Annotated in this window: 54 protein-coding genes and 1 riboswitch (2 of these 55 cut by a window edge); of the genes, 32 read left to right on the top strand and 22 right to left on the bottom strand. The window is 71.7% G+C overall.

Annotated features, from left to right (window positions below; genetic code table 11):
* The 3 genes in view from ACZ4QV_RS01645 to ACZ4QV_RS01635 are tightly spaced (at most 27 nt apart) and all read left to right on the top strand, a layout consistent with a single transcriptional unit that may run on beyond the window.
* Positions 1–175, top strand: partial view of a CheR family methyltransferase gene (locus ACZ4QV_RS01645; protein WP_361586291.1) — the final stretch only. It extends 1,694 nt beyond the left edge of the window; 175 of the gene's 1,869 nt are visible here — the last part of the coding sequence; its start codon lies beyond the left edge, outside the window; the stop codon is at positions 173–175.
* Positions 176–202: 27 nt separating this feature from the next.
* Entirely contained in the window at positions 203–1,060 is an 858-nt protein-coding gene (locus ACZ4QV_RS01640; protein WP_361586294.1) for a GAF domain-containing protein, read from the top strand.
* A 23-nt stretch (positions 1,061–1,083) separates the two neighbouring features.
* Positions 1,084–1,803: an ANTAR domain-containing protein gene (locus ACZ4QV_RS01635; RefSeq protein WP_361586296.1), complete on the top strand. Its 720-nt coding sequence runs from the start codon at positions 1,084–1,086 to the stop codon at positions 1,801–1,803.
* 86 nt (positions 1,804–1,889) lie between these two features.
* Here ACZ4QV_RS01635 and ACZ4QV_RS01630 read toward each other — a convergent pair whose 3' ends face one another.
* Positions 1,890–2,849 carry a LysR family transcriptional regulator gene (locus ACZ4QV_RS01630; protein ID WP_361146706.1) on the bottom strand — a complete coding sequence of 320 codons (960 nt, stop codon included), beginning with the start codon at positions 2,847–2,849 and terminating at the stop codon, positions 1,890–1,892.
* Positions 2,850–3,073: 224 nt separating this feature from the next.
* Between ACZ4QV_RS01630 and snpA the strand changes: the two genes are divergently transcribed.
* Positions 3,074–3,721: a snapalysin gene (gene snpA, locus ACZ4QV_RS01625; RefSeq protein ID WP_361619849.1), complete on the top strand. Its 648-nt coding sequence runs from the start codon at positions 3,074–3,076 to the stop codon at positions 3,719–3,721.
* Between the two features lie 179 nt (positions 3,722–3,900).
* On the opposite strand, the gene ACZ4QV_RS01620 is transcribed toward snpA, so the two are convergent.
* From ACZ4QV_RS01620 to ACZ4QV_RS01600, 5 genes are all read right to left on the bottom strand, one after another.
* The gene (locus ACZ4QV_RS01620; protein WP_361146712.1) at positions 3,901–4,446 is read right to left on the bottom strand and encodes a hypothetical protein; all 546 of its coding nucleotides are present in this window, start codon (positions 4,444–4,446) and stop codon (positions 3,901–3,903) included.
* A 25-nt stretch (positions 4,447–4,471) separates the two neighbouring features.
* The gene (locus ACZ4QV_RS01615; protein ID WP_361146715.1) at positions 4,472–5,215 is read right to left on the bottom strand and encodes a GAF and ANTAR domain-containing protein; all 744 of its coding nucleotides are present in this window, start codon (positions 5,213–5,215) and stop codon (positions 4,472–4,474) included.
* 165 nt (positions 5,216–5,380) lie between these two features.
* Positions 5,381–5,740: an STAS domain-containing protein gene (locus ACZ4QV_RS01610; protein WP_361146717.1), complete on the bottom strand. Its 360-nt coding sequence runs from the start codon at positions 5,738–5,740 to the stop codon at positions 5,381–5,383.
* Between the two features lie 233 nt (positions 5,741–5,973).
* On the bottom strand, positions 5,974–6,348 hold the full coding sequence (gene crcB, locus ACZ4QV_RS01605; protein ID WP_361619891.1) for a fluoride efflux transporter CrcB: 375 nt from the start codon (positions 6,346–6,348) through the stop codon (positions 5,974–5,976).
* Positions 6,345–6,866, bottom strand: coding sequence for a fluoride efflux transporter FluC (locus tag ACZ4QV_RS01600; protein ID WP_361586303.1), 522 nt, complete (start codon positions 6,864–6,866; stop codon positions 6,345–6,347). Before ACZ4QV_RS01600 ends, crcB begins: the two co-directional genes overlap by 4 nt.
* Before the next feature lie 215 nt (positions 6,867–7,081).
* Between ACZ4QV_RS01600 and ACZ4QV_RS01595 the strand changes: the two genes are divergently transcribed.
* The 3 genes from ACZ4QV_RS01595 to ACZ4QV_RS01585 all read left to right on the top strand — a co-directional run bounded on the left by ACZ4QV_RS01595 (position 7,082) and on the right by ACZ4QV_RS01585 (position 10,697).
* On the top strand, positions 7,082–7,840 hold the full coding sequence (locus ACZ4QV_RS01595; RefSeq protein ID WP_361619893.1) for a FadR/GntR family transcriptional regulator: 759 nt from the start codon (positions 7,082–7,084) through the stop codon (positions 7,838–7,840).
* Positions 7,833–9,134 (top strand): CynX/NimT family MFS transporter, encoded by a 1,302-nt coding sequence (locus ACZ4QV_RS01590; RefSeq protein WP_361640224.1) that lies wholly within the window; start codon positions 7,833–7,835, stop codon positions 9,132–9,134. Before ACZ4QV_RS01595 ends, ACZ4QV_RS01590 begins: the two co-directional genes overlap by 8 nt.
* A gap of 432 nt (positions 9,135–9,566) precedes the next feature.
* Entirely contained in the window at positions 9,567–10,697 is a 1,131-nt protein-coding gene (locus tag ACZ4QV_RS01585; protein ID WP_361147367.1) for a magnesium and cobalt transport protein CorA, read from the top strand.
* 32 nt (positions 10,698–10,729) lie between these two features.
* Here the strand turns inward: ACZ4QV_RS01585 and ACZ4QV_RS01580 are convergent, their stop codons facing one another.
* A complete protein-coding gene (locus tag ACZ4QV_RS01580) occupies positions 10,730–12,133 on the bottom strand; it encodes an FAD-dependent monooxygenase (RefSeq protein WP_361640222.1) in 1,404 nt (467 codons plus the stop codon).
* A gap of 75 nt (positions 12,134–12,208) precedes the next feature.
* Between ACZ4QV_RS01580 and ACZ4QV_RS01575 the strand changes: the two genes are divergently transcribed.
* Positions 12,209–12,793 carry a TetR/AcrR family transcriptional regulator gene (locus ACZ4QV_RS01575; protein WP_361146735.1) on the top strand — a complete coding sequence of 195 codons (585 nt, stop codon included), beginning with the start codon at positions 12,209–12,211 and terminating at the stop codon, positions 12,791–12,793.
* Positions 12,794–12,826: 33 nt separating this feature from the next.
* Here ACZ4QV_RS01575 and ACZ4QV_RS01570 read toward each other — a convergent pair whose 3' ends face one another.
* Positions 12,827–14,380, bottom strand: a complete 1,554-nt coding sequence (locus ACZ4QV_RS01570) for an MFS transporter (RefSeq protein WP_361640220.1) — start codon at positions 14,378–14,380, stop codon at positions 12,827–12,829.
* Between the two features lie 163 nt (positions 14,381–14,543).
* Here ACZ4QV_RS01570 and ACZ4QV_RS01565 point away from each other — a divergent pair, with 163 nt between their 5' ends.
* The 4 genes from ACZ4QV_RS01565 to ACZ4QV_RS01550 all read left to right on the top strand — a co-directional run bounded on the left by ACZ4QV_RS01565 (position 14,544) and on the right by ACZ4QV_RS01550 (position 19,725).
* Positions 14,544–15,542, top strand: a complete 999-nt coding sequence (locus ACZ4QV_RS01565; RefSeq protein WP_361640218.1) for a helix-turn-helix transcriptional regulator — start codon at positions 14,544–14,546, stop codon at positions 15,540–15,542.
* Positions 15,543–15,629: 87 nt separating this feature from the next.
* Positions 15,630–17,915 carry a heavy metal translocating P-type ATPase gene (locus ACZ4QV_RS01560; RefSeq protein ID WP_361586317.1) on the top strand — a complete coding sequence of 762 codons (2,286 nt, stop codon included), beginning with the start codon at positions 15,630–15,632 and terminating at the stop codon, positions 17,913–17,915.
* 329 nt (positions 17,916–18,244) lie between these two features.
* Positions 18,245–19,183, top strand: a complete 939-nt coding sequence (locus ACZ4QV_RS01555) for a beta-ketoacyl-ACP synthase III (protein WP_361146746.1) — start codon at positions 18,245–18,247, stop codon at positions 19,181–19,183.
* Positions 19,184–19,299: 116 nt separating this feature from the next.
* Positions 19,300–19,725, top strand: coding sequence for a VOC family protein (locus ACZ4QV_RS01550; protein ID WP_361146748.1), 426 nt, complete (start codon positions 19,300–19,302; stop codon positions 19,723–19,725).
* Positions 19,726–19,801: 76 nt separating this feature from the next.
* Here ACZ4QV_RS01550 and ACZ4QV_RS01545 read toward each other — a convergent pair whose 3' ends face one another.
* The 3 genes from ACZ4QV_RS01545 to ACZ4QV_RS01535 form a co-directional block, all read right to left on the bottom strand.
* Entirely contained in the window at positions 19,802–20,050 is a 249-nt protein-coding gene (locus tag ACZ4QV_RS01545) for a hypothetical protein (protein WP_361146751.1), read from the bottom strand.
* A gap of 65 nt (positions 20,051–20,115) precedes the next feature.
* Positions 20,116–21,027, bottom strand: a complete 912-nt coding sequence (locus tag ACZ4QV_RS01540) for a glutaminase (RefSeq protein WP_361146754.1) — start codon at positions 21,025–21,027, stop codon at positions 20,116–20,118.
* 10 nt (positions 21,028–21,037) lie between these two features.
* Entirely contained in the window at positions 21,038–21,799 is a 762-nt protein-coding gene (locus ACZ4QV_RS01535) for a helix-turn-helix domain-containing protein (RefSeq protein ID WP_467762472.1), read from the bottom strand.
* A 110-nt stretch (positions 21,800–21,909) separates the two neighbouring features.
* Between ACZ4QV_RS01535 and ACZ4QV_RS01530 the strand changes: the two genes are divergently transcribed.
* From ACZ4QV_RS01530 to ACZ4QV_RS01520, 3 genes are all read left to right on the top strand, one after another.
* Positions 21,910–22,143: a hypothetical protein gene (locus ACZ4QV_RS01530; protein WP_361146756.1), complete on the top strand. Its 234-nt coding sequence runs from the start codon at positions 21,910–21,912 to the stop codon at positions 22,141–22,143.
* A gap of 165 nt (positions 22,144–22,308) precedes the next feature.
* Positions 22,309–22,902 carry an N-acetylmuramoyl-L-alanine amidase gene (locus ACZ4QV_RS01525; protein WP_361146759.1) on the top strand — a complete coding sequence of 198 codons (594 nt, stop codon included), beginning with the start codon at positions 22,309–22,311 and terminating at the stop codon, positions 22,900–22,902.
* Between the two features lie 76 nt (positions 22,903–22,978).
* A complete protein-coding gene (locus tag ACZ4QV_RS01520; protein ID WP_361146762.1) occupies positions 22,979–23,896 on the top strand; it encodes a 1-aminocyclopropane-1-carboxylate deaminase/D-cysteine desulfhydrase in 918 nt (305 codons plus the stop codon).
* Positions 23,897–24,006: 110 nt separating this feature from the next.
* On the opposite strand, the gene ACZ4QV_RS01515 is transcribed toward ACZ4QV_RS01520, so the two are convergent.
* Positions 24,007–25,611: a Na+/H+ antiporter gene (locus ACZ4QV_RS01515; RefSeq protein ID WP_361586324.1), complete on the bottom strand. Its 1,605-nt coding sequence runs from the start codon at positions 25,609–25,611 to the stop codon at positions 24,007–24,009.
* A gap of 106 nt (positions 25,612–25,717) precedes the next feature.
* On the opposite strand from ACZ4QV_RS01515, the gene ACZ4QV_RS01510 reads away from it, so the two are divergent.
* From ACZ4QV_RS01510 to ACZ4QV_RS01495, 4 genes are all read left to right on the top strand, one after another.
* The gene (locus ACZ4QV_RS01510; RefSeq protein ID WP_031001164.1) at positions 25,718–25,978 is read left to right on the top strand and encodes a UBP-type zinc finger domain-containing protein; all 261 of its coding nucleotides are present in this window, start codon (positions 25,718–25,720) and stop codon (positions 25,976–25,978) included.
* Positions 25,979–26,215: 237 nt separating this feature from the next.
* A complete protein-coding gene (locus ACZ4QV_RS01505) occupies positions 26,216–26,704 on the top strand; it encodes a GNAT family N-acetyltransferase (protein ID WP_361146767.1) in 489 nt (162 codons plus the stop codon).
* 269 nt (positions 26,705–26,973) lie between these two features.
* A complete protein-coding gene (locus ACZ4QV_RS01500; RefSeq protein ID WP_003985353.1) occupies positions 26,974–27,387 on the top strand; it encodes an ATP-binding protein in 414 nt (137 codons plus the stop codon).
* 43 nt (positions 27,388–27,430) lie between these two features.
* Entirely contained in the window at positions 27,431–28,372 is a 942-nt protein-coding gene (locus tag ACZ4QV_RS01495) for an RNA polymerase sigma factor SigF (RefSeq protein ID WP_031001162.1), read from the top strand.
* Between the two features lie 315 nt (positions 28,373–28,687).
* Here the strand turns inward: ACZ4QV_RS01495 and ACZ4QV_RS01490 are convergent, their stop codons facing one another.
* Positions 28,688–29,209: a hypothetical protein gene (locus ACZ4QV_RS01490; RefSeq protein WP_467762550.1), complete on the bottom strand. Its 522-nt coding sequence runs from the start codon at positions 29,207–29,209 to the stop codon at positions 28,688–28,690.
* Positions 29,210–29,384: 175 nt separating this feature from the next.
* On the opposite strand from ACZ4QV_RS01490, the gene ACZ4QV_RS01485 reads away from it, so the two are divergent.
* Together ACZ4QV_RS01485 and ACZ4QV_RS01480 are read left to right on the top strand one after the other, a co-directional pair.
* Positions 29,385–30,353, top strand: coding sequence for a diacylglycerol/lipid kinase family protein (locus tag ACZ4QV_RS01485; RefSeq protein WP_030017263.1), 969 nt, complete (start codon positions 29,385–29,387; stop codon positions 30,351–30,353).
* 321 nt (positions 30,354–30,674) lie between these two features.
* The gene (locus tag ACZ4QV_RS01480) at positions 30,675–30,932 is read left to right on the top strand and encodes a WhiB family transcriptional regulator (RefSeq protein ID WP_003983230.1); all 258 of its coding nucleotides are present in this window, start codon (positions 30,675–30,677) and stop codon (positions 30,930–30,932) included.
* Positions 30,933–31,363: 431 nt separating this feature from the next.
* On the opposite strand, the gene ACZ4QV_RS01475 is transcribed toward ACZ4QV_RS01480, so the two are convergent.
* On the bottom strand, positions 31,364–32,833 hold the full coding sequence (locus ACZ4QV_RS01475; RefSeq protein ID WP_361146773.1) for a sensor histidine kinase: 1,470 nt from the start codon (positions 32,831–32,833) through the stop codon (positions 31,364–31,366).
* Positions 32,834–33,241: 408 nt separating this feature from the next.
* Complete coding sequence (locus tag ACZ4QV_RS01470) at positions 33,242–33,901, bottom strand: TetR/AcrR family transcriptional regulator (protein ID WP_467762471.1); 660 nt, start codon at positions 33,899–33,901, stop codon at positions 33,242–33,244.
* 80 nt (positions 33,902–33,981) lie between these two features.
* Here ACZ4QV_RS01470 and ACZ4QV_RS01465 point away from each other — a divergent pair, with 80 nt between their 5' ends.
* Complete coding sequence (locus ACZ4QV_RS01465; RefSeq protein ID WP_361586336.1) at positions 33,982–34,737, top strand: glucose 1-dehydrogenase; 756 nt, start codon at positions 33,982–33,984, stop codon at positions 34,735–34,737.
* A gap of 31 nt (positions 34,738–34,768) precedes the next feature.
* Here ACZ4QV_RS01465 and ACZ4QV_RS01460 read toward each other — a convergent pair whose 3' ends face one another.
* Positions 34,769–35,878, bottom strand: a complete 1,110-nt coding sequence (locus tag ACZ4QV_RS01460) for an SIS domain-containing protein (RefSeq protein WP_361146781.1) — start codon at positions 35,876–35,878, stop codon at positions 34,769–34,771.
* A gap of 489 nt (positions 35,879–36,367) precedes the next feature.
* Between ACZ4QV_RS01460 and nagB the strand changes: the two genes are divergently transcribed.
* The gene (nagB, locus tag ACZ4QV_RS01455; RefSeq protein WP_361586340.1) at positions 36,368–37,150 is read left to right on the top strand and encodes a glucosamine-6-phosphate deaminase; all 783 of its coding nucleotides are present in this window, start codon (positions 36,368–36,370) and stop codon (positions 37,148–37,150) included.
* A gap of 179 nt (positions 37,151–37,329) precedes the next feature.
* Here the strand turns inward: nagB and ACZ4QV_RS01450 are convergent, their stop codons facing one another.
* The 4 genes from ACZ4QV_RS01450 to ACZ4QV_RS01435 all read right to left on the bottom strand — a co-directional run bounded on the left by ACZ4QV_RS01450 (position 37,330) and on the right by ACZ4QV_RS01435 (position 42,305).
* Entirely contained in the window at positions 37,330–39,024 is a 1,695-nt protein-coding gene (locus ACZ4QV_RS01450; RefSeq protein ID WP_467762470.1) for a glycoside hydrolase family 3 protein, read from the bottom strand.
* 8 nt (positions 39,025–39,032) lie between these two features.
* A complete protein-coding gene (locus tag ACZ4QV_RS01445; protein WP_030022138.1) occupies positions 39,033–39,863 on the bottom strand; it encodes a carbohydrate ABC transporter permease in 831 nt (276 codons plus the stop codon).
* The gene (locus ACZ4QV_RS01440) at positions 39,860–40,843 is read right to left on the bottom strand and encodes a carbohydrate ABC transporter permease (protein WP_361146790.1); all 984 of its coding nucleotides are present in this window, start codon (positions 40,841–40,843) and stop codon (positions 39,860–39,862) included. The genes ACZ4QV_RS01445 and ACZ4QV_RS01440 overlap by 4 nt, the downstream gene beginning before the upstream one ends.
* Before the next feature lie 190 nt (positions 40,844–41,033).
* The gene (locus tag ACZ4QV_RS01435) at positions 41,034–42,305 is read right to left on the bottom strand and encodes an extracellular solute-binding protein (RefSeq protein ID WP_467762469.1); all 1,272 of its coding nucleotides are present in this window, start codon (positions 42,303–42,305) and stop codon (positions 41,034–41,036) included.
* Positions 42,306–42,611: 306 nt separating this feature from the next.
* Here ACZ4QV_RS01435 and ACZ4QV_RS01430 point away from each other — a divergent pair, with 306 nt between their 5' ends.
* From ACZ4QV_RS01430 to ACZ4QV_RS01405, 6 genes are all read left to right on the top strand, one after another.
* Positions 42,612–43,370, top strand: coding sequence for a GntR family transcriptional regulator (locus ACZ4QV_RS01430; protein ID WP_030022135.1), 759 nt, complete (start codon positions 42,612–42,614; stop codon positions 43,368–43,370).
* A gap of 144 nt (positions 43,371–43,514) precedes the next feature.
* Positions 43,515–45,671, top strand: coding sequence for a carbon starvation CstA family protein (locus tag ACZ4QV_RS01425; protein ID WP_361146792.1), 2,157 nt, complete (start codon positions 43,515–43,517; stop codon positions 45,669–45,671).
* Positions 45,668–45,883: a YbdD/YjiX family protein gene (locus tag ACZ4QV_RS01420; protein ID WP_467762468.1), complete on the top strand. Its 216-nt coding sequence runs from the start codon at positions 45,668–45,670 to the stop codon at positions 45,881–45,883. The genes ACZ4QV_RS01425 and ACZ4QV_RS01420 overlap by 4 nt, the downstream gene beginning before the upstream one ends.
* A gap of 150 nt (positions 45,884–46,033) precedes the next feature.
* Entirely contained in the window at positions 46,034–46,309 is a 276-nt protein-coding gene (locus ACZ4QV_RS01415; protein ID WP_361146795.1) for a DUF3311 domain-containing protein, read from the top strand.
* Entirely contained in the window at positions 46,306–47,940 is a 1,635-nt protein-coding gene (gene mctP / locus ACZ4QV_RS01410) for a monocarboxylate uptake permease MctP (RefSeq protein ID WP_361146798.1), read from the top strand. The genes ACZ4QV_RS01415 and mctP overlap by 4 nt, the downstream gene beginning before the upstream one ends.
* Positions 47,941–47,998: 58 nt before the next feature.
* Positions 47,999–48,508 carry a GNAT family N-acetyltransferase gene (locus ACZ4QV_RS01405; RefSeq protein ID WP_361146800.1) on the top strand — a complete coding sequence of 170 codons (510 nt, stop codon included), beginning with the start codon at positions 47,999–48,001 and terminating at the stop codon, positions 48,506–48,508.
* Positions 48,509–48,551: 43 nt separating this feature from the next.
* On the opposite strand, the gene ACZ4QV_RS01400 is transcribed toward ACZ4QV_RS01405, so the two are convergent.
* Both ACZ4QV_RS01400 and ACZ4QV_RS01395 read right to left on the bottom strand, forming a co-directional pair.
* Positions 48,552–49,913 (bottom strand): TolB-like translocation protein, encoded by a 1,362-nt coding sequence (locus tag ACZ4QV_RS01400; RefSeq protein WP_361146803.1) that lies wholly within the window; start codon positions 49,911–49,913, stop codon positions 48,552–48,554.
* A gap of 123 nt (positions 49,914–50,036) precedes the next feature.
* The gene (locus tag ACZ4QV_RS01395) at positions 50,037–51,386 is read right to left on the bottom strand and encodes a TolB family protein (protein WP_467762467.1); all 1,350 of its coding nucleotides are present in this window, start codon (positions 51,384–51,386) and stop codon (positions 50,037–50,039) included.
* A 342-nt stretch (positions 51,387–51,728) separates the two neighbouring features.
* A riboswitch (cobalamin riboswitch) is annotated at positions 51,729–51,892 on the top strand.
* A 157-nt stretch (positions 51,893–52,049) separates the two neighbouring features.
* Here ACZ4QV_RS01395 and ACZ4QV_RS01390 point away from each other — a divergent pair.
* From ACZ4QV_RS01390 to ACZ4QV_RS01380, 3 genes are all read left to right on the top strand, one after another.
* Complete coding sequence (locus ACZ4QV_RS01390; RefSeq protein ID WP_361146808.1) at positions 52,050–54,488, top strand: ribonucleoside-diphosphate reductase subunit alpha; 2,439 nt, start codon at positions 52,050–52,052, stop codon at positions 54,486–54,488.
* A gap of 2 nt (positions 54,489–54,490) precedes the next feature.
* A complete protein-coding gene (locus tag ACZ4QV_RS01385; protein ID WP_361146811.1) occupies positions 54,491–55,558 on the top strand; it encodes a ribonucleotide-diphosphate reductase subunit beta in 1,068 nt (355 codons plus the stop codon).
* A 167-nt stretch (positions 55,559–55,725) separates the two neighbouring features.
* A protein-coding gene (locus tag ACZ4QV_RS01380) for a transglycosylase domain-containing protein (protein ID WP_361146814.1) crosses the window boundary here: on the top strand, positions 55,726–55,748 show its start. The gene runs 1,870 nt beyond the window's last position; 23 of the gene's 1,893 nt are visible here — the first part of the coding sequence; it begins with the start codon at positions 55,726–55,728; the stop codon falls past the right edge of the window.

Raw genomic sequence — 55,748 nt, 5'->3', positions numbered from 1 at the left:
CCCGGCCGTGGAGAAGTGCCTGGAGTCCGGCAAGCGGACGGCGCCCTCGCGGGTCTCGGCCGTCAACCGGATCGGACGGCCCATCACCTGCAACGTGCTCTGTTCCCCGTTCGACCGGCACAACGGCGGAGTCGTCCTGCTGCTGGAAGCGGACCGCGGCGACAACGGCGACTGAGCGCCACCATGGGCGTACGCTGAGAACATGGTTCGGGGCCAACGCAGGGACGTCCAGGCACAGCTTGCGCGTCGCCGTGCGGCCAGGGCACGCCAGCGCGCCGAACACGCCATCGCGTGCGCCGAACAGCAGGAGATCTTGGCGGCCTCGTCCGCCGGGGGCCTCCACCTCCATCTCGCGAACGCCTACCGCCGGTCGGCGAAGTGCCATCTGTCCTCGGCGCGCCTCCAGGAGGCGTACGCCGACCGGATGTCCGCATGGGGCGGGGACGAGACCAGCCGCCCGCGCTTCATGACCGGCGTCGCGGAAGCGTGCGGGACGGCCAGCGTGGCGCTCACCCTGACGGGCCCCGACCACGGCCAGCTCTCCGTCGCCTCGTCGGACGAGCCTTCCCGGGCCGCGCAGGACCTGGAATTCGTGCTCGGCGAAGGGCCGGCGCACGACGCCTCGGTGGGCGGCTGCCTGATCTCGGCGGCCGGCCGGGCCATCGAGAGCCGCTGGCCCGCGTACGGTCCCGCGCTGACCTCCCTGGGCATCCACGAGGTGCTCACCGCTCCGCTGCGTACCGAAGGAAGCTGTATCGGCGCGCTCGCGGTCTTCGACCCCGGCGGCGGCCCGGTCGCCGCCGAGACGCTCACGGTGATCGCCGACGCACTGACCCGTACGGTGCTCCTCGGCCCCGACGCCGACCCCGAGCTGTACGAGGACGCCGACCACCGGGACTGTGTCCAGCAGGCCGCCGGAATACTCTCCGTCCAGGCCGGCCGCCGGGTGCAGGACGCGCTCGCCATGATCAAAGCACGCGCCTTCGCCGACGGGCAGCCGCCGGACGCCATCGCCGTACAGATCCTGCGCGGCACGCTGAAACTCGCCCAGGGCAGCTGAACGCACCGAGGGGATCTCCACCCATGACCACAGCTCCGCACCATCTCGCCTCCGTCTTCGTGGAGCTGGCGGGCGGCGGAGGGCAGGGGCCGCCCGGCGTCCCCACGCTGCTGGACCGGCTCACCGACCGCAGCAAGGAACTGCTCGCGGTCCGGGCGACCGCCGTGACCTTCTCCCCCGGAGCCTGCGCCGCCCCCCGGGTGGCGGCCTCCGACGCCGACGTCCGCCGCCTCGAAACGGACGCGGTCGCCTGGGGCGAAGGCCCCGGCCCCGCCTGCTGCCGCACCGGCCGGGCGCTCGGCGGCACGGCCCTGAGCGGGGCGGTGGCCCGGCAGCGCTGGCCGCGCTACGCGCCCCGCGCGCTCGCCCTGGGCTGCACCCACGCCGCCGCCCTGCCGATACGGGGTCACACCGGACCGGTCGGCGCCCTGGTCCTGCTCGCCACCCGCCGGACCGAGCTGACCGGTGACCTGATGGTGCTGGGCCAGCCGCTCGCGGACTTCGCCGCCGTGACGCTGCTGCGCGAGCACGAGGTGGAGGCGAGCCGTACCCTCGCCGCCCAACTGGAGCACGCCCTGAGCACCCGCCTCGTCATCGAACAGGCCAAGGGAGCGCTCACCGCACGCCACAACCTCTCCCCCGACGCCGCCTTCACCGTCCTGCGCGGCTACGCCCGCTCCCACCGGCGGCTGCTGACCGACGTCGCCCGCGAGGTGGTCGAGGGCCGGCTCGACCCGAAGTGACGCCACGCGTGGTCGCGGCGGGCGAAGCCGCCTGACCGGAGGTCACGCGCGGCGCGCACGGCCGCACGGCCGGGTCCCGCCCCGCCTCACGTCCCGATCGGCAACGGCCCGTCGTGCCGTACGAGCCACTCGCGGTACGCCGTGCTCTCCCAGGCCACCTCCATGTACGAGGCGGTAAGGTCGGCGAAGAGGGCGTCGGCGGGGGCGGCCGGGGCGGCGCCGGGGCGGTGGGCCATGAAGAGCCGGACGGCCAGCGGGTCGCCGCGCAGCGGGCGGATGGCCATGCCGTGCCGGGGCCGGGACGTCGGCTGGCAGGGGGCGACCACCTCGCCCGCCGCGACCAGGTCGGCCGCCGTGAGGTAGTCCCCGTGCACCACCCGGGGGTCCAGCCCCGCGGCCGCGAAGACCCGGCGCAGCCCCGTCCACTCACCGTCCACCGACGGGTCGACCATCCACTGGTCACCGGCCAGCTCGGCCAGTTCGACCACCGGGTGGCGGGCCGCCGGGTGGTCGGCCGCCAGGGCGACGAACTGCGGCTCCCGGGCGATCAGTTCCCGCTCGACGAGGCCGTCCGGCCGGCGCAGCGGCGCGCCCTCCACCTCGTGCACGAAGGCGACGTCGAGCTGCCCCATCGCCACCATCTGCAACAGCGCGTTGGCGGACACGTCGATACGGATGGCGGTGTCCGTGTCGGGCAGCCTGGCCCGCAGCCGTCGCAGCCAGCCCGCCACCGCCCGGCTGCTGGTGCTGCCGATGCACAGCCGTGCGCCGTCGGCCCGCAGGGAGGCGGAGGCGATCTCGTCGACCAGCGCCCGCATGTCGGCCACTATCGGCCGGGCCCGGCTCAGCACCGAGTGCCCCAGCGGCGTCGGCCGGCTGCCGGTCCGCTCGCGGAAGAACAACTGGCCGCCCAGGGCGTTCTCGATGCGGCGGAGCTGGGTCGTCAGGGAAGGCTGGGTCATGCCCAGTTGTCGCGCGGCCTTGCGTACGCTGCCCGCGTCGGCGATCGCGCACAGCGCACGAAGGTGCCTCACTTCGAGCTCCACGACCGGAGCATAACGACGTTTGCGCACGTCACACCAGACTCTTCGGACACGCTCGGGCCGGCTTCCCCTCGGGGTATCCCCTGGTGCTATCGCCACCTGCCATCTCCGCGCCCCGGGATCTTCTCGAACAGACTCTCCGCCACCAAGAGTTCCTCCGCAGGGTCCCGGCCGCCGCCCCACACGGCGACCGTACGGCCCCACGGACGATAAGGAGTCCCCCCACCATGAGATCTCCCAAGACGGCACTGTCGGCAGCCCTCGGCCTGGGCCTCGTCGCCACGCTGGCCGCCGCGGTCCCCGCGACGGCGGCCTCCGCCTCCTCCGCACCCCAGACCCACCGGGTCACCGCCGCCGCGTACGCCGGTTCGGCCGCCGAGCAGGCCGACACCAAGGCGTTCTTCCAGGCCGTCATGGAGTCGGTCAAGGCCAAGCAGGCGGCCCACCCGAACCTCAAGGTCGTCACCGTCACCTACGACGCGAGCGCGGCCCCCACGTTCAAGAGCCAGATAGCCCGGAGCGCCCAGATCTGGAACGGCGCGGTGCAGAACGTGAAGCTGCAGGAAGGCAGCGGCGGCGACTTCCAGTACCGCGAGGGTGACGACGCGCGCGGCTCCTACGCCAGCACCGACGGCCACGGCAAGGGCTTCGTCTTCCTGGACTACAAGCAGAACAAGGAGTACGACTCGACCCGCGTGACCACGCACGAGACCGGCCACGTGCTGGGTCTGCCGGACCACTACGAGGGCCCGTGCAGCGAGCTGATGTCCGGCGGCGGCCCCGGCCCGTCCTGCACAAACTCGCAGCCGGACCAGACCGAGCGGGCCAAGGTCGACCAGCTCTGGGCCAACGGACTCAAGGGCGTACGTCCCTGACGGGCCTCTCCCCGGCGGGTCCGGCACGGCGTGACAACGCCACGGATCCGGGACACCACGGCGCGCGGGCGCCGCGGTCCGACAACGTCTACGCGCGCGGCGGGCTCCTCGGAGCCCTGCCGCGCGCGTACGCGTTCCGCGCCGCGCGCCCGGCCCTGGTCGTACCGTTGCGCCGTTCCTCAGTGCGCCAGCTCCCGGCTCCACGCCTCCAGTTCCGGCTCTCCGTCCTCGGACCGGCGCAGCCGGCCCGTGGGCTGCCACCCCCACGCCCGTACCGCGGAGCGCGCCGCGCCGTTCGCCGTCTCGACGAGGGTGACGACCGCCGTGGCGTTGCTGCGGATCAGCAGGGTCTCCTGGAGCCGGGTGGCGACGTGGCCGCGCCGGTGCGCGGGCAGCACCATCAGCTCGGCGACGACGAACACCCGGCCCGAGGCGGTCAGTTCCTCCAGCTCACGCGGTACCTGCCCGTTGAACCCCTGCCACCACCGGCCGTCCCGCTCGGCGGGGAATCCATAGGCGCAGCCGACCAGTGCCGGGCCGCTGGCGATCACCATCTCGAAGCCGGGACGCTGGACGTGCTCCGCGAACCGCTGCAGAAAGGCCCCCCGTCCGCGGAACTCCTCGCCCGAGGGGCCGCGGTACGCCTCGACGTACAGGTCGGCGACGGCCTCGCGTTGTGCCTCGGCCTGCCACCTGCTCAGGCGCCGCAAGAAGACTTCTGCCATCCGGTCCTCCACAGGATCCAGGAAATCACCTTCGGTTGAGGAAGTACTCCATGACGAGGCCGCTGTCGAGCGTGCCGTCGACGACCTGGCGGGCCAGGTCCGGCAGCCGCCGGCGGTGGGCGCGGGCATAGGCGCGGAAGACCGTGAACGCCTCGTCCACGCTCGTCGTCCAGCGTTCGGCGAGCATGCCCTTGGCCTGTTCGATGACGACGCGGGAGCTGAGCGCGTGCCGCAGCTGTGTCCGCTCGGCGTGGCTGCGTTCCAGGATCTCGCGCTGTACGGCGGCGACGGCCAGCAGGTCGGCCAGGGAGCGGGCGAAAGCGCCGGTCTGCTCGCCGAGCGGTGCGGCGGTCCCGGAGAAGAGCGCCAGGACGCCGACGGTCCGCGAGCGCAGGCGCATCGGCAGGGCGTGTGCCGTCACATGGCCCCGCTCCCGCGCGAGGGCGGTGAAGTGCGGCCAGCGTGCGGCGGTGCGCGGGTCGGTCAGGGCGATGTCCGTCTCGGCGGTGCCGCTGCGGTAGCAGTCGGCGTACGGGTCGCAGGCTTCCTGCGGCCCGTCCGGTCCCAGCAGGCGGGCGGTGTCTCCGTACTCGGCGACCGCCCGGAGCCGGTGGTGCGCGTCGGCGAGGAGGACGACGGCCGCGGTGGCGCCGAGCAGGCCGGCGCAGTCCGCGGACAGGCAGCGCAGCAGCTCCGCGCAGTCGACGTCGCCGAGGAGTCCTTCGGGTAAGTCCGCCCGCGATTGGGGCAGGGGTTCTTCACGGGCCATGGCAACCATCCCTTTCCACCGTCGTCCGGTCGTGGCCCGTGTCCATCGTCTCTCGGATCGAAGCCGCACGGCTACTATGCCTCCGGCAAGCCTCCGGCGGGAGACCGTCTGCACCGTGATCCCCGGGTCCGGCGGCCGGAACCCGGCGGGGGTCGGACACCCGGTCTACGGCGAGCAGTTCGCGAGCTGGTCGCGGCGCGCGTCCCGTACGCTCGCGTAGCGGGGGAAGCGGCCGGTCAGCCGGGTCGCCCTGAGCAGGATGGCGATACCGCGGTGGGCGTGCACGACGCGCAGCCAGCCGCCTTGCTCGACGGCCCAGTTCTGCGCGGCGCACAGCTCCCGCAGCGCGGAGCAGTCCATGAAGGTCACCGCGCCGAGATCGACGATCACCCGGGGCGGACCGACGGCGCGACTGTGCCCACACCGCAGCAGGGCGCGCAGGCGCGGGGCGGTCATGAGGTCCAACTCCCCTTCGGGCCGCACGACGTTGATCTTGTTGACACGGATCCGGTGGTGAAGGTCCATAGCGATACCGCCCCTGAATTCAAACATGCCGCACTGACTGTCCTTCGTGCGAACCGGGGTCCGGGGCACCGCGGCCATCAGCGTATTCCGGCTGGGCGTCGGGCGGCGGTGAAGAAAGGTTCCGTTCGAAACTCGACCTCATTCGTTCACTCGCACGGGGGCCGCATCGCACGGGCGCGCCCACCCGGCCCGTACGGTCACCCCTGTACCGCTCCGGGCCCGCTCGGCCCCGTTCAGACCCACAGCGCTTCGGCGAGGGCCACACCGGCGAACACCGCGGCGAGACCGGCGGCCACACTCGCCGCCGCGTTCGCAGCGGCACGCCACCGCGCTCCGTCGGCGGCCAGCCGCAGCGTCTCGTACGAGAGGGTCGAGTACGTCGTCAGCGCTCCGCACAGACCGGTCCCGAGCAGGAGGTGCAGGGACGAGGGAGCGGCGCCCGCCGCCACCGCACCGGTGACCAGACCCAGCACCAGCGAACCCACGACATTGACCGTGAACGTCCCCCAGGGGAAGGCCGTGCCGAGCCGGGACTGCACGAAGCGGTCCGTCAGGAAGCGCAGCGGTGCGCCGGCCATCCCGCCGGCCACCACGAGCAGCCAGTTCACCGCGCACCTCCGCGCCGGGCCAGTGCGTACCGGGTGCCCGCGTGCGCGGCCCACACGGCCGCCAGCGCGGCGAGCAGGGTGGCCGCCAGGTAGGCCAGGCCGAGGGCGAGCCGTCCGGTGTCCGTCAGGTGCCGGATGTCCGCGGTGTACGTGGAGAAGGTCGTGAACCCGCCGAGGACACCGGTGCCGAGGAACGGGCGCAGCAGCGGGTGGGGTGCCCCCCGTTCGCCGATCAGTGCCATCAGGACGCCCATCAGCGCGCAGCCGACGACATTGACCAGGAAGACCGTCACGGGGAACGTCCCGGGGGCGGTGGGCCACAGCAGCGTGGCTCCGTACCGGAGGGCCGCGCCGATGCCGCCGCCGAGCGCGACCGCGCCGACGACGGGCCACTGCCCCTGCCAGGGCGGCTGCGCACGGGAGGGGGCCGACTGCGCTCCGGAGGACTCGGCGGTGCGCGGTGCGGCCGGGCGGGCCGTGGCGGCGGCCGTCGCCGGGCGGGGGGCTCCGGTGGTCATACGTCTCCTACTCGCGCGGTGCGTGCGTACTGCGTTCCGCTCTGCAAGCAGGGACCGTTGGCGGCCTCGGCAGGCCGCGGTTCGGGTCCGGCGGGCCCCACCGCCGTGCCGTGATCGCGGGATCTCCGGCGGTCCCAGGCTAACCCCGGCTGTTTGACACCGCCAAACATGGGATGTTCCCATCACCGGTGGAATCGAGAGGGAGGACGGCGTCCATGCCGCTGCGCAGCACCGCCCGCACCAGCCTGGTGGACCTTGTCATCGAGCAGATGGAACAGCTCATCACCGACGGCGAGTGGCCGGTCGGCGGGAAGATCCCCGCGGAACCCGTCCTCGTCGAGACGCTCGACGTGGGCCGCAACACCGTCCGCGAGGCGGTCCGCGCCCTCGTGCACACCGGGATGCTGGAACCGAGACAGGGCGACGGGACGTACGTACGGGCCAACAGCGACTTCGGCGCGGCCGTACAGCGCCGGCTGCGCCGGGCCGCCGACCTGGAGGCGTACGAGGTCCGGGCGTCCCTGGAGCGCGACGCGGCCCGCTACGCGGCGCTGCGCCGCACCGACGACGACCTCGCGGCGCTGCGGGCCGCCCTCGCCGAGCGCGACCGCGCCTGGGAGAACAGCGACGTCACCGCGTTCATCGACGCGGACATGCGCTTCCACCGGACCGTCGCGGCCGCAGCGCACAACAGTGTCCTCGCGGAGCTGTACGAGCACTTCAGCGACGCCCTGCGCGCCACGCTCCAGGCGGTCATCGGCAGGCCGCTGCCCGATTCCGTCCGGCACCAGTTCGACGCGCACACCGCCATCGTCGACGCCATCGAGGCGCGAGACCCGGACGCCGCCGAGCAGGCCGCGCTGGCCCACCTGACCGAGGCCATGGACGCGCTGCGCGCCACCCGGCCCGACGACGAGGCTCCGGCGGCCCCCCGAGCACGCGAAGCAAGCCCAGGAGAAGAAGACCATGCATGACCACGGACCGGCCGCCACCCTGAGCGCCCCCGGCACCGGCGGCGCCACGCGGCCGGACACACCCACTGACGCACCTACCGGGGAGGCCTCCCCGCCCGCCCCGGCGCCGGGTGCCACCGGGCGCCGCGCCCTCTACCTGGGCGCCGGCGTCATCCTCCTCGCGCTCAACCTGCGTCCCGCCCTCGTCGCCGTGTCCCCGCTGGCCGGCACCATCCGCGACGAGAGCGGCATGTCGGCCGCGGCCACCAGCCTGCTGACCGCGCTGCCGTTGCTCTGCTTCGGCCTGCTCGCCCCGATCGCGCCGCGGCTCGGCCGCCGCTTCGGCATGGAACGCTCGCTGCTCGGCACCATGGCGCTGATCTGCGCGGGTACGGCGCTGCGACTGCTGGACTCGGTGGTGGCGCTGTTCGCCGGGACGATCGTCATCGGCGCGGGCATAGCCGTCGCCAACGTCCTGCTGCCGGGCCTGATCAAGCGCGACTTCGCGGCCAGGTCCGGACTGATGACCGGGCTGTACTCGATGTCGCTGTTCGGCGGCGCGGCCCTGGCGGCCGGTGTCACCGTGCCGGTGCAGCGCGCGGCCGGGCTCAGTTGGCAGGCCACGCTGGCGTGCTGGGGCTCGCTGGCGGTCATCGCGCTGGTGGTGTGGCTGCCGCAGACCCGCAGTCGTACGCGGATTTCCGCCTCCGCCGCCCGTGAGGCGGCCCACCCCGTGCGCGGTCTGTGGCGCTCCCCGCTGGCCTGGCAGGTCACCGCGTACATGGGCCTCCAGTCGCTCAGCTACTACGCGGCGGCCGCCTGGCTGCCGACCATGCTCACCGACGCCGGGATGAGCGCGGGCGACGCGGGCTGGATGCTGTCGTTCTCCTCGCTGCTGGGCATCGTGGGCTCCTTCCTCGCCCCGGTGATCGTCGGCCGTCGCCTGCCGGCCGGTGCGCTGGCCACGGTCGGCGCGGTGCTCTGCGCGGCCGGTTTCGCCGGGATGCTGGCCGCGCCGGCCGGCGGCGCGTACGTGTGGATGACGCTGCTGGGCCTCGGCCAGGGCGCGGCGATCAGCCTGGCCCTGCTGTTCATCGTCCAGCGCGCCCCGGACATCCGGCACACCGCGCAGTTGTCCAGCATGGCCCAGTGCTTCGGCTACATCCTGGCGGCCACCGGGCCCGCGGTGCTGGGCGCCGTGCACGACGCCTCGGGCGGCTGGACGGTGCCGGTGGTCGTGCTGCTCGTCCTGCTCGTCCCGCAGGTCGTCATGGGCCTCGGCGCCGCGCGTCCGCGGCACGTCGCCGGACGCTGACCCCGGCACGTCGGCGGGGGCCGGCCCCGGCACGCCGCCGGACGCCAGCCCCGGCACACGTCGCCGGGCGCCGCCGCGGCCGTCGCCGGGTCCCGGCCCGGGCCGCGGCCCGGGCCCACCCCGCCGGCCCCGGTACGTCCGGCCGTCCCCGGTACACCCGGCTGATCCTGGTACGCCAGGGCCGACCCGGTACGTCCGGGACGTCCCCGGCACGTCCGGGGGCCAGCCCGGCATCTCCGGAGGCCGCCCCGGCATCCCCGGAGGCCGACCCGGCATCCCCGGAGGCCGCCCCGGTACGTCCCCCGGTACGTCCGGGGGCCGACCCGGTGCGGACGCGCCGGAGTGGGCCGGTCCGTACGGGCGGGAGGGATGTGGAGCCGCCGACACGCCTCCCGCCCCGCCGTACGGCCGGTCCATACTGGTGCGGTGTCGGTGATCAGCAACCTTCGTAAAGCGGTCCGGCTGCCGCAGCAGCAGCGCCGTGGTGTCGACCTCAGCCACCCCGCCCGGTCACCGCTGGGCACCGCCGTGGTGAACTGCGCCGTCTACGAGCACGGGGTCCGGCAGCCCGGCGACCACCCGGCCGACGACGCCCTCCGGCGGGTCCGCGACTCCGGCGACGGCTTCGTGTGGATCGGACTGCACGAGCCGTCGGAGAAGGAGTTCGCCGGCATCGCCGAACTGTTCGGGCTGCACCCGCTGGCCGTCGAGGACGCGGTGCACGCCCATCAGCGGCCGAAGCTGGAGCGCTACGACAACGCGCTGTTCACGGTGTTCAAGACGGTCTGTTACGTGGACCACGACCGGCTCACCGAGTCCAGCGAGGTGGTGGACACCGGCGAGATCATGGTCTTCACCGGCGCCGACTTCGTCATCACGGTCCGGCACGGCGGCCACGGCTCGCTGGGCCCGCTGCGCGAACAACTGGAGGCGGACCCGGAGCAACTGGCCGTCGGCCCCTCGGCGGTACTGCACGCCATCGCGGACCTGGTCGTGGACGACTATCTGGACGTCACCGCCGCCGTGCAGGACGACATCGACGATGTCGAGAGCGAGGTCTTCGCCGCGAGCCCGCGCCGTAGCGGCAGTGAGGAACGGCGCGGCGGCACCAAGGGCTCCGGCACCGGCGCGGGCCGGATCTACCAGCTCAAGCGGGAACTCCTGGAGCTGAAACGGGCGGTGGCGCCCCTGGCCCGCCCACTCCAGGCCCTGGCCACCCAGCCGATGGCCCTGGTGGACCCGCACATCACCACGTACTTCCGCGACGTGTCGGACCACCTGGAGCGGGTCACCGAGCAGATCAACGCCTTCGACGAACTGCTCAACTCCATACTCCAGGCGCACCTCGCGCAGATCACCGTGGCGCAGAACGAGGACATGCGGCGTATCAGCGCCTGGGTGGCGATCCTCGCCGTCCCGACCATGGTGTGCGGCATCTACGGCATGAACTTTGAGCACATGCCGGAGAAACACTGGACCTTCGGCTACCCCCTGGTCATGGCCGTCACGCTCACGCTCTGCTTCCTCATCCACCGGGGCTTCAAGCGGAACGGGTGGCTGTAGGGCCTGGCACCTCCTCTCATGACACGGACCTCTCAGGCCAGATAGCCGTCCGGGCGGACCAGGAAGGTGTCGCCGGACGCCGCCGCATAACCCGCGAAGGCGTGGCCCTCGGCATCGACGACATACCGTCCGCGGCCGGGACGCCCGTCGCCGGGTATCTCGCCGCCGGGCTCCTCGCCGGGTCGCAGCACAGCGTAGGCATGCTCCTCGTCCGGGGCGGACGCGCCGAAGACCAGCCGGGTGAAGTGCGGGCCGCGGAAGAGGTCGAAGAGGCGGACGTGTTTGCCGTCCGCGTCGAGCAGCGGGGCGTCCGGGGCGCGGTCGCCGGTGACGAGGGCACCGGTGGCGTCCGGGGCCCGGTAGGTGATGTCGAGGCCGAAGTTCTCCTCGCCGCGCTTGTGGGCGTCGGCGCTGCCCGCGACGTACTTCTCCAGCAGGCCGGTGCTGACGCCGAGGACACGGGCCGCGACGGCCCGCCGCTCGGTCTCGTAGCTGTCCAGCGCGGTCTCCGCGGCCAGCTTCCAGCCCAGGTTGTAGGCGTCCTGCACGCCGGTGTTCAGGCCCTGTCCGCCGGTCGGCGGGTGGACGTGCGCGGCGTCGCCGGCCAGGAAGACGCGCCCGGCCCTGTACCGCTCGGCCAGCCGTACGTTCGGCCGCCACACCGTCGACCAGCCGTGTCCGGTCAGACGCACACCGGCCGAGAACCGGTCGAGGGCGGCCTGCATCGTCTCCAGAGAGGCGTCGTCGCCCTCGCCCAGGGGGGAGATGAACTGGAACCGCCCGGTGCCGGGCAGCGGGGTCAGCGCGACACCGAACACCGGGTTGTCCGGCCCGGCGAACCAGTGGCCGACCGCCGGGTCGAGACCGGGCGCGGACACGTCGCCCACCAGCACCCGGAAGGTCTCGTCGGTGGTGCCGGGAAAGTCCACGCCGATCGCCTTGCGGACAAAACTGGCGCCGCCGTCGGCGCCGACGAGGTAGTCGAACCGGGCCTCCTCACCCGTGGCGAGCCGCGCGGTCACCCCGTCCGCGTCCTGCTCCAGGCCGACCAGCGCGGTGCCCAGCTCGACCCGTACGCCGAACTCCAGCAGCCGCGCCCGCAGGATCTCCTCGGTCTGCGACTGCCCCAGCACCCACCCGTTCGGATACGGCACCCCGGGCAGGGGCTCGCGCAATTCGGCCATCCAGTGCTCGCCCACGTACCGGCCGTCGACGTGCACACGGAGCGGCCCGGGCGGCGCACCGGCGGCCCGTACGGCGTCCAGCACGCCCAGATCGTCGAAGACCTCCAGCGTGCGCGGCTGGAGGCCGTCGCCGCGCGAGCCGTCGAAGTACGCGGTCGCCTTGTCGACGACCCGCACTCCGACGCCGCGCCGGGCCAGTTCGATCCCCAGGGTCAGCCCGGTCGGGCCGCCGCCCACCACAAGCACTCGCATGATGAATCCCCATTCGCTGAATGTGTATTCATCGTGAGGCTGCTAGCGTGCGATGTCAAGAGAGCTGGAGGAGACGTGAAGCGCGCGGAGCAGGCGGTCGAGACGAGGGCGGCGCTGATCGAGGCGGCCAAGCGCCTGTTCGCCGACCGCGGCTACCTGAACACCAAGATCACTGACATCACGACGGAGGCCGGCCGGGCCGCGGGCTCCTTCTACCGCCACTTCACGAGCAAGGAAGACCTGCTCAGGGCGCTGCTGGACGAACTGTCCGCGGCGAACGACGCCTACGCCGCGACCGATCAGCACAAGTCGGACTTCACCGACCCGGAAGCGATCCGCTACCACGTGGCCAGTTACTGGCGCGTGCACCAGGAGCATGCGGCGACCATGGTCGCGCTCCGCCAGGCAGCGCTCGTCAGTGAGGACTTCACCCGCACCTTCGACCAGTTCCGCCGCGCTCAGCTCGACGACCTGGCCGACCACCTGGAACACGTACAGAACCTGCCGGCCTCCCCCGAGACCACCCTGCTGATGATGAGCGCGATGCTGGACGCGCCCGCGCAACCGTGGCCCGGGATGACCGAGGAGGAGGCCATCGAGGCGACCACCCGGTTCCTCTACCGGGCCCTGAACGGCAGGGATTACCCGCCGGAGGCATAGACGCCCCGCGACGGACGGCCCGACCGGCCCGTGTCAGCGGGTCAGGACCCGTTCCACTGCTCCGTTCTCCCGCGGCTCTCCGCTCGTTCGCGGCCCGTCGCCCCTTCCCGCCGTACGCGGCTTCCCCGGCATCAGGAACAGCAGCAGGAAGACGACCGCCAAGCCGGCCGCCACCCACCACAGCGAGGTGACCGTCGCGTCGACGACCGTCGCCCTCGGGTCCCGCCCGGCCGCTCCGTCGAGGACGCCGAAGAAGGCCACCGACGACAGGCCGAGGCCGAACGCCATGCCCAGTTGGCTCGTGGTGTTGAAGACCCCGGACGCCGATCCGGAGTGTTCCGGCGGTATCTCCGAAAGGGCCGCGTCGGTGATCGGGGCGACGATCAGGCCCATGCCACCGCCCATCAGCAGCAGGGCGGGCACCATCTGCCAGGACGTCAAGTCCGTGCCGTACCGCGTGGCTTCGGCGATGTAGAGCAGCACACCGGAGAGCATGATCAGCGCTCCGGCCTGCATCACCTTGCGCCCGAACCGGGGCACCAGCTTCTGTACGGAGACACCGGCCGCCGCCGAGCAGGCGACCGAGAACGGCACCCCGGTCAGCCCGGCGCGCAGCGGGCTCCAGCCCAGGCCGAGCTGCATGCACAGGGTCCAGACGAGGAAGAACAGGCCCGAGAGCGCCCCGAAGGTGAGCTGCACACCGGCGCCCGCGACGAACGTCCGGAGCTTGAAGAGGGAGAGTTCGACGAGCGGTGAGCCGTCCTTGCGGGCCTTGGCGCGCTCGTACCGTATGAAGGCGGCGAAGACGAGCGGGCTCGCGGCCATCGACACGAACCCCCAGGCGGGCCAGCCCGTCTCGCGGCCCTGGGTGAGCGGGTGGAGCACCATCAGGAGGGCGAGCGCGACGAGGACCATGCCGCCGAGGTCCAGGCGCAGCGCCTTGGGAGCGCGCGACTCGGCGATGAAACGGCGCCCGAGGACGATGCCGGCGATGCCGACCGGGAGGTTGATCAGGAAGATCGGGCGCCACTGGAGACCGAGGATGTCCCACTGCGTCAGCAGCGCGCCGATCAGCGGACCGCAGACCGCGCCCAGCCCTATGACGGCGCCGAACATGCCGAAGACCTTGCCGCGTTCGTGTGCGGGGAAGGTGACGTGGATGATCGCCAGCACCTGCGGCACCATCAGCGCGGCCATCGCGCCCTGAAGGACGCGGGCGGCGATCAGCAGCCCCGGGTCGGCGGCGATGCCGCACAGCGCGGAGGCGACGGTGAACCCGCCCATACCGAGCAGGAAGAGCCGCCGGCGACCGTGGATGTCGCCGAGCCGGCCGCCGGTGATCAGGCCGACGGCGAAGGCCAGCGCATAGCCGGCGGTGATCCACTGGACGGCACCGAACGAGGCGCCGGTGTCCCGCTGGATGCTGGGCACGGCGATGTTGACGATGGTCGCGTCCACCAGGTCCATGAAGGCGGCGGTCAGCACGACGGCGAGCGCGAACCAGCGTCTGCGGCCGGTCGCGTCGGCTGCACCGGTCGCGTCGGCCGGGTCGGACGCGCCGGGGGTGGTCGTGGGCGGGGTGGGCATGGCGGTGACTCCTGGGATGCTTCAGGACGGGAGCGGCAGGTCCGGGCTTCACAGGCTCCGGCACTCCGCGAAGAGCCCCGACTCCGGGGCTCGGGGACAGATCTCGACCCTACGGTCCATAGAGGACAGCCCCGGTCCTACTGAGCCCGGCATCATCGACGGCATGAGTGAGACCTCGGCCCGCCTGCTGAACCTGCTGTCCCTCCTCCAGACACCCCGCGAATGGCCCGGGAGCGAACTGGCCGACCGCCTGCGGGTCACCACCCGCACCGTCCGCCGCGACATCGAGCGGCTGCGCCACCTCGGGTACCCGGTGCACGCCACGATGGGCGCGGAAGGCGGCTACCGGCTCGCGGCGGGCACCGCGATGCCCCCGCTGCTGCTGGACGACGAGGAGGCGGTGGCCATCGCCGTCGGACTGCGCTCGGCGGCCGGGCACACCGTCGACGGCATCGAGGAGGCGTCCGTACGGGCCCTCGCCAAGCTGGAACAGGTCCTGCCGTCCCGGCTGCGGCGGCGGGTGGGCACGCTGGGCACCGCCACCGTACCGATGCCCGCCGGGGACGGCCCGACGGTCGATCCCGCGCACCTGACCGCCCTCGCCGCGGCCGTCGCCAACCGGGAGCGGCTGCGCTTCACCTACCGGGCGGGCGACGGCGTCCGCTCCAAGCGGCTGGTGGAGCCGCACCGGCTGGTCGCGGCGGGGCGCCGCTGGTACCTGGTGGCGTACGACGACGAGCGGGAGGACTGGCGGATCTTCCGTGTGGACCGGCTGAGCGAGCCGTACCCCACCGGGGTACGGACGCCGCCGCGCGAGCTGCCCGCCGAGGATGCCGCCACGTTCGTCAGGGAGCGGATGCAGGGCATGGGGCCCGGCTGCGCCGCGGTGGTCACGGTGCAGGCGCCCGCCACCGAGGTGTGCGATCGGCTGGGGCGCGCGGTGGTCGCGGTGGAGCCGCTGGGCGAGGGGGCGTGCCGGGTGCGCACCCGGCCCGATTCGCTGGAGTGGACGGCGTTCCGGCTGGCGATGCTCGGCAGCGAATTCACCGTCCACGAGCCGCCGGAGCTGGCGGAGCACCTGCGGCGGCTGGGCGGGCGGGTGCTACGGGCGGTCTCGGACGGGTCAGGCGAGGTTGCGCCGTCGCATACCGGGGAGGGGTAGCACTCATACCCCCTAGGGGTATAAAGTTCTGGCAGTGGACGACGGCGGCCGCCCCTGCCGTCACCCCCGCCTCCCGAAGGAGCAGCCATGACCACCACCGTCGACGAGCGCGGCATCGAGCTGGAGATCGGCGGCATGACCTGCGCCTCCTGCGCCGCCCGTATCGAGAAGAAGCTCAACCGGATGGACGGCGTCACCGCCACCGTCAACTACGCGACGGAGAAGGCGAAGGTCACCTACGAGGACGGCGCCGACGTCGAGGTCGCCGATCTGATCGCCACCGTCGAGAAGACCGGTTACACGGCCACCGTCCCGGAGCCCCCTGCCCCCGCCCCGCCGCCACCGGATCCCGGCACGGCCCCGGCCACGGCGCCCGAGCCGGGCGCCGCCGACCCGCTCGCCCCGCTGCGGCAGCGCCTGACCGTCTCGGTGCTGCTGGCCGTACCGGTGATCCTGATGGCGATGGTCCCGGCGCTGCAGTTCACCAACTGGCAGTGGCTGTCGCTGACCCTGGCGGCGCCGGTCGTGGCGTACGGCGCCTGGCCGTTCCACAAGGCCGCCTGGACCAACCTGCGGCACGGTACGGCGACCATGGACACCCTGGTCTCCATGGGCACGCTCGCCGCGCTCGGCTGGTCCCTGTGGGCCCTGTTCTTCGGCCACGCCGGGATGCCCGGTATGACCCACCCGTTCACGCTGACCATCGAACGCGGCGACGGCGGCAGCAACATCTATCTGGAGGCCGCCGCCGGGGTGACCGCCTTCATCCTGGCCGGACGCTACTTCGAGGCGCGCTCCAAGCGGCGGGCCGGGGCCGCGCTGAAGTCGCTGCTGGAGCTGGGCGCCAAGGACGTGGCGGTGCTGCGGGGCGGGCGCGAGGTACGCGTACCGGTGGGTGAGCTGGCGGTCGGCGACCGGTTCGTGGTCCGTCCCGGCGAGAAGATCGCCACCGACGGTACGGTCGTGGACGGGTCCTCCGCCGTGGACGCCTCGATGCTCACCGGCGAGTCCGTGCCCGTCGAGGTCTCCCCCGGCGACCCGGTCACCGGCGCCACCGTCAACGCGGGCGGCCGGATCGTCGTCGAGGCGACCCGGATCGGCGCGGACACCCAGCTTTCCCGGATGGCGCGGCTGGTCGAGGACGCGCAGAACGGGAAGGCCGCCGCCCAGCGCCTGGCCGACCGGATCTCCGCCGTCTTCGTCCCGGTCGTCATCGCGCTGGCCCTCGGCACCCTGGGCTACTGGCTGGCCACCGGTGCGGGCGCGGTCGCCGCGTTCACCGCCGCGGTCGCCGTACTGATCATCGCCTGCCCGTGCGCCCTGGGTCTGGCCACGCCGACCGCGCTCATGGTCGGCACCGGCCGCGGCGCCCAGCTCGGCATCCTGATCAAGGGGCCCGAGGTGCTGGAGACGACCCGCCGCGTCGACACCGTCGTCCTGGACAAGACCGGCACGGTCACCACCGGCGCGATGACCCTCACCGCCGTCCACCTCGCCGACGGCGTGTCCGAGACCGAGGCGCTGCGCCTGGCCGGCGCCCTGGAGCACTCCTCCGAGCACCCCGTCGCCCGCGCCGTCGCGACCGCGGCGGACGAGCGTACGGGCGGGCTGCCCGGCCCGGAGGACTTCGCGAACGTACCCGGCCGCGGTGTCCGGGGCGTCGTCGAGGGCCACGCCGTCCTCGTCGGCCGTACCTCGCTCCTCGCCGAGTGGGCCATCGAGCTGCCCGCCACCCTGGCGGACGCCAAGGCCGCCGCCGAGGAGGCCGGGCACACCGCGGTCGCCGTCGCGTGGGACGGGGAGGCGCGCGCCGTGCTCGTCGTCGCCGACGCGGTCAAGCCCACCAGTGCCGAGGCGATCCGGCGGCTGCGCGCCCTCGGCCTCACCCCGGTGCTGCTCACCGGCGACAACACGGCCGTCGCCCGCTCGGTCGCCGCCGAGGTCGGCATCGACGCGGAACATGTCGTCGCGGAGGTGCTGCCCGAGGACAAGGTCGCGGTCGTCAAGCGACTCCAGGCGGAGGGCAAGTCGGTCGCCATGGTCGGCGACGGCGTCAACGACGCGGCCGCGCTCGCCCAGGCCGACCTGGGCCTGGCGATGGGCACCGGCACGGACGCCGCCATCGAGGCGGGCGACCTGACGCTGGTACGGGGCGACCTGCGCGCCGCCGCGGACGCCATCCGCCTCGCCCGCCGCACCCTCGGCACCATCAAGGCCAACCTCTTCTGGGCCTTCGGCTACAACGTCGCCGCGTTGCCGCTGGCCGCCGCCGGGCTGCTCAACCCGATGATCGCCGGGGCCGCGATGGCCTTCTCCTCGGTCTTCGTGGTGGCCAACAGCCTCCGGCTGCGCCGCTTCAAGCCGCTCGGCTGAGCGGCGGGCACCCACCCTCGGCGCGGCCCGTGCAGCACTCCGCTGTACGGGCCGCGCCGAGGTCGTACGCGAGGTCTGGACCGACGGCGTACGCGGGATCCGGACCGACGTCGTGCACGCGTCCCGGACCGACATCGTGCGCGCGCCCCGAGCCGACATCGTGCGCGAGATCACGGCCTCCGCCCGACAGCCGTCGGAGGCATCCGTTCCGCATAGTCCGTGATTTCCCTCCAGTTCTCGTCCCCGAAGATTGGCGGTTCTCGCAACGTCCTCGGCACCCACACCCCCAACACTGGACAGACACCGTCCGCACACGCTCAGGGGATCCCATGACGGGCTCACGCGTCCTGTCTCTCGGCCACTACCAGCCCTCCGAGGTGCTCACCAACGACGACCTCGCGAAGATCGTCGACACCGACGACGCCTGGATCAGCAGCCGTGTCGGCATCCGCACCCGGCACGTCGCGGCCCCCGACGAGAGCGTGGACGCGATGGCGGCGGCCGCGGCGGCCAAGGCGCTCGCCGCCAGCGGTCTGACCGCCCAGGACATCGATCTCGTCCTGGTGGCCACCTGCACAGCCGTCGACCGCAGCCCCAACACCGCGGCACGGGTCGCCGCCCGGCTCGGCCTGCCGGCCCCCGCCGCCATGGACCTCAACGTGGTCTGCGCGGGCTTCACCCACGCGCTGGCCACCGCCGACCACGCCATCCGGGCCGGTTCGGCCGTCAACGCGCTGGTCGTCGGCGCCGAGAAGTTCACCGACGTGGTCGACTGGACGGACCGCTCGACCTGCGTGCTCGTCGGGGACGGCGCGGGCGCCGCGGTCGTCACGGCGGCGTCGGAGCCGGAGATCGGCCCGGTGCTGTGGGGTTCGGTCCCGGAGATGGGCGATGCCGTCCGCATCGAGGGCACCCCGGCCCGGTTCTCCCAGGAGGGCCAGACCGTCTACCGCTGGGCGACCACCCGGCTCCCGGCCATCGCCCGCCAGGTGTGCGAGCGCTCCGGCATCCAGCCGGAGGACCTCGCCGGAGTCGTGCTCCACCAGGCCAACCTGCGGCTGATCGAGCCGCTCGCGGAACGCATCGGCGCGGTCAACGCGGTGATCGCGCGCGATGTCGTCGAGTCCGGCAACACCTCGGCCGCCTCCGTACCGCTGGCCCTGTCCAAGCTGGTGGAACGGCGGGAGATCCAGCCCGGCGCCCCTGTGCTGCTCTTCGGGTTCGGCGGCAACCTGTCGTACGCGGGGCAGGTCATCCGGTGCCCGTGAAGCCGCCGCCTCCCGTGCCGTAGCGGTGCCCGTCCCCTGTCCACAGCGGTGCCCGTCCCGTACCGGTGTCCGATTCGTTCAAGACCAGGCCACGCGGCGCTCCCTACGCTCCCCGTATGAGCAACGAAACGCACCCCACCCCCGGAACCACGACGCCGCGCCTGGCGGCGATCGGCATCGTCGTCGCCGACATGGCGGCCTCCCTCGCCTTCTACCGCCGCCTGGGCCTGCCGGTCCCGGCGGAAGCCGACACCGCCCCGCACGCCGAGGCGACACTGCCCGGCGGTCTGCGCCTGATGTGGGACACGTACGCCGTCGCGCGCTCCATCGACCCCGAGTGGACGCCGCCGGGGGCCGGCACCCCGACGGGCCTGGCCTTCGAGTGTGCGGACCCGGCCGGGGTCGACAAGGTCTACGCGGAGCTGACCGCCGCCGGGTACACCGGCGAGAAGGAACCGTGGGACGCGCCCTGGGGGCAGCGGTACGCGATGGTCCGGGACCCGGACGGGCACGGAGTGGACCTTTTCGCGGCGCTGGCGTAGGCGCGCGGGACAGGCACGGGTACGGATACGCGGGTATGGATACGGATGCGAGCCCTCTTGAGGCCCGCCGCCGGGGCTACGGCACCTCGCGCAGGTACAGCGCCCCGCAGGAGTGGCAGAAAGGTTCGGCCGCGGCCGTGCCCCAGACGTCCGCGGACTGCACCGCCGCGTCCGGTCGCAGTTCGCGGCCGCACATCGACCGGGTACCGTCCAGCCGCACCATGTGCCACAGCTTCACCGGGTCGTGCGTCTGCGGCGAACCTGCCTCCGCGTCCGCAGTGCCCGCAGCGTCCTCGGCGTACTCGGCGCGCATCTCGTGCTCCATGGCGACGCACCTCCTCGCCCCCACGATGCGCCCGGGGAAGCACCGCCCGCCACCGGGCGGCCGGCTCAGAACACCGACCAGCCGGTCAGCGACGTGAAGTGGTCCAGCGCCGCCGCGCCCGCGACCGAGTTGCCGCGGCTGTCCAGGCCGGGGCTCCACACGCACAGCGTGCAGCGGCCCGGTACGACCGCGACGATCCCGCCGCCGACGCCGCTCTTGGCGGGCAGCCCCACCCGGTACGCGAACTCGCCGGCCGCGTCGTAGGTGCCGCAGGTCAGCATCACCGCGTTGATCCGCTTGGCCTCGCGCGCCTCCAGCAGGCGGCTGCCGTCGGCGCGCAGTCCGTGCCGGGCCAGGAACCCGCCGGCCGCCGCCAGGTCGCGGCAGCTCATCTCGATCGAGCACTGCCAGAAGTAGTGCTCGATGACGCTGGGGACGGGGTTCTCCAGGTTGCCGAAGCTGGCCATGAAGTGGGCGAGCGCCGCGTTGCGGTCGCCGTGCTCCGCCTCGGAGTCCGCCACGGCCTGGTCGAAGGCGAGGTCCGGGTTGCCGCTCTCCTCGCGCAGGAAGTGCAGCATCGTGGTGCTGGCGTCGCCGGTCAGCGTCTGCAGCCGGTCGGTGACGACGAGCGCGCCCGCGTTGATGAAGGGATTGCGCGGTACGCCGTTCTCCCACTCCAGTTGCACCAGCGAATTGAACGGCGTGCCCGACGGCTCGCGGCCGACCCGCTTCCAGATGTCCTCGCTGTCGTTGGCCATGACCAGCGCCAGCGAGAAGGTCTTCGATATGGACTGGACGGAGAACGGGACCTCCCAGTCCCCCACCCCGTACACCTCACCGTTGATGTCGGCCACCGCTATGCCGAAGCGGTCCGTCGGCACCTTCTCCAGCGCCGGTATGTAATCGGCAACCTGCCCATGTCCGACATACGGCCTCGCATAGGCCGCTACCTCCTCAAGAACGGCCTGGTAGTCCATGACGGACAAGCTACCTCGGGGCCACGATCACCCCCAGCGGGGCCCCCGCCAGCGCTTTCACCTCACGCGCCAGATGCGCCTGGTCCGCGTACCCGGCGCGGGCCGCCACCTCCGCGTACGGCGTCCCGCCGCGGGCCAGTTCCAGCGCGCGGCCGAGGCGCAGCACCCTGGCCAGCATCTTGGGACCGTACCCGAACGCCTCCAGGCACCGGCGGTGCAGCTGCCGCTCGCCGATGCCCACGGCCCGGGCGGCCTCCGCCACGGACCGGCCGCGGCCGAGCGCCGCGGCGATCGCGCTGTGCGCGGGGTCGGCCGGGCCGGCGGCCTCCCGGAGGCGGTGTACGGCGATCTCCTCCAGCACCCGTCCGGGTGAATCGGTCCCGGCCACCGTTCCGGCCAGCCGGTCCACCAGGCCCCGGGGCCACAGCTCCTCCAGCGGCACCCGCTGATCGCGCAGCGTGTGGGCCGGCACGCCGAAGACGGCGGGCCCCTGGCCGGGGGCGAAGCGCAGTCCGACAACGATCTCGCCCGGCCGCGCGGCGGGGGTGTGCGCGGTGGTGTCCGGCCCGGCCACGGTCAGCCGGCCGCCCCACCAGATCAGGTCCGTGCAGCCGTCGGGCAGCACCCGCTGCGGCGCCGGGCCGCCGGGCGCCCGCTTCTCCCAGACGACCGCGCCGGGCAGCCGCGCGGCCCGCTCCCGGTACCCGCCCGGGTCCGCGCCCGGTTTCCCGTCCGGTTCTTCGTCCGCGGTCCCCTCCGTACCCCTGTCCACCTCCCCAGCCTGGCACGGGAACGCGGGTAACGTCCGGTCCGTTGATCCGGTACGGCACCGCGACGGCAGCGGGGCCGTCCGCCCCTCCCCCAACCTCACCGGAGGCAGCAATGGCAGGCTTTCTCGACCGCGCCAAGGAGCAGGCACAGAGCGCGCTCAACCAGGGCAAGCAGAAGGTCGACGAGGTCCAGCAGCAGCGGGCCGGCAACGACCTGCTGAAGAAGCTGGGCGCGGCCTACTATGCGGAACGTCGCGGCAACGGCACCGCCGACGCCACCCAGGAGGCGCTGAGCGCGCTGGAGGCTCACATCGCCACGCACGGTGACGGTTTCCTGCGCGGCTGAAAGGCGGTGCTTCCCACGGCTGAAAGCGGTGGAAAGCGGCTGAAACCGCTCGCTCATCCGCTCGTACACGCGACGAACGGCTGGTCTGTGACCTGACGTTCCAGTACAAGCGTTTTATGAGGCGGTGCGCGGTCGGCGGCCGCCGCGCACCGAACGGAGTCGGCCATGGCCCCACCCATGTCCGCGAACACCTTCATCAAGGCCCTCAGAGACGAGGGCCTGGAGATCGTCGAGGTCGGCGAGTGGCGTACGCACAACCGCGACGGCCACGGTGACTGGGGCCCGGTGCACGGTGTGGTGATCCACCACACCGTCACGTCCGGGACGGAGAGCACGGTCCGCCTGTGTTACCACGGCACCTCGGCGCTGCCGGGGCCGCTGTGCCACGGCGTGATCACCAAGGACGGCCGGGTGCACCTGGTCGGCTGCGGGCGCACCAACCACGCGGGCAGCGGCGACCGCGACGTCCTGAACGCCGTGATCGCCGAGCGGAAGCAGCTGCCCCCCACCAACCAGTACAACGCCGACGGCAACGTCCACTTCTACGGCTTCGAGTGCGAGAACATGGGCGACGGCAAGGACCCGTGGCCCGAGGCCCAGCTGGAGGCCATCGAGAAGGCCGCGGCGGCGCTGTGCCGGGTCCATGGCTGGAACGAGTACTCGGTCGTCGGCCACCTGGAATGGCGCGCGGACAAGATAGACCCCAAGGGCTTCACGATGAAGGACATGCGCGCCCGCATCGGCGCCCGCCTCAAGTAGCACCCGCGGCACCCGTCCCGCCCGTAGGGCCTGACGGCGGGTGAAGCAGCGCCCGCCGGCACGCGACAATGGCCGGGTGACCTCCGCCGTCCCCGACCTCGCCGCACTGCGGCCGCGCCTGCCGTCCCCCCTCCAGCACGTCGAGGACGGGCGGTTCGCGCGCCGCGGTGTGCGGCTGTTGCTCAAACGGGACGACCTGATCCACCCCGAGCTGCCCGGCAACAAGTGGCGCAAGCTGGAGCTGAACCTGCGGGCGGCGGCCGAGGCCGGTGAGCACACGCTGCTCACGTTCGGCGGCGCGTACTCCAACCATCTGCGCGCCACCGCCGCGGCCGGCCGTCTCCTGGGGTTCGCGACGGTCGGCGTCATACGCGGCGCGGAACTGGCGGACAAGCCGCTGAACCCGTCCCTGGCACGCTGCGCCGCCGACGGCATGCGCCTGCACTTCGTCGACCGCGCCGCATACCGCCGCAAGGCCGAGCCGGAGACCGCCGCCGCATTCCGGGAACGCTTCGGACCGCACTACGCCGTACCGGAAGGGGGCAGCAACGCCCTCGCCGTCCAGGGCTGCACGGCCCTGGGCCGGGAACTGCACGGCGCGTCGGACGTCGTCGCCGTCGCCTGCGGCACCGGCGGCACACTGGCTGGCCTGGCCGCCGGACTGGCGCCGGACCAGCGGGCCCTCGGCATACCCGTCCTCAAGGGCGGCACACCGCACTTCCTCGCCGCGGAGACCGAACGCCTCCAGTACGCGGCCTTCGGCGGCCGGCGCGGCACCTGGGACCTGGACGACCGCTTCCACTGCGGCGGATACGCCCGCCGTACCCCCGAACTGGACGCCTTCGCCGCCGACTTCGAGGACCGGCACGGCATACCCCTGGAACGCCTCTACGTCGCCAAGCTCCTCCTGGGGCTGACGACCCTGGCCCAGGAGGGCGCCTTCCCGCCCGGCAGCACCGTCACGGCGGTCGTGACAGGGGCTCCGACTCCGTGATGCGCGGCCCTCGGACCCACGCCCCTTAATCCGCGGCCCCCGGACCCACGCCCCCGTGGTCCGCGGTCCTCAAGCCGCGGCCCGTAGGGCGACGCCCCGAGCCCGCCGCCCTAGTCGGCCCCCTCCCGGTACGCCGCGGCCTCCTCCAGATCCAGCCGCTTCAGCAGCACGCTCATCATCTCGTCGTCGATCCGCCGCTCGTCCCGCAGCCGTACGAACACCTTGCGCTCGGCGTCGATCATCTCCCGCGCCAGCCGCCGGTACGTGTCGTCCGCCGACTCCCCCGTCGCCTCGTGGACCGTGCCCAGCCGCTCCCACACCGCGTTGCGCCGCCGCTCCATGACCGTGCGCAGCCGGTCGGCCAGCGGGCCCGGCAGCGCGTTGCGCTCGTCCTCCAGCAGTTCGGCCAGCCGCTGCTCCGCGGCCCGTGACGCCTCGTTCTGGGCCTGTGCCTCGGCGAGCGTCTCGCCCTGTACGTCCCGTGGGGGCAGCCGCAGCGCGCGGATCAGGGGCGGCAGCGTCAGCCCTTGGACGGCGAGGGTGCCGATGACGGTCGTGAAGGTCAGGAAGAGCACCAGGTTGCGCGCCGGGAACCCGTCGCCGGAGCCCTGGACGGTCACCGGGATCGAGAAGGCGATCGCCAGCGACACCACGCCGCGCATCCCGGCCCACCCGACGATCACCGGCGCCTTCCAGTTCGTGCCGGGTTCGCGGGTGCGGATGCGTTCGGACAGCATGCGCGGCAGGAACGTCGCGGGGAAGACCCAGACGAAGCGCGTGAGCACCACCACCAGGAAGACCAGGACGGCGTACCAGGCGGCCTGGACGCCGCTGAACTCACCGAGCCCGCGCAGTACGACCGGCAGTTGCAGACCGATCAGCGCGAACACCGACGACTCCAGCACGAAGGAGACCATCTTCCACACGGCCTCCTCCTGGAGGCGCGTCTCGAAGTCGACCTGCCAGGAGCGGTGTCCGAGGTAGAGCGCGACCACGACGACCGCCAGCACACCGGACGCCCCGAATTCCTCGGCGACCTGATAGGCCACGAACGGGATGAGCAGCGACAGGGTGTTCTCCAGCAGCGGCGCGTCCCGCAGCCGGCAGCGCAGCCAGTGCAGCGGGATCATCAGCACCACTCCGACGCCGATGCCGCCGAGCGCCGCGACCGCGAACGCGCGGATGCCGTCGGTCCAGGTCGCGCCCACCCCCGCGGCGGCGGCCACCGCCACCTTGTACGCGGTGATCGCGGTGGCGTCGTTGACCAGCGACTCGCCCTGGAGGATCGTCGTGATCCGGTTCGGCAGGCGCAGTCTGCGGGCGATGGCGGTGGCGGCCACGGCGTCCGGCGGCGCGACCACCGCGCCGAGGACGAGCGCCGCCGCCAGCGGAAGGTCCGGGACGACCAGGTAGGCGACGTACCCGACGGCGACCGTCGCGAAGAGCACGTAGCCGACCGACAGCAGCGCCACCGGCCGCAGGTTGGCCCGCAGGTCCAGGTAGGAGCTCTCCAGTGCCGCGGTGTGCAGCAGCGGGGGCAACAACAGCGGCAGCACGATGTGCGGATCGAGCGTGTAGTCCGGTACGCCCGGGATGTAGGCCGCCGCCAGGCCGGTGGCGACGAGCAGCAGCGGTCCCGGTACGGGCGTGCGCCGGGCGGCCCCGGCGACCGCCGCGCTCCCCGCGACCAGCAGCAGTAGTGGCATCACGTCCATCGGTCCCGACCGTCCTGTCCTGTTCCACCGTGGCCGGCCCGTGCCGCCCCGGTCGCCGTCGCGGCCGCCCGTGCCGCGCCCGCTCCGGCGATCTAACCTGGCAATCATGAGCGAGTGCCCGCATGTTCCCGGTCTGCCGCGCCCCGAACCCGCCGCGCTGAGCGCCACCTGCCCCGAGTGCGAGGCGGTCGGCAGCCACCCCGTGCAGCTACGGCTGTGCCTGGTGTGCGGCCACGTCGGCTGCTGCGACTCCTCGCCGTTCCGGCATGCGACGGCGCACTTCGCGGCGACCGGCCACGCGGTGATGCGCTCGTACGAGCCGGGCGAGAGCTGGCGGTGGTGCTTCGTCGACGAGACCGTCGTCTGAGCCGGCGACGGGACCGTCGACCGGGCCGGCGGACGGCGAGGGCCGAGGGACCGCGCGAGCCGACGGACCGCGAGCCGAGGGCCCCCGAGAGCCGACAGGCCGTGCGAGCCGACGAGGCCCCGTCCGCGCAGCCACCATGACACCTTCCGTCCCCTTTGGGCGCCTTGCGCAGGCCCGGTCCGGCGGGATCACCGCACCCCGGGGCCGGATGTCAGTGCCGCCCGCTAGCCTTCAGGCATGATCCGCACCGCGACGGTCGACGACGTACCCGTCATCCACACGATGATCCGCGAGCTGGCCGAGTACGAGCGTGCCCGGGAGTCCGCGAAGGCCACCGAGGCGCAGTTGCGCGAGGCGCTCTTCGGCGCACATCCGGCGGCGTTCGCACTCATAGCGGAGGACGCCGAGGGCCCGGTCGGCTTCGCCCTGTGGTTCCGGAACTTCTCGACGTGGACGGGCACGCACGGTGTCTATCTGGAGGATCTCTACGTCCGTCCGGAGGCGCGCGGCGGCGGCCACGGCAAGGCGCTCCTCTCGGCGCTCGCGGAGATCTGCACGGAGCGCGGCTACGAGCGTTTCGAGTGGTCAGTCCTGGATTGGAACGAACCGTCCATCGGTTTTTACCGGTCCATCGGCGCCGAACCCATGGACGGATGGACCGTCTTCCGGCTCACTGGAGATGCGCTGTACAACCTCGCGGGCGTCTCGAACGTCAACGCAGCGTAACTGGTTCCGATTTGGCAGTGCAGACCCCTAGCCACTGTCCGTACCCGTAGGCTTACAATGAGTGACAGTCGTGGGACTGCGGGACGCTGTGAGTCCAGCCGTCGTACCGGAAGCCGGCGCTGCCTCTTCCGGGCGACATCGCCCCGCAGATCGCGATAGCGTCGCAGGCGAACCATGTGCCGCGCCGGATCGTTCTCCTCTTGTCACGAGAGGGGCCGCGACCGGCGCGAATATCAGCTCAACCAGCTTGTGTCACCTTGGAGGTGAGGGTGTCCCAGATCGCAGGCGAGCCCGGGACCCAGGACTTCGTGGAAGTCCGGCTGCCCGCTGCGGGTGCCTACCTGTCGGTGCTGCGTACGGCCACGGCCGGACTCGCAGCCCGCTTGGACTTCACCCTCGACGAGATCGAGGATCTGCGGATCGCCGTGGACGAGGCGTGCGCGATTCTTCTGCAACAGGCCGTGCCGGGCTCCGTGCTGAGCTGCGTCTTCCGCCTGATCGACGACGCGCTGCAAGTGACCGTCTCGGCCCCGACGACCGACGGCCGCGCCCCCGAGCGCGACACCTTCGCCTGGACGGTGCTCTCCGCGCTGGCCGGCAAGGTCGACTCCACCGTCGCCGAGGACCGTACGGTCACCATCAGCCTGTACAAGGAGCGCGGCGCCGGTCCCGGACCGTCATGACCGAACAGGGGGCCCCGTGAAGGATCTTGAAAGCGGCACGCGGATGGCGCCCGTCACGGCCATCCCCGAGCAGCATCATGCCCGGCCGCAACCGGTGGGCGCGGATGACCACGGCGGCCGTTTGGACGCGGCGGAGCAGGCAGAGCGGGCGGACCACATGGACCAGAGCGAGAACAAGCGGAACGAGCGCGATCCGCACACCCCGCACCACCCCCATGACCCTCACGACCCCCATGACCGCAGCGGCGCGCGGGCGATGTTCTACGAGCTCCGCAAGCTGCCCGACGGATCGGCGGAGCGCGCCGAGCTGCGCAACACGCTCGTGCGGATGCATCTGCCGCTCGTCGAGCACCTGGCCCGGCGCTTCCGCAACCGCGGCGAGCCGCTGGACGACCTGACCCAGGTCGCCACCATCGGCCTGATCAAGTCCGTGGACCGCTTCGACCCCGACCGCGGCGTGGAGTTCTCCACGTACGCCACGCCCACGGTCGTCGGCGAGATCAAGCGGCACTTCCGCGACAAGGGCTGGGCGGTCCGGGTGCCCCGCCGCCTCCAGGAGCTGCGGCTGTCGCTGACCACCGCGACCGCCGAGCTCTCGCAGCGCCACGGCCGCTCCCCCACGGTCCACGAGCTGGCCGAGCATCTCGCGATCTCCGAGGAGGAGGTCCTGGAGGGCCTGGAGTCGGCCAACGCGTACAGCACGCTGTCGCTGGACGTGCCGGACACCGACGACGAGTCGCCGGCCGTCGCCGACACCCTGGGCGCCGAGGACGAGGCGCTGGAGGGCGTCGAGTACCGCGAGTCGCTCAAGCCGCTGCTGGAGGACCTGCCGCCGCGGGAGAAGAAGATCCTGCTGCTGCGCTTCTTCGGCAACATGACCCAGTCGCAGATCGCCCAGGAGGTCGGCATCTCCCAGATGCACGTCTCCCGCCTGCTGGCCCGCACCCTGGCCCAGCTCCGCGACAAGCTCCTGGTGGAGGAGTAGCCCGGCAGCACCGGCACCTGTGCCTGCACCACCGCCACCGCCCCGGCCTCGGTATCGAGCCCGGGGCGTCGTGCATGGGGCGTCCGTCGTGCGGCGGCGTGGGCATCACGCGAGGGACGCCGAGTGGCCGAACCGCGCGCGGGATGTCGTACGACACACGTGCCGTACGGGGCCCCGTGCGGGCCACTCCGCACCCCCAGGAGCAGACCCGCGCTTACCACCCGGGCCGGTGGCCGGGAACCGGCGTCCGGTCGCCCACAGCCACCCTGGGCGCGCTCCCCAGCCGGCCGCGGGGGCCGGGCCCCGGCCCCGTCCTCACTCCCTGGGAGTGATCCCCAGCGCCTCGGTGGCCGTCGGGTTCACCAGCAGTCCGAGTACGGCGACCGCGACCACCGCCAGGCCGACACCGGCCGCGATCAGCGCGCCGCCACCGTTGATCAGCGTCCAGGCCACGGGGAACGCCACGATCTGGGTGATCAGCGAGGGGCCGCGACTCCAGCGGCGCCGCAGCCACAGTCCGCGCGCCGCGACCAGCGGCAGCACCGCCAGCGCGATCACGGTCAGGCCGCCCGTCTCCGCCTGGCGGGGACTGTCGGGCGAGCCGGTCAGCCCGTCGATGAGCATGTAGACGCCGAGGGCGGCCAGCGCCAGGCCTTCGACGGCGGTGAGCACCGCGGCGGCGGTGAGCCGGGCCGGCCGCGGCCCGCTCGGCGCGGGAGAGGCGGTGGCGCCGCCCTTGCCGTCCGGCCTCTGCCCGGTCGCCTTGCCGCCCTTCCCAGACTTCTCGGTCCTCCCGGACTTTCCGCCCGATCCGGCCTTCGTGCCCCCGGCCTGCACGTTCCGCCGGTCCGGCTTGCTGCCCCGCGTCGCCTCGGCCCGCCGGGAGGGCTTGGCCGCCTCGGCCGCCGGCCGTTTCTGCTCACTGCTCACCCCAGCAGGGTAGCCCCGGGACCCCCTCCGCACGGCGGGCAGGGAGTGGGTCGGGTACCGGCAGGTAGGTACCCTGCTGCACATGCGCGCACTTCTCGTGGTCAATCCCGCAGCTACCACCACCAGTGCGCGTACGCGTGAAGTCCTCACCCACGCGCTGGCCAGCGACCTGAAGCTGGAGGTCGCCGAGACCCGCTACCGCGGACACGCCCGGGACCTGGCCCGGCAGGCGGCCGAGGGCGGTCAGATCGAGCTGGTCGTCGCGCTCGGCGGCGACGGCACGGTGAACGAGGTCGTCAACGGTCTGCTGACGCACGGCCCCGCCCCCGAATCCCTCCCGCGCCTGGCCGTCGTCCCCGGCGGCTCCACCAACGTCTTCGCCCGGGCCCTCGGCCTGCCCAACGATGTCGTCGAGGCGACCGGCGCCCTTCTGGACGCGCTGCGTGACGGCAGCGAACGCACCGTCGGCCTGGGCCTGGCCGCCGGCACGCCCGGCACGGAGGACGAGGGCGTACCGGCTCGCTGGTTCACGTTCTGCGCGGGCTTCGGCTTCGACGCGGGTGTGGTCGGCCGGGTCGAACAGCAGCGGGAGCGGGGCAAGCGTTCGACGCACTCGCTCTACATGCGGCAGGTGCTGCGCCAGTACGTCGGCGAGTCGAACCGCCGGCACGGCACGATCACGCTGGAGCGCCCGGGCGAGGACCCGGTGGAACAGCTCGTCATGTCGATAATCTGCAACACCGCCCCCTGGACCTACCTGGGCAATCGCCCGGTCTACCCGGCCCCGGCGGCCTCCTTCGACACGGCGCTCGACGTGTTCGCCCTGTCCAAACTGTCCGCATCTGCGGTGACCCGCTACGCGACCCAGCTCCTGGCGTCAACACCGGAGCGCGGCCCCCGGGGCAAGCATGTGGTCTCGCTCCATGACTTGACGGACTTCACCTTGCATTCGCAGGCGCCACTGCCCTTCCAGATGGACGGTGACCACCTAGGACTCCGTACGAGCGTGACGTTCACAGGCGTTCGCCGTGCACTGCGTGTGATTGTGTGAGCAGTAGGGCCTAAAGTCCTTTCAGTCGAACGTTTAGGCTGACTTCCACCCCCTAGAAGTACGGCTGTGACCTAGGCGACACCAAGGAATCAAAAAAAAGTTTCCGGAAGGGGTTGTATCCGCCGCCGAGGTTTGCGAGTCTCTTCATGGCGATCGGGACGGCCGTTTCTACCGGCCCCCTTGAGAGCCCGAATCCTCCTCCTCATTCTTCAGGACCGCACCAGTTCTCAACTGGGGTTCGGCCCTTCCCTTGTGGAGGGATTCGTGAAAGCGTTCACATTCACAAGCAACGATCCCGTCACACGAGGAGATGGAGCAGCCATGGACTGGCGTCACCGCGCCGTTTGCCGCGAGGAAGACCCCGAGCTCTTCTTCCCCATCGGCAACACCGGTCCTGCGCTGCTGCAGATCGAGGAAGCCAAGGCCGTCTGCCGCCGCTGCCCCGTCATGGAGCAGTGCCTGCAGTGGGCGCTTGAGTCCGGCCAGGACTCCGGCGTCTGGGGTGGTCTCAGCGAAGACGAGCGCCGCGCCATGAAGCGCCGTGCAGCTCGCAACCGGGCGCGCAACGCCAGCGCCTGACCGCCAGACGCCCCGTGGCCCCCGAGCCGCAGCGCGCAGTACCCCCGATGCTCCCCCAGCGCCCCGGGCGCCTGGGAGCTCCCCACGCAACGTGAGCTTTGAGCCCCGGACCGAATGGGTCCGGGGCTTACTGCTGTCCGGACCCGCTGCGGCCGCCGACGCCTCACCACCGGCCGGCCACCCCGGGCTCCCTCAGCACGCCCCTCACCCGGTCTCCGTTCTCGCCTCACAAAGGTCCGGACCTTCATCTCCCGGACGACCCTGGTGACTTACCCCTCCCAGCCGTTGTCCATTCACCGTCCCCGCCGTCACTCTTCCGTTACCTCGTTCTGCTGTACGGCCATTCGGCGGGCCGGGTGCACCGTGCGGGCTTTCCGCCGGATTTCCCGAATTCCACACTTCCGCCGCTCACTTGATGAGCGGCTCCTTCATCAGTGCTTCTCGGCGCGTACGGGAATGTCGAGAATCACCTGGGTACCCCGTTCGGCTCCCGGCACCATGTCGAACTTTCCACCCAACTCACCCTCGACGAGCGTGCGTACGATCTGCAGCCCGAGATTCCCGGTCCGGTGCGGGTCGAACCCGTCCGGGAGGCCGCGGCCGTTGTCCTGGACCGTGACCAGCAGGCGGGGTTCCGTACGGCTGCCGCCGCGGACCGCGCCCACCTCGACGGACCCCTGGTCACCCGGCACGAAGGCGTGTTCGAGGGCGTTCTGCAGGACCTCCGTGAGGACCATGGAGAGCGGGGTGGCGACCTCGGCGTCGAGTATGCCGAAGCGGCCCGTACGGCGAGTGGTCACGGCGCCTGGCGCGATCTCGGCGACCATGGCCAGCACCCGGTCGGCGATCTCGTCGAACTCGACGCGCTCGTCCAGGTTTTGGGACAGCGTCTCGTGCACGATCGCGATCGAACCGACCCTGCGTACGGCCTCGTTGAGCGCCTCGCGCCCCTGTTCGGAGTCCATCCGGCGGGACTGGAGACGCAGCAGGGCGGCGACGGTCTGCAGGTTGTTCTTCACCCGGTGGTGGATCTCCCGGATGGTGGCGTCCTTGGTGATCAGTTCCCGTTCGCGGCGCCGGAGTTCGGTGACGTCGCGCAGCAGGACCAGCGAACCGATGTGCGTGCCCTTGGGCTTGAGCGGAATGGCGCGCAGTTGGATCACCCCGTCCTCGCCCTCCACCTCGAACTCCCGGGGCGCCCAGCCGCTGGCCAGCTTGACCAGCGCCTCGTCGACGGGACCGCGCGCGGGCGCCAGTTCGGCGGTGGTCTGGCCCAGGTGGTGACCCACGAGGTCGGCGGCGAGGCCGAGGCGGTGGTAGGCGGAGAGCGCGTTCGGGCTGGCGTACTGGACGATGCCGTCCGCGTCCAGCCTGATCAGCCCGTCCCCGGCCCGCGGCGAGGCGTCCATGTCGACCTGCTGGCCGGGGAAGGGAAAGGATCCTGCGGCGATCATCTGGGCGAGGTCCGAGGCGCTCTGGAGGTACGTGAGTTCCAGCCGGCTCGGCGTCCGTACCGTCAGCAGGTTCGTGTTCCGCGCGATCACGCCCAGCACCCGGCCCTCGCGGCGCACCGGGATCGACTCGACGCGTACCGGCACCTCCTCGCGCCACTCGGGGTCGCCCTCCCGTACGATCCGTCCCTCGTCCAGGGCGGAATCGAGCATCGGGCGGCGGCCCCGCGGAACGAGGTGGCCGACCATGTCGTCCTGGTAGGAGGTCGGCCCCGTGTTGGGCCGCATCTGGGCGACGGACACGTACCGCGTGCCGTCGAGGGTGGGCACCCACAGCACCAGGTCGGCGAAGGACAGGTCGGAGAGCAGTTGCCACTCCGAGACCAGCAGGTGCAGCCACTCCAGGTCGGAGTCGCTGAGGGCGGTGTGCTGGCGTACGAGATCGTTCATGGAGGGCACGCCTTGGAGCCTACCGGCGTACGGTGTAGGTGTTGTCCTCGCAAGGCCATGGACAGATCTGATTGGTCTAGTCCACAATGAGTCGGTACCGCACCCCGCGAGGGACGGCCCCCGGGCCCGCGAAACCGGCACGAAGACTTCGCGAACCTCCAGAAACCTCCGTTCTCCCCGCACAGGAGAGCGGAAAGAGGCCCGAGCGCTCTCTGCCCTGACTGCGCGACGGCCTCCGGTCGACCGGCCTCTGGGCAGGCGGATGTTCCTACCGCACGTGGGACGCCTCCTGCCGCCGGGCCGGCCGATGAAGCTCCGGGCTGCGGTGCCGGACAGGTTGAGGGTCCTGTCCCGGCGCCGCGGCCCGCGGGTGTCCCCGGCCCGACCGGGCTCCCCGCTTCCCTCCCGCTACCCTTCCGGCGCCAAGTCGCCCTCCCCTCCGGCCCCCTCCCCTCCGCCATCGCTCCGACCGGCGGGCCAGGCGGCCATCGCGAGTTCGGCGACCCGCTCCAGGGTCGTACGGTCCGCACCGTCCCGCGCCTGCTGTGACATGCCCTGGAGCACGGTCGCACCGTAGGTCGCGAGCGAGTGCGCGTCGATGGCGCCGGGCAGCTCGCCACTCCGGATGTCGTCCCGGATCCGCCCTTCGAGCAGTTCCACGGTCTGCGCACGGCGCTCCTGAAGGCTGCGCACGACCTCTTCGGACTGCACCGTGCAGTTGGTGGCGGCCGTGATGATCATGCAGCCACGCGGATAGCCCGGCAGGGTGTGAAAGGCCGCTGCCTCGCGCAGCATCCGCGCCACGGCCCGGCGCGCCGTCGGCTCCTCGGCGAGGGCGCGGCCGGAGAAGGCGCCGATGTCCCGGACGTACGCCTCGACCGCCTCCTCGAAGAGCGTCCGCTTGTCCCCGAACGCCGCGTACAGGCTCGGCGCCTTGATGCCCATGGTCTCGGTGAGGTCGGCGATCGAGACGGCTTCGTAGCCGTGCTCCCAGAAGGCCCGCATCGCCTGCTCCAGGGCCGTCTCGCGGTCGAAGGACCGGGGCCGCCCGCGCTGTTTCGTCGCCATCCCCCAATTCTATAGCGCTCGCTACGGAATCTCTGCTACGGTCTTTCTGTAGTCATCGATACAGAAAAGGGGGCGCGGCCATGGGCGTGCTCACGGGCAAGACGGCGCTGGTCACGGGCGGTAGCAGGGGCATCGGCCGGGCGATCGCCGAGCGGCTGGGGCGGGACGGTGCGCTGGTCGCGGTGCATTACGGACGCGACGAGGCAGCGGCGAAGGAGACGGTGACGTCGATCGAGGAGGCGGGCGGCCGGGCCTTCGCCCTCCGTGCCGAACTGGGCGTGCCGGGTGACGCGGCGGCACTGTGGTCCGCGTTCGACGCGCAGGCGGACGGCTTGGACATCCTGGTCAACAACGCCGGCATTGTCGCCCGGCGCGATCCGCTGGCGGGCGTCACGGAGGAGGACTTCGACCGCGTCTTCGCGGTCAACACGAAGGCTCCGTTCTTCGTCACCCAGTTGGGTCTGGAACGGATGCGTGACGGCGGCCGTGTCATCAACATCTCCACGGTCCTCACCCGTGGCGCCGCCGCGCCCGAGCTGATCACCTACTCGATGACCAAGGGCGCGCTCGACGTCTTCACCTCGACCCTCGCCAAGGACCTGGGCCCCCGCGGCATCACGGTCAACGCGATCGCCCCGGGTGTGGTCGACACCGACATGAACGCGGGCTGGCTGCGCAACGATCCCGAGGCCTGGCGGACGTCCGCGGAGATATCCCCCCTGGGCCGAGTGGGCGAGCCCCGCGACATCAGCGACATCGCCGCCTTCCTCGCCTCGGACGACAGCCGCTGGGTCACCGGCCAGTGGATCGACGCAACGGGGGGTGCGCTGCTCTGAGACAGCGGGAGGAGGCAGGCAGTGGGGTGGGTCAGTGGGTTTTGGTGACCTTGGCCAGGGAGCGAGGGGCGTCGGGGTCCTGACCTCGGGCGAGGGTCACTTCGTACGCGAGCATCTGGAGGGGGAGGATTTCGAGGACCGGCTGGAGTTCCTCGGCCACGCCTTCGGTCGGCAGCGCGAAGCCCGCCGCGGCCCGGTCGACCTCGGCGGGGCTGCCGATGACCACCAGGTCGGCGCCCCGGTCGCGCAGGCGCTCCAGTACGGGCCGCAGCGCCTCGCCGCCCTTGCCGTCGGTGACGATCGCGATCACCGGGGAGATGTTGTCCACCATGGCGAGCGGGCCGTGCAGGAGGTCCGCTCCGGAGTAGGAGAGGGCGGGGATGTAGCTGGTCTCCATGAGTTTCAGGGCGGCTTCCTTGGCCGTCGGGTAGCCGTATCCACGGGAGGTGAGCACCATGCGCTCCGCGAAGCGGTAGCGGGCGGCGAGGGCCTTGACCTCGGCGTGGCGGGCGAGGACGGACTCGGCCAGGTCCGGCAGTGGCTTCGCGGCCAGGTCGCCCGCGGCGTGCGGGCCCGGGTGGCCCCAACTGTCGCGCAGGCCGTCGACGAAGAGGTAGAGGGCGAGGAGTTCGGCCGTGTAGGTCTTCGTGGCGGGCAGGGCGCGTTCCGGGCCGGCCAGGATGTCGAGGTGGAACTCGCTGACGCCGGCGAGCGCCGAGCCGGCGTTGTTGGTCACCGCGAGGGTGATCGCGCCGCCCTCGCGGGCGGCCCGGGTCGAGGCGACGAGGTCGGGTGACCCACCGGACTGGCTGACCGTGACGACCAGGCAGTCCCTGAGATCGGGCCGCGCGCCGTAGGCGGTGGTCGTGGACATGGAGGTGAGACCGCAGGGCATGCCGAGCCGCACTTCGAACAGGTACTTGGCGTAGAGGGCCGCGTTGTCCGACGTACCGCGCGCGGTGAACAGGACGAACCGCGGCCGGCGGGCGGCGACCTGCTCGGCGACGCCACGGATGCGGGACGCGCCCTCGGCGAGGATGCGGCGCAGGACGTCGGGCTGTTCGGCCATCTCGGCGGCCATGTGGCGGCCGGGGCGTTCGTCGGAGTTGTCGTGCAGCGTGCGGTTCACCGTGCGGGGCATCCTGGCCGCCTCCTGTGGTCTGCCGTGCCCGCGTGCCGTTCGCGTACCGTTCGCGCGGCGCCCGGCGGAACTCCTGTGCGCGTCCGTCGCGCACCTGTCACGTATCGCGTAACCCTGAAGTGGCCGCCGCACCCGTAGCGGTCGCCTTGGCTGCGATGGTCGTCGCACCCGTAGCGGTCGTAACGGCCGTGGATGGCCGCCGCACCCGCAGCGGTCGTAACGGCCGTGGCGGCCGTGGCGGCCTTAACGGCCGTGGTCGCCGGATCAGGCGCGGAAGCCGCGGTGTCCGACGCCAGTCGACCACGCGTGCCCCCGTCCCCGCCACCGCACCCGCGCCGCCCGGCCATCCCACCCGGTCGCCCCGCACCGCACCCCCGGTTGGCCCGCTGTTCAGTTGCGGGTCGCCTGATGTCTCCGGGGGTGATGGGGCGGGCTCTGGTAGATTGGTCTATACCACACGAGTCCATTCTCCAGATCGGCAGGCACAGCGTGGAAGTTGTCATCGTCCCGGACGCCAAGGCAGGCGGCGAGCTGATCGCGGAGGCCATCGCCGCCCTGGTGCGCCGTAAGCCCGAGGCGCTGTTGGGTGTGGCCACTGGATCGACTCCGCTGCCCGTCTACGAAGCGCTGGCGGGCACGGTCCGCGACGGTGGCGTGGACGTCTCGCGTGCCCGCATCTGCCAGCTCGACGAGTACGTCGGGCTGCCGGCCGGGCACCCCGAGTCGTACCGCTCCGTGGTGCTGCGCGAGGTCGTGGAGCCGCTGGGGCTCGGCGAGGACGCCTTCATGGGGCCGGACGGCGCCGCGGAGGACGTGCAGGCGGCCTGCGAGGCGTACGACCGTGCGCTGAGCGAGGCCGGCGGCGTGGACCTCCAGCTCCTGGGCATCGGTACCGACGGGCACATCGGCTTCAACGAGCCGTGCTCCTCGCTCGCGTCCCGCACGCGCATCAAGACGCTGACGCAGCAGACCCGGGAGGACAACGCCCGGTTCTTCGACAGCCTGGAGGAGGTGCCGCACCACGTCATCACCCAGGGCATCGGCACCATCCTGGAGGCCCGCCACCTGGTGCTGCTGGCCACCGGCGAGGGCAAGGCGGACGCCGTCGCGCAGTCCGTCGAGGGCCCGGTCTCGGCGCTGGTGCCGGCCTCCGCGCTCCAGCTGCACCCGCACGCCACGGTCGTGGTCGACGAAGCCGCCGCGTCCAAGCTCAAGCTGGCCGACTACTTCCGCGCCACGTACGCCGCCAAGCCGGAGTGGCAGGGCCTGTGAGCCGCCTCAGGGCCTGTGCGCGGGCTCAGGGCCTGTAAGCGGACCGAGGGCTGAGGCCCACGGGCCGCACGCGACTCGGCCGGGGTTCCCCTCACTGGGGCGCCCCGGCCGAGTCGCGTCGTACGCCGGTACGACGTTCCCGCCGGGCCGCGGCTCCCCTTCCGCGGCCCGGCGGGGGTTCAGCCACCCGCGATGACCTCCGCGGCGGCGCGGCCGCAGACGCGGGCCGCGCCATGGGTGGCGATGTGCAGGGCGCCGCGCGGTGGCGCCTGTGGCAGGCCCATCTCGACGACCACCGTGTCCGGGCGGGCGTCGAGCAGGGCGTCCAGGGCCGCCGCCATCCAGGCGTGCCGGTGGACGTCACGGACGACGGCGACGATCCGCCGCTCCCCCGCCGCCCGCAGCACCTCCGCGATCTGCGCGGACACCCCGGACGCGCCATCACTTCCGGACGCGCCAGTACTCCCGACCCCACCGATATCCCTGGTCTCGCTGACACCTCTGGTCCCGTCGGCACCTCCGGTCCCGCTGTCGCTCCCGGACGCGCCGCCAGCCCCGGCCCCACCAGTGCCTCCGGACCCGGCGGCACGCCCGCCCCCGCTCCCATACGTACCGGTCTCCGTACCCGGAACCAGGCGGGTCAGTTCGGCGGCGACGCCCCAGGGGGTCTCGTCGCCGACGGCGATGTTGGCGACGGGTGTGAAGGCGGCGACGTAGGCGGGCGCGGTGAGCGGTTCGTACGGGCCGTTGCGGGTGACGCGCAGCGCCCGGCGGGCCGCGACGAGGCCGGCCTCGGGTGCGGGCGCGACCCCTCGCTCCCCAGGGAGGGCCCCCTGTGTCGCGCCCGCACTCCGGGTCCACCGCGCCAGGGCGCGGACCCGTGCTGCCGCGTCGGCGAGCCGCTTCTCCGACAGCTCTCCGTCGCGTACCGCCCGCACCAAGGCGTCGCGCAGCCGCAGCACAGTGGCTTCGTCGGCCAGTCCCCCGCCGACACAGATGGCGTCCGCTCCGGCGCCGATGGCCAGGACGCTGCCCCGTTCGATGCCGTACGTGGCGGAGATGGCCTGCATCTCCATGCCGTCGGTGACGATCAGGCCGTCGAAGCCGAGGCCGCCTTCGGAGGCGGGAGCGCGCAGCAGGCCGGTGAGCACGTTGCGGCTCAGGGTGGCGGGCAGCGTGCCGTCCAGGGCCGGGAGCAGGATGTGCGCGCTCATGACGGCCTTGGTGCCGGCGGCGATGGCGGCCCGGAAGGGCACCAGTTCGCGTTCCTGGAGGGTGCGCAGTTCGGCGGCGATGTGCGGCACGTCGTGGTGGGAGTCGACGGCGGTGTCGCCGTGGCCGGGGAAGTGCTTGGCACAGGCGGCGACGCCGGCGGACTGGAGTCCTTCGACGTACGCGGCGGTGTGCCGGGCCACCAGGAGGGGGTCGGCGCCGAAGGAGCGGACGCCGATGACCGGGTTGGACGGGTTGGAGTTGACGTCGGCGGACGGCGCCCAGTTCAGGTTGACACCGCACTCGGCGAGGCGGCGGCCGAGTTCGCGGGCCACGTCGTGGGTGAGCCGGGTGTCGTCGACCGCGCCCAGGGCGAGGTTGCCGGGAGACGAGGAGCCGCCGCGTACTTCGAGGCGGGTGACGTCGCCGCCCTCCTCGTCGATGGCGACGAGGACGTCGTCGCGCTCGGCCCGTAGCTGGGCGGTGAGCGCGGCGAGCTGTTCGGGCGAGGCGACATTGCGTCCGAACAGGCCCACGGAGGCGAGGCCCTCGCCGAGCCGGCGCAGCAGCCAGTCGGGCGCCGAAGTGCCGGTGAAGCCGGGCTGGAGGACGGTGAGCGCGTCGCGGGTGAGGGTGTCGGCCGGGTGTACGAGTGTCGTCATGGCGCGCGTCATCCCTTCACTGCGCCGGCGGTCAGTCCGCTGACCGCCTTGCGCTGCAGGAACAGGAAGAGGACCAGGATCGGTACGGCGAAGATGGAGGCGGCGGCCATCGTGGCGCCCCAGTCGTCGCCGAACTGGCTCTGGAACTGCGAGAGCCACAGCGGCAGCGTGCCCTTGTCCGGCTCCTTGTTGAGAACCAGCACCAGCGGGAATTCGTTCCAGGCGGTGATGAAGCCGAACAGCGAGGTGGCCATCAGGCCGGGTGCCAGCAGCGGGAAGATGATCTTCACGAACGCCTGCCGGCGGGTGCAGCCGTCGACCATCGCGGACTCCTCCAGCTCCTTGGGCACGGCGGCGACGTAGCCGCGCAGCGTCAGGAGGGTGAAGGGCAGCACCATGAGCATGTAGAAGAAGGTCAGCGGCACCAGGCTGTTCAGCATGTCGGCGTCGCGCACGATCATGTAGACCGAGATGACCAGGACCTCCCAGGGCGCCATCTGGGCGACCATGAAGGTCAGGATGATGCCCTTGCGGCCCTTGAAGCGCATCCGGGCGATGGCGAAGGAGCCGCACAGGGCGATCAGCAGCGAGAGTCCGACCGCCAGCACGGTGACGGTGACGGAGTTGCCCACCAGGGTCCAGAAGTTCGGCGCGTTCACGGCGGTCGTGAAGTGCTCGAAGGTGCCGTGGAACGGGAACCACACCGGGTCCTCGGTGATGATGTCACTGTTCGGCTTGAAGGCCGTGGTGAACATCCAGTACACGGGGAAGACGAATCCGAGGGCGAGCACGATCGCCGTCGCGTTGGGCCAGATGCGGCCGAGCAGTGAGCGGTTCACAGCTCGTCCTCCTCTTGCTTCAGGGTCAGTCGCAGGTAGTACGCGGTCATGGCGAGCAGGACGACGATGGTCAGCAGCGAGATGGCCGCGCCCATGCCGAAGTGGAGGTTGCCGACGCCTTCGGTGAAGGCGTAGATCGGCAGGGTCTCGGTGAGCCGGTCGGGGCCGCCCTCGTTGATCGCGAAGATCTGCGGGAACGCCTTGAAGACCCAGATGACCTCAAGGAACGTCGTCGCCAGGAAGAACGGCTTGAGGAAGGGGAAGGTGACGCTGGTGAAGACCTTCCAGGTGCCGGCGCCGTCCATCCGGGCGGCCTCGTACAGCTCCTTGGGGATGGTCGTGGTCGCGGCGTAGAGGTTCAGGGCCACGAACGGCAGCGACTGCCAGACGATCAGTACGGTGATGACGAAGAAGGTGGACAGCTGGCTGCCGACCCAGTCGAAGCGGGCCATGGAGTGCCAGCCCAGCGCGTCCAGCACCCAGTTGACGACGCCGTAGCGGGCGTCGAACAGCCACTGGAAGACGGTGGTGGCGGCGATGGCGGGCATCGCCCAGGTCAGCACGAGCGCGACGGACAGCGTCAGGCGCATCTTCTTGCCGAGCCGGGCCAGCAGGAGGCCGATCAGGACGCCCAGCACCATGATCAGGGTGACGTTGACGGCGGTGAAGACGATGGTGCGGAGGGTGACCCGCCAGAACTGCTCGCCGCCCAGGACCTCCGCGTAGTTGTCGAAGCCGCGCCACTCGGTGAGGTGCTGGATCAGCTGCTTCATGTTCAGGTTCTGGAACGAGATGATCAGGTTCCGCACCATGGGCCAGCCCAGGAAGACCGCGGTGGCGGCCAGGGCCGGGATCAGCAGCAGGTAGGGGGCGCTTCTGGCGGCCCGGCCCGGCTTCCGGCCGCGCCGGGGCGGCGGGGCGCCGCCCTTGCCGATCCGCGGCGCGGAGTCTCGAACCGCGTCCTCGATCTGCACTGACATGTCCCGCTCCCCATCACCTGGTCGTGCTCACGCTGGTCGGTTCCGTACGGGGACCGGGACGGCCGGCTCCCGTACGGAACCCGTACGGTGTGGCGGCCCCCGCGGCTGGCGCCGCCGCGGGGACCGCGTTACTGGTGCCGAGGCGCGCCGCGCGGGTCCGTACGGACCGGACCTCGGGGCACGCCGTCGGTCACTGCTTCTGGGCCAGCCGCTTGTTGATCTCGCCTTCGACGTCCTTGGCGGCGTCCGCGGGGGCCTTGCCGTTGAGCACCGCGGTCATGTAGGCCTTGATCGGGTTCGGGGTGTTCTCGACCTGGGCCCACTCGGGGATCAGCGGGGTGGTGCCGCTGGACTTGGCGGCGCCGGGCGCGGCGGCCTCGGCGGCCGGGTTGCCCTTGGCGGCGGAGGCGAGGTCGGGGGACTTCGGGCTCCAGCCGACCTCCTTGACCATCTGTCCGTCGTTCTTCTTGGACAGTGCGACCTTCAGGAACTCCTTGGCCAGTTCCTGGTTCTGGCCGCCGCCCGCGACGGCGAAGTTGGAGCCGCCGAGGAAGACGCCCTCGGGCTTGTCGGCGGTCTCACCCGGGATGGGGAAGAAGCCGATGTCGTCCTTGACGGCCGGGTTGGCCTTGACGGCGGTGGGGCCCTCGTAGCCCATGGCGATGATGGCGCCGGTCTTGCCCTTGGAGAAGATCTCGGCCTGCTGCGGGGTGGCCTCGTCCTTGTTCTTCGGGGCGGTGCTGAACGCCTGGTACTGCTTGTAGATGTCCATGGCCTTGGAGACCTTGGGGTCACCGAGGTTGGAGATCCACTTGCCGCCTTCCTTCTTGACCAGGTCGGCGCCGGTCCCGATGGTGAGGCCGTCGAAGAAGTACCAGTTCTGGCCGGGGAGGTAGAGCGGCTCGGCGTCGGTCTTCTGCTTGATGGTGTCGAACGCCTTGAAGAGTTCGGCGCGGGTCTTGGGCAGTTCCTTGATGCCCGCCTGCGCCCAGATCTTCTTGTTGTACATCACCACGCGGTTGCCCGCGTACCAGGGGAGGGCGTACTGCTTGCCGTCGGCCATGGCGGCCTTGTTGAAGGAGTCGGTCCAGTCGGCACCGATCTCCTTCTTCAGGTCGCCCAGGTCCGCGAGGGCGCCGGCCTTGGCGTACGCGGCGGTCTGGGTGTTGCCGATCTCGACGACGTCGGGCGGGCTGCTCTCGGAGAGGGCGGTGGTCAGCTTCTGCTGGATGCCGTTCCACTGCTGGACGCGGAACTCGACCGTGGCGCCGGTCTTCTTCTTGAAGTCCTCGGAGACCTGCTTGGTCCACTGCGTCGGGTTGGAGCCGTCCATGACCCAGACGATGAGCTTCTTGCCCTTGAAGTCCGAGGCGCCCGCCGTCTTGCTGTCGCTGGACCCACAGGCAGCGACACTCACCAACATTCCCGCGACTGCCGTCGCCGCTATGAGTCCACGCTTCATTGCGCTCTCCCCTGAAAACCGTGAGTGGTCTTTAATGGTTTAGACCAGTGCCCGCAGCTTGGCCTAGACCTTTTGGGGTGTCAAGGGTGTATAAGAGTCGCTGTCAGGTCCGTTACCGGACCGACATCTGGGGCCTGTCGCCGCTACGGCGGCGTCCGTCCGCAGGGCAGACGCTACGTTGGCGTCAGGCCCCGCGAGCGGGCACGGACCAGCAAGGGAGCACCGGGACCCCACCCGTGCCACGATGAGCCGCTACGTACGGAGGAGCCGGTGACGGCAGCGCGACAGGAGTCGGAGAGGCGGGTCATGGAGACCGACGGGGGCAGTGCGGACAACGGCGGCGGCGCACGCACCGCCCGTGTGCCCAAGTACTACCGCCTCAAGCGCCACTTGCTGGAGATCACCGAGACGCTGCCCCCGGGCACGCCGGTCCCGCCGGAGCGGACCCTGGCGGCGGAGTTCGACACCTCCCGCACCACGGTACGCCAGGCCCTCCAGGAACTGGTCGTCGAAGGCCGGCTGGAACGTATCCAGGGCAAGGGCACGTTCGTGGCCAAACCCAAGGTGTCGCAGGCCCTGCAACTGACCTCGTACACCGAGGACATGCGGGCCCAGGGCCTGGAACCGGCCTCGCAGTTGCTCGACATCGGCTATGTCACGGCCGACGACCGCCTGGCCGGGCTGCTGGACATAACGGCCGGCGGCCGGGTGCTGCGCATCGAACGGCTGCGGCTGGCCAGCGGCGAGCCGATGGCCATCGAGACCACCCACCTCTCGGCGAAGCGCTTCCCCGCGCTGCGCCGCAACCTGGTCAAGTACACCTCGCTCTACACGGCGCTGTCCGAGGTCTACGACGTCCGGCCGGCCGAGGCCGAGGAGACCATCGAGACCTCGCTGGCCACACCGCGCGAGGCCGGACTGCTCGGTACGGACGTGGGCCTGCCGATGCTGATGCTCTCCCGGCACTCCCTCGACGCCGAGGGCGCGCCGGTGGAGTGGGTGCGCTCGGTCTACCGCGGCGACCGCTACAAGTTCGTGGCCCGGCTGCGGCGGCCGGCCGACTGACCGCCCGGCTGCGGGGCGGACCGTACGGGCGTCCCGCCCGGGGCGGACCGCGTCGGCGCCCCGCCACGCCCGCGGGGGTATGGCGCGATCCGCCCCGTTGCCTCTACGGTCCTTCCGTCGTCGCGTCGACGGGAGGACGTACAGGTGCGCCCAGCAGGCAGACCTCGAAGTGCCGCCAACCCCCGGAAGATCGCACTGTGGACGGCCGTGGCGCTGGTCGGCGCCGCCGGCTGGACGCTGCTCGCGCTGTCCCGCGGCGAGGAGGTCTCGGCCGCCTGGATGGTGGCCGCCGCCCTCGGCTCGTACGCCATCGGCTACCGCTTCTACGCGCGGTTCATCGCGACCCGCGTACTGAAGTTCGACCGGACCCGCGCCACGCCCGCCGAGCGGCTGAACGACGGCGTGGACTTCCACCCCACCGACCGGCGGGTGCTGCTCGGGCACCATTTCGCGGCCATCGCGGGCGCCGGGCCGCTGGTCGGGCCGGTGCTCGCCGCCCAGATGGGGTATCTGCCCGGCACCATCTGGATCATCGTCGGCGTGGTCTTCGCGGGCGCCGTGCAGGACATGGTGGTGCTGTTCTTCTCCACCCGGCGCGACGGCCGGTCACTGGGGCAGATGGCGCGCGAGGAGATCGGCGTGGTCGGCGGGGCCGCCGCGCTGCTCGCCGCCTTCGCCATCATGATCATCCTGCTGGGCGTGCTGGCACTGATCATCGTCAACGCGCTGGCGGAGTCCCCCTGGGGCACCTTCTCCATCGGCATGACGATCCCCATCGCCCTGCTGATGGGTTTCTACCTGCGGGTCCTGCGCCCCGGCCGGGTCACCGAGGTCTCCCTGATCGGCGTCGCGCTGCTGCTGCTCGCCCTGGTCGCGGGCCGCTGGGTCGCCGACTCCTCCTGGGCCGACACCTTCACGCTGGAGCCGGGGACGCTGGTCGTCTGGCTCGTGGTGTACGGGTTCATCGCCTCCGTCCTGCCCGTGTGGACGCTGCTCGCGCCGCGCGACTACCTCTCCACCTTCATGAAGATCGGCACGATCGGGCTGCTGGCGGTCGGGGTGCTGGTCACGGTGCCCCGTCTGAAGATGGACGCGGTCACGGACTTCGCCGGGCGCGGGGACGGCCCGGTCTTCGCCGGGTCGCTCTTCCCGTTCGTCTTCATCACCATCGCCTGCGGCGCGCTCTCCGGCTTCCACGCGCTGATCTCCTCCGGCACCACGCCCAAGATGGTGCAGAAGGAGACCCAGATCCGCATGATCGGTTACGGCTCGATGCTCATGGAGTCGTTCGTCGCGGTGATGGCCCTGGTGGCGGCGTCGATCATCGACCCGGGACTGTACTTCGCGATGAACGCGCCGGCCGGGGTGATCGGCGACACCGTGCAGTCGGCCTCCCAGGCCGTCGCCCAGTTCGGATACAGCATCTCCCCCGACCAGTTGGCGGCCGCGGCCAAGGCCGTGGAGGAGCACACCCTGCTGTCCCGTACGGGCGGCGCGCCCACCCTCGCCGTCGGGGTCGCGGACATCTTCTCGCAGGTCTTCGGCGGCGCCGGGATGAAGGCGTTCTGGTACCACTTCGCCATCATGTTCGAGGCGCTGTTCATCCTCACGGCGCTGGACGCGGGAACCCGGGTCGGCCGGTTCATGCTCCAGGACATGCTGGGGAACATCTACAAGCCGTTCCGCAGGGTGAGTTGGAAGCCGGGCCTGGTGCTGTGCAGCGCGGCCGTGGTGGCGCTGTGGGGTTACTTCCTGTGGGTCGGCGTGCACGAGCCGCTCGGCGGCATCAACCAGCTCTTCCCGGTCTTCGGCATCGCCAACCAGCTTCTGGCGGCGGTCGCGTTGACCGTCTGCACGACCCTGCTGGTGAAGTCCGGCCGCCTCAAGTGGGCCTGGATCACAGGCGTGCCGCTCGCCTGGGACGCCACCGTGACACTCACCGCGAGCTGGCAGAAGGTCTTCTCCGGTGACCCCAAGGTCGGTTTCTTCACCCAGCGTTCGGCCTATCAGGACGCCATCGACGCCGGGAAGGTGCTGCCGCCCGCCAAGAGCATGGACGACATGCACACGGTGGTCACCAACTCGACGGTGGACGGCGTGCTGTCGGCGGTGCTCGCCCTGCTGATCGTGGCGGTGATCGCGGATGCCGCCCGGGTCTGCGTGCGCCACCTGCGCCGTCCCGAGGCGTCCCGGCTCAGCGAGGCCCCGTACGTGAGGTCGGCGATCGTCGCGCCCGCCGGGCTGGTGGCCTCCAAGGAGGAGAAGGCGGAGCTGGCTGCCGCGGAACGGAGCGGGCCGTGAGCGCGGCACCGGCCGTGGCGGCGGCCCGGCGCGGGCTGCGCTGGATCCGCTGGTACGTACGGGAATTGACCGGCGAGAGCGCGTACGAGCGGTACGTCGCGCATGTCCGGCACCACACACCCGACGCGCCGGTGCCCGGCCGCCGTGAGTTCGAGCGGCGACGGGCCGACGCGCGCGAGGACGACCCCCGCTCCGGCTTCCGCTGCTGCTGAGGCGGCGGGGCCCGCCGCGGCGGAGGCGGCGTACGTCGTTGCCGTACCGATATGCGGACAGGTAGTGACGCGTACAACTTCCCTGGCTTAGATTTCCTGCCCATTGCACGCGTGATCACCAAGGGACCGCCAGGGAACGGAGCCACGGCCATGCCAGAGCCGTCCGAATCAGCCGGAACACCAGCGGACAGAGCCGCCCCGGTCGTCACGCCCAGCCGCGTGATCGCCGGGCTGTGCCTGGTCGCGCCCTTCGTGGCGATGCTGTGGGTGGGCTCGTACGCCAAGGTGGAGCCGACGCTCATCGGCATCCCGTTCTTCTACTGGTACCAGATGCTGTGGGTGCTGATCTCGACCGCGCTCACGATGATCGCCTACAAGCTGGTCCAGCGTGAACAGCGGCTGCGCAAGGGGGGTGCGACGCGGTGAAGGACGGCGTGAACGGCGTCGCGCTCGCCGTCTTCATCTTCTTCTTCGTGGCCGTCACGGTCATGGGCTTCCTGGCGGCGCGCTGGCGCAGGGCCGCGCAGTCCGACAACCTCGACGAATGGGGCCTGGGCGGCCGCAGCTTCGGCACCTGGGTGACGTGGTTCCTGCTCGGCGGCGACCTGTACACCGCGTACACCTTCGTCGCCGTACCCGCGGCGATCTACGCGGCGGGCGCGGCCGGGTTCTTCGCGGTCCCGTACACGATCCTCGTCTACCCGCTGATCTTCACCTTCCTGCCCCGCCTGTGGTCGGTCTCGCACAAGCACGGGTACGTCACCACCTCCGACTTCGTCCGCGGCCGGTTCGGCTCGAAGGGGCTGTCGCTGGCCGTGGCGCTCACCGGCATCCTCGCCACGATGCCGTACATCGCGCTGCAACTCGTCGGCATCCAGGCGGTGCTGGACGTGATGGGCGTCGGCGGCGGCGCGAACACCCACTGGTTCGTCAAGGACCTTCCGCTGCTGATCGCTTTCGGTGTGCTCGCGGCGTACACCTACTCGTCCGGGCTGCGGGCGCCCGCGCTGATCGCGTTCGTCAAGGACGGGCTGATCTACCTGGTCATCGTCGTCGCGATCATCTACATCCCGATCAAGCTGGGCGGCTTCGACCACATCTTCGCGGTGGCCCAGGACGCCTTCGCACAGAAGAACCCGGCTACCGGCAAGCCGCGCGGGGAGCTGGCCAGCGGGCCGAACGCGCAGTGGGCGTACGCGACGCTGGCACTCGGCTCGGCGCTCGCGCTGTTCATGTACCCGCACTCGATCACCGCGACGCTGTCCTCCCGCAGCCGCAACGTGATCCGCCGCAACACCACCATCCTGCCGCTGTACTCCCTGATGCTGGGGCTGCTCGCGCTGCTCGGCTTCATGGCGGTGGCGGCCGGGATCAAGGTGCAGAACGGGCAGCTGGCGATCCCGCAGCTTTTCGAGGACATGTTCCCCGACTGGTTCACGGGCGTGGCGTTCGCCGCGATCGGGATCGGCGCCCTCGTCCCCGCCGCGATCATGTCCATCGCCGCGGCGAACCTCTTCACCCGCAACATCTACAAGGACTTCCTCAGACCCGGTGCCACGCCCGCACAGGAGCACAAGGTTGCCAAGCTGGTGTCGCTGCTGGTCAAGGTCGGCGCGCTGGTCTTCGTCCTGACGATGGACAAGACCGTCGCGATCAACTTCCAGCTGCTGGGCGGCATCTGGATCCTCCAGACCATGCCCGCCCTGGTCGGCGGCCTGTTCACCCGCTGGTTCCACCGCTGGGCGCTGCTGGCCGGCTGGGCGGTCGGCATGGTCTACGGCACGCTCGCGGCGTACGGGGTGGCCAGCCCCACGCAGAAGCACTTCGGCGGCTCCAGCGCGGAGATCCCCGGCATCGGCGAGATCGGTTACATCGGACTGACCGCGTTCGTCCTGAACGTCCTGGTCACCGTGGTCCTCACGGTGGTACTGCGCGCCACCGAGGCCCCGGACGGCATCGACGAGACGTCGCCGGAGGACTACACGGCGGACGTGGGCGACAAGGGCGTCCAGGTCGAGCTGCCGCCGGCCACGGCGGGGGTTCCGGCGGGGCACTGAAGCGGGGCGCAGGTGTGCCGGGGGAGGCGTTGTCACACCCCCGGTGCACACTTGCCTCATGGACATCACGATCAGGGCCGCACGGCCGGCGGAGTTCGACGCGATCGGTGAACTCCTCGTGGCGGCCTATGCGGCGGACGGGCTGCTGGCGTTCGGGGCCGACGACCCGTATGCGGGCAAGCTGCGCGATGTCGCGCACCGGGCCGGACACGCCGAGGTGCTGACGGCGGTCGACGCCGACGGCGCGGTGCTGGGGGCGGTGACCTTCGCCGCTCCCGGCAGCCCGTACGCCGAGATAGCCGGTCCCGACGAGGGCGAGTTCCGGATGCTGGCCGTCGCCCCCGCCGGCCGCGGGCGCGGCACCGGCGAAGCGCTGGTGCGCGCCTGTATGGACCGCGCCCGCTCCCTCGGCCTGTCCCGCATGGTGCTCTCCGCCATGCCGCAGATCAAGAACGCCCACCGTATGTACGAGCGCATCGGGTTCACCCGCATACCCGAGCGGGACTGGGAGCCGGTGCCGGGCATCGAGCTGTGGGCGTTCACCTGTGAACTGGGCGAGGCGTCCTAGAAGCGACGGCCGGGGCGGGGGCCGCCGGGGCCGGGCTGGGAGGTTACGGCCCCACCCGCCGCACGAACACGTCGGAGACCCCGTTCGTGTCGCCCGGGACCAGGTTGGCCGCGTCGGAGTCGAAGGCGACGAGGCGGCCCCTGGCGTCGGTGGAGGCGTTGGAGGACCAGGCCAGGGCCTGGGTGCCGTCGGCGGCGACGCTGGCCCGTTCGACGGTGCCGGTGCGCATGTCGCGGACGAAGACGTCCTGCGCGTCGTTGGTGTCCCCCGGCACCAGGTCCGGGGAGGAGGACTGGAAGTACAGGCGGCGGTTGTCGGCGGACAGCACGCCCAGGCCGGAGGACCCGGACAGCGGCTGCTTGCCGTCGTGGGTGAGGCTCATCTGCTCCGTCGTGCCTTTGACGAGGTCGCGGACGAACAGGTCCGGGCGGCCCGTCGGATGGCCGGGCACCACCTCACCGTACTGGCTGGAGAAGACCGCGTGGCGGCCGTCGGGGCTGAGCGAGGCGTTCCAGGCGCCCACCGTCTCGCCGGCCGAGCTGAGGCTCGCCACGCTCGTGCGGCCGGTGTCCAGGTCGTGCAGGAAGAACGGGTAGCTGTGCGGTCGGCGCGGGTCGGCCTCCGGGCGAGCGGCCCGGGTGGACTTCGGGGGGAGATTGGCCGCCTTGGAGATGAAGCCGACCTTGCGGCCGTCGTAGCTGATCACCGGGTTGGCGGAGGGGCCGGTGGCCTGCTCGCCGCCGGTGACGGAGACGCTGACCCGCGTCACGCTGCCGGTCCTGCGGTCGCGTACGAAGATGTCCTGGGCGCCGTTGGTGTCGCCGGGCACCAGGTCCTCGCGGCTGGAGGCGAACGCCACGTACCGGCCGTTGGCGCTGATCACCGGCGCCTGGGCACCCTGCTTGCCCTGCGGGGGCCGCCCGTCGAGGGTGACGCTCTCGGTCCGTCCGGTCCTGCGGTCGTGGACGAAGATGTCGGTGTCGGCGTTGGTGTCGCCCGGCACGAGGTCGGCCGCGTCGGAGGCGAAGGCGACGTATCGCCCGTCGGCGCTGAGGGAGGGGGTGGACGACCAGGAGCCGGCCTGGGTGCCGTCGCTCGCCACGTTGACGCGCTGGACGGTGCCCGTCCGCAGGTCCTTCACGAACACGTCCGACTGCCCGTTGGTGTCACCGGGCACCAGGTCGCTCGCGTCGGAGTCGAAGGCGACGTACCGGCCGTCGGCACTGATCGCCGAGCCGGACGAGCCGCCGTTGGCCTGCGCCCCCTCGGCGGTGACGCTGGCCCGCTCGGTGTCGGACGGCGGCGCGGTACGGGCGCCGGCCGTGGTCGCGGGCAGCAGCGCGGCGAGCGCGCACACGCCCGTCACGGCGGCGAGTCTCCGGGCGGTGGTGCGGGTGGTCCTCATGTTCGGTTCCCCTCCTGGTCGGTGCGCCGGTGTCCGGGTGGTGCCGATGCGCCGCTGCGCCGTACGCCCGTTCCGGCCGGGCGCCCCGGCGTCGGTGCGTCGGTCGGTACATGCGTCAGTGCGTCAGTGCTCCAGCCGCCGGACGAACACGTCGCCCGTCCCGTTCGTGTCCCCGGGCACCAGCCCCTCGTCGCGCGAGTCGAAGGCCGCCAGCCGTCCGGTGGCGTCGGGTGCCGCGGTGTTCGTCCAGGACGCCGACTGGCCGCCGTCCGCACCGACGTTGATCCGCTCGACGTGCCCGGTGCGCAGGTCGCGGACGAAGCCGTCCACCTGGCCGTTGGTGTCGCCGGGCACCAGGTTGGTGGCCGCGGAGGTGAAGAAGATCCGCCGGTTGTCGGCGCTGAGCCGCCCGGCGGAGGACCAGCCATTGCCCTGGGCGCCGTCGTACGCGCGGGACAGCAGCCGGGTGGTGCCGCGCTCCAGGTCGCGGGCGAAGAGGTCGTACGTGCCGTTGGTGTCGTCCGGCACCACGTCCGCGGCCAGGGCGGAGAAGACCGCGTACCGGCCGTCGGGGCTGAGCCGGGGGGACGGCGACACGCCGACCACGGCGCCCGTGGTGCTCAGGCTCGCCGCACGGGTGCGCCCGGTGGCGATGTCGTGGACGTACAGGGGGTCCTGCGGCGGCGGGCGGCGGAAGCCGGGGCCGGCGGGGGTGAGGTTGGTCGCCTTCGAGGTGAACGCGATCCGGCGGCCGTCGGCGCTGTTCGACGGGAAGGCGGACGGGGCGTTCGCCTGGGTGCCGTCGCTCGCCACGCTGACCCGTCGCGTCGTTCCCTTCTGCACATCGTGGACGAAGATGTCCAGGCGCTCGTTGGTGTCGCCGGGCACCAGGTCCGGGCGGTAGGAGCCGAAGGCGAGGCGGTGGCCGTCGCCGCTGAGGGCGAAGTTCTGCACCCCGTATCCGTACGGGGACCTCCCGGCGCCCGCGGTGGGACTCACGGTGCGCCCGGTGCGGCGGTCGTGGACGAAGACGTCGCCCTCGCCGTTGGTGTCGCCGGGGACCAGGTTCGCCGCGCCGGAGCAGAAGGCCACATACCGTCCGTCGGCGCTGATCCCGGGCGATCCGGAGAGGGCGTCACCGGGCGTGCCGTCACCGGCGACGCTGACCAGGTCGACCTTTCCCGTCCGTAAATCCTTGACGTAGACGTTTTGCTGGCCGTTGGTGTCCGTGGGCCCCAGATCGGTGGCTTCCGAGGTGAATGCCACGAACCGCCCGTTCGCGCTGAGCTCCGGATCGCCCGAAAAACCGTTTCCCTGCGTCCCGTCCATGGCAACACCGACCCGCTCGGTGGCCGGAGCCGCCCGCCCCGCGGCGGCTGCCGGTGACGCCGTCAGCACCCCTGCCACGACGCACGCCCCCGCCATCAGCCCCACGACGCGCACGGCGCCGCGCGCCGCACCGGTTCCTCGCATGTTCCCCCTCGCACAAGGCCCCCACCCGCCCCGCCGACCGACGGAGCAGACAAGGAGCCAATACGCTCCAGGAGCCCCGGTCAACGCGTCAGGGGCATTCCGCGCCACCAATACGCCCCCTGCATCAGCCCCCGTCCAGGCCGCGGCGGACGGCCCGCCGAACGGCCCGCCGAACGGCCCGGCGAACGGCCGGGCGGATGGCCCGGCGAACGGCCCCGACCCCCGGGAACAGCCCCGGAGCCACCGCGTGGCACCCTCTCGGAGGCCCCGGAAAACCCCGGGAAACCGCCCCGGAACGGCCGTCGAATACCACGGCTCCGGACATCCCCGCGCCAACGCGACACAAGATATGGGGGTGGGTGCACGAGGCAGCACAAGATGTATGCTCGTGCTCGCTGTCGTCGCAGGGGAATCCGGTGCGAATCCGGAACTGTCCCGCAACGGTGTACGAAGTGCGTCAATCCGCACCCGTGAGTCCGAAGACCTGCCCACAGTACGCCCGCGCCAGGACCGGCGCGGACGTCGATACGTCCGGGTCTCGCGGGTTGGACCGGTGGACGCTGCGCGGTGTGCCCGCGCGCCCCTTGCCGTACCGGGGGTGCCGCACGCCCGTACGCGCCCCGTGCCCTCCCCAGGCCCCCGCCGAGTGAGGGAGAGCAGCACGTGACCATCGCGCCAACGGAGCCCGCAGCAGCCGAGCAGGTCGTGCAGCCCGCGAAGGACACGCAGCCCCGGCAGGGCCACGGCGGCCAGGCCACGGACGGCCCCGGCGCCGCCCTGCTGCACACGCTGACCGACCTCACCGTCGACCTGCCCGCCACCGACCCGGGCAAGATCGCCGCCGCCGCGCTGCGCGGCCGCCACCCCGGTTCCGACGAGGCCGAGCTGCGCTCGCTGGCCATGGAGGCCGCGGCCGGCCTGATCGGCGACGAGCCGCAGTACTCCAAGCTGGCCGCCCGCCTGCTGACCCGCGCCATCGCGGAGGAGGCGGCCGCGGAGGGGGCGGTCGCCTTCTCCGCCTCCGTCGCCGTCGGCCACCGCGAGGGCCTGATCGCCGACAGCACGGCGGAGTTCGTACGGACCCACGCGGACCGCCTGGACGAGCTGGTGGAGCGCGCGCTGACGGACGGCGCCGACGACCGGTTCGGCTACTTCGGCCTGCGTACCCTGCACTCCCGCTACCTGCTGCGCCACCCGATCTCCCGCCAGGTGATCGAGACCCCGCAGCACTTCCTGCTGCGGGTGGCCTGCGGCCTGGCCGAGGACCACAGCGAGCGGGCACTCGCCGACGTCGCCGAGCTGTACCGGCTGACCAGCACGCTGTCGTACCTGCCCTCCTCGCCCACCCTGTTCAACTCCGGTACCCGGCACCCGCAGATGTCCTCCTGCTACCTGCTGGACTCCCCGCTGGACGAGCTGGACTCGATCTACGACCGCTACCACCAGGTGGCCCGGCTGTCGAAGCACGCCGGCGGCATCGGCCTGTCGTACTCCCGGGTCCGCGCCCGCGGCTCGCTGATCCGCGGCACCAACGGCCACTCCAACGGCATCGTGCCGTTCCTGCGCACCCTGGACGCCTCGGTCGCGGCCGTGAACCAGGGCGGCCGGCGCAAGGGCGCCGCCTGCGTCTACCTGGAGACCTGGCACGCGGACCTGGAGGAGTTCCTGGAGCTGCGCGACAACACGGGCGAGGAGGCCCGGCGCACCCACAACCTGAACATCGCGCACTGGATCCCCGACGAGTTCATGCGCCGCGTCGAGGCGGACGCCGACTGGTCGCTGTTCTCCCCCAGCGACGCGCCCGAGCTGGTGGATCTGTACGGCGACGAGTTCGACGCCGCGTACCGCAAGGCGGAGGCCGAGGGCCGCGCCGTCAAGCAGGTCCCGGCCCGGGTCCTGTACTCGCGGATGATGCGCACCCTCGCGCAGACCGGCAACGGCTGGATGACCTTCAAGGACGCCGCCAACCGCACCGCGAACCAGACCGCCGAGCCCGGCAAGGTCGTGCACTCCTCGAACCTGTGCACCGAGATCCTGGAGGTCACCGACGACGGCGAGACCGCCGTCTGCAACCTCGGCTCGGTCAACCTCGCCGCCCACCTGGGTGACAACGGCGAGATGGACTGGGAGCGGCTGGACGCCACGGTCCGCACCGCGGTGACCTTCCTCGACCGCGTGGTGGACATCAACTTCTACCCGACCGAGCAGGCCGGCACCTCCAACTCCCGCTGGCGCCCGGTGGGCCTGGGCCTGATGGGCCTCCAGGACGTCTTCTTCCGGCTGCGGCTGGGCTTCGACTCGCCCGAGGCGCGCGAGCTGTCCACCCGTATCTCCGAGCGGATCATGCTCGCGGCGTACGAGGCGTCCGCCGGCCTCGCCGAGCGGCACGGCCCGCACCCGGCCTGGTCCGCGACGCGTACGGCCCGGGGCGTGCTGCACCCGGACCACTACCCGAACGCCGAGCCGCGCTGGGCGGACCGGTGGGCGGCGCTGCGCGCCCGTATCGCGAAGACCGGTATGCGCAACTCGCTGCTGCTGGCCATCGCGCCGACCGCCACCATCGCCTCCATCGCGGGCGTGTACGAGTGCATCGAGCCGCAGGTCTCGAACCTGTTCAAGCGCGAGACGCTGTCGGGCGAGTTCCTCCAGGTCAACGCGTACCTGATCGAAGAGCTGAAGGCGCTGGGCCTGTGGGACGCCCGCACCCGTGACGCACTGCGCGAGGCCAACGGCTCGGTGCAGGAGCTGGACTGGATTCCCGCCGAGACCCGCGCGCTGTACCGCACGGCATGGGAGATCCCGCAGCGCGCGCTGATCGACATGGCGGCGGACCGTACGCCCTACCTCGACCAGAGCCAGTCGCTGAACCTGTTCATGGCGTCCCCGACCATCGGCAAGCTCAGCTCGATGTACGCGTACGCCTGGAAGCGCGGCATCAAGACCACCTACTACCTCCGCTCGCGGCCGGCGACCCGTATCGCCCAGTCCGCGCGCGGTACGGGCGGGGGCGCGCAGACCGCTCCCGTCCCCGCCCAGGCGGCCGACCCCGAGGCCGTCGCCTGCTCCCTGGAAAACCCCGAGTCCTGCGAGGCATGCCAGTAATCATGACGACCGCACCCGAAAAGAACGAGACGACGTCCGCTGCCGCCTCGCACACCGCCACCACCGGCAGCAAGAACCTGCTCGACCCGGGCTTCGAGCTGACCCTGCGCCCGATGCGCTACCCGGACTTCTACGACCGCTACCGGGACGCGATCAAGAACACCTGGACCGTGGAGGAGGTCGACCTCCACTCCGACGTGGCCGACCTCGCCAAGCTGTCGCCCGGCGAGCAGCACATGATCGGCCGGCTCGTCGCGTTCTTCGCGACCGGTGACTCGATCGTGGCGAACAACCTGGTCCTGACGCTCTACAAGCACATCAACTCCCCCGAGGCGCGGCTCTACCTGAGCCGGCAGCTCTTCGAGGAGGCCGTGCACGTCCAGTTCTATCTGACGCTGCTGGACACCTACCTGCCCGATCCGGAGGACCGCGCGGCCGCGTTCGCCGCCGTGGAGAACATCCCCTCCATCCGCGAGAAGGCCGAGTTCTGCTTCAAGTGGATGGACTCGGTCGAGTCCATCGACCGGCTGGAGTCGAAGGCCGACCGCCGCCGCTTCCTGCTGAACCTGATCTGCTTCGCGGCCTGCATCGAGGGCCTCTTCTTCTACGGCGCCTTCGCGTACGTGTACTGGTTCCGCTCGCGCGGTCTGCTGCACGGCCTGGCGACCGGCACCAACTGGGTCTTCCGCGACGAGACCATGCACATGGAGTTCGCGTTCTCGGTCGTGGACACGGTGCGCGAGGAGGAGCCCGACCTCTTCGACGACGAGCTGGAGGGCCAGGTCACCGACATGCTCAAGGAGGCCGTCGAGGCCGAGCTCCAGTTCGGCCGTGACCTGTGCGGCGAGGGGCTGCCGGGCATGAACACCGAGTCGATGCGCGAGTACCTCCAGTGCGTCGCCGACCAGCGTCTGCAGCGCCTCGGCTTCGCGCCGGTGTACGGCTCGGAGAACCCGTTCTCCTTCATGGAGCTGCAGAACGTCCAGGAGCTGACCAACTTCTTCGAGCGGCGCGCCTCGGCCTACCAGGTCGCCGTCGAGGGTTCGGTCTCCTTCGACGACGAGTTCTGATCCGGTTCTGACCCGGCGGGTCGAGCAACCGGGCGGTGCCGGTCCACGACGGCGGACCGGCACCGCCCGTATTCTTTATGTCCGACGAATCCGGATCGGATTTGATGAGTCGATGACAACGTGCGGGCGACGGCAACCCTGCCCCGGCCCGCCAGCTCTCCCCTTGCATGAAGGGCAGCGAGCAACCGAG

Source organism: Streptomyces sp. NPDC026394, assembly GCF_055567735.1.
This window is presented reverse-complemented; position numbering and strand designations above follow the sequence as displayed.

Bases quoted from the DNA above. Each gene is read 5' to 3' on its own strand.
- ACZ4QV_RS01640 (WP_361586294.1), top strand. From the start codon at position 203: ATGGTTCGGGGCCAACGCAGGGACGTCCAGGCACAGCTTGCGCGTCGC.
- ACZ4QV_RS01635 (WP_361586296.1), top strand. From the start codon at position 1,084: ATGACCACAGCTCCGCACCATCTCGCCTCCGTCTTCGTGGAGCTGGCG.
- snpA (WP_361619849.1), top strand. From the start codon at position 3,074: ATGAGATCTCCCAAGACGGCACTGTCGGCAGCCCTCGGCCTGGGCCTC.
- ACZ4QV_RS01620 (WP_361146712.1), bottom strand. From the start codon at position 4,446: ATGGCAGAAGTCTTCTTGCGGCGCCTGAGCAGGTGGCAGGCCGAGGCA.
- ACZ4QV_RS01615 (WP_361146715.1), bottom strand. From the start codon at position 5,215: ATGGCCCGTGAAGAACCCCTGCCCCAATCGCGGGCGGACTTACCCGAA.
- ACZ4QV_RS01610 (WP_361146717.1), bottom strand. From the start codon at position 5,740: ATGGACCTTCACCACCGGATCCGTGTCAACAAGATCAACGTCGTGCGG.
- ACZ4QV_RS01600 (WP_361586303.1), bottom strand. From the start codon at position 6,866: ATGACCACCGGAGCCCCCCGCCCGGCGACGGCCGCCGCCACGGCCCGC.
- ACZ4QV_RS01595 (WP_361619893.1), top strand. From the start codon at position 7,082: ATGCCGCTGCGCAGCACCGCCCGCACCAGCCTGGTGGACCTTGTCATC.
- ACZ4QV_RS01590 (WP_361640224.1), top strand. From the start codon at position 7,833: ATGCATGACCACGGACCGGCCGCCACCCTGAGCGCCCCCGGCACCGGC.
- ACZ4QV_RS01580 (WP_361640222.1), bottom strand. From the start codon at position 12,133: ATGCGAGTGCTTGTGGTGGGCGGCGGCCCGACCGGGCTGACCCTGGGG.
- ACZ4QV_RS01570 (WP_361640220.1), bottom strand. From the start codon at position 14,380: ATGCCCACCCCGCCCACGACCACCCCCGGCGCGTCCGACCCGGCCGAC.
- ACZ4QV_RS01565 (WP_361640218.1), top strand. From the start codon at position 14,544: ATGAGTGAGACCTCGGCCCGCCTGCTGAACCTGCTGTCCCTCCTCCAG.
- ACZ4QV_RS01560 (WP_361586317.1), top strand. From the start codon at position 15,630: ATGACCACCACCGTCGACGAGCGCGGCATCGAGCTGGAGATCGGCGGC.
- ACZ4QV_RS01555 (WP_361146746.1), top strand. From the start codon at position 18,245: ATGACGGGCTCACGCGTCCTGTCTCTCGGCCACTACCAGCCCTCCGAG.
- ACZ4QV_RS01550 (WP_361146748.1), top strand. From the start codon at position 19,300: ATGAGCAACGAAACGCACCCCACCCCCGGAACCACGACGCCGCGCCTG.
- ACZ4QV_RS01545 (WP_361146751.1), bottom strand. From the start codon at position 20,050: ATGGAGCACGAGATGCGCGCCGAGTACGCCGAGGACGCTGCGGGCACT.
- ACZ4QV_RS01540 (WP_361146754.1), bottom strand. From the start codon at position 21,027: ATGGACTACCAGGCCGTTCTTGAGGAGGTAGCGGCCTATGCGAGGCCG.
- ACZ4QV_RS01530 (WP_361146756.1), top strand. From the start codon at position 21,910: ATGGCAGGCTTTCTCGACCGCGCCAAGGAGCAGGCACAGAGCGCGCTC.
- ACZ4QV_RS01525 (WP_361146759.1), top strand. From the start codon at position 22,309: ATGGCCCCACCCATGTCCGCGAACACCTTCATCAAGGCCCTCAGAGAC.
- ACZ4QV_RS01515 (WP_361586324.1), bottom strand. From the start codon at position 25,611: ATGGACGTGATGCCACTACTGCTGCTGGTCGCGGGGAGCGCGGCGGTC.
- ACZ4QV_RS01510 (WP_031001164.1), top strand. From the start codon at position 25,718: ATGAGCGAGTGCCCGCATGTTCCCGGTCTGCCGCGCCCCGAACCCGCC.
- ACZ4QV_RS01505 (WP_361146767.1), top strand. From the start codon at position 26,216: ATGATCCGCACCGCGACGGTCGACGACGTACCCGTCATCCACACGATG.
- ACZ4QV_RS01495 (WP_031001162.1), top strand. From the start codon at position 27,431: ATGGCGCCCGTCACGGCCATCCCCGAGCAGCATCATGCCCGGCCGCAA.
- ACZ4QV_RS01485 (WP_030017263.1), top strand. From the start codon at position 29,385: ATGCGCGCACTTCTCGTGGTCAATCCCGCAGCTACCACCACCAGTGCG.
- ACZ4QV_RS01480 (WP_003983230.1), top strand. From the start codon at position 30,675: ATGGACTGGCGTCACCGCGCCGTTTGCCGCGAGGAAGACCCCGAGCTC.
- ACZ4QV_RS01475 (WP_361146773.1), bottom strand. From the start codon at position 32,833: ATGAACGATCTCGTACGCCAGCACACCGCCCTCAGCGACTCCGACCTG.
- ACZ4QV_RS01470 (WP_467762471.1), bottom strand. From the start codon at position 33,901: ATGGCGACGAAACAGCGCGGGCGGCCCCGGTCCTTCGACCGCGAGACG.
- ACZ4QV_RS01465 (WP_361586336.1), top strand. From the start codon at position 33,982: ATGGGCGTGCTCACGGGCAAGACGGCGCTGGTCACGGGCGGTAGCAGG.
- ACZ4QV_RS01460 (WP_361146781.1), bottom strand. From the start codon at position 35,878: ATGCCCCGCACGGTGAACCGCACGCTGCACGACAACTCCGACGAACGC.
- ACZ4QV_RS01450 (WP_467762470.1), bottom strand. From the start codon at position 39,024: ATGACGACACTCGTACACCCGGCCGACACCCTCACCCGCGACGCGCTC.
- ACZ4QV_RS01440 (WP_361146790.1), bottom strand. From the start codon at position 40,843: ATGTCAGTGCAGATCGAGGACGCGGTTCGAGACTCCGCGCCGCGGATC.
- ACZ4QV_RS01435 (WP_467762469.1), bottom strand. From the start codon at position 42,305: ATGAAGCGTGGACTCATAGCGGCGACGGCAGTCGCGGGAATGTTGGTG.
- ACZ4QV_RS01430 (WP_030022135.1), top strand. From the start codon at position 42,612: ATGGAGACCGACGGGGGCAGTGCGGACAACGGCGGCGGCGCACGCACC.
- ACZ4QV_RS01415 (WP_361146795.1), top strand. From the start codon at position 46,034: ATGCCAGAGCCGTCCGAATCAGCCGGAACACCAGCGGACAGAGCCGCC.
- ACZ4QV_RS01405 (WP_361146800.1), top strand. From the start codon at position 47,999: ATGGACATCACGATCAGGGCCGCACGGCCGGCGGAGTTCGACGCGATC.
- ACZ4QV_RS01400 (WP_361146803.1), bottom strand. From the start codon at position 49,913: ATGAGGACCACCCGCACCACCGCCCGGAGACTCGCCGCCGTGACGGGC.
- ACZ4QV_RS01395 (WP_467762467.1), bottom strand. From the start codon at position 51,386: ATGCGAGGAACCGGTGCGGCGCGCGGCGCCGTGCGCGTCGTGGGGCTG.
- ACZ4QV_RS01385 (WP_361146811.1), top strand. From the start codon at position 54,491: ATGACGACCGCACCCGAAAAGAACGAGACGACGTCCGCTGCCGCCTCG.